The 57671-nt window shown below is 66.2% G+C and carries 48 protein-coding genes and 2 pseudogenes (1 of these 50 running past the window's edge); 28 read left to right on the plus strand and 22 right to left on the minus strand.

What is annotated here, in order from left to right; translation table 11 throughout:
• Positions 1 to 326: 326 nt before the first annotated feature.
• The gene (locus KGQ19_RS08425; RefSeq protein ID WP_212008536.1) at positions 327 to 620 is read right to left on the minus strand and encodes a hypothetical protein; all 294 of its coding nucleotides are present in this window, start codon (positions 618 to 620) and stop codon (positions 327 to 329) included.
• 844 nt (positions 621 to 1464) lie between these two features.
• Here KGQ19_RS08425 and KGQ19_RS08430 point away from each other — a divergent pair.
• The 5 genes from KGQ19_RS08430 to KGQ19_RS08450 all read left to right on the plus strand — a co-directional run bounded on the left by KGQ19_RS08430 (position 1465) and on the right by KGQ19_RS08450 (position 6398).
• Positions 1465 to 2301 (plus strand): vWA domain-containing protein, encoded by an 837-nt coding sequence (locus tag KGQ19_RS08430; RefSeq protein WP_194922740.1) that lies wholly within the window; start codon positions 1465 to 1467, stop codon positions 2299 to 2301.
• Entirely contained in the window at positions 2298 to 3110 is an 813-nt protein-coding gene (locus KGQ19_RS08435) for a hypothetical protein (RefSeq protein ID WP_194896065.1), read from the plus strand. Before KGQ19_RS08430 ends, KGQ19_RS08435 begins: the two co-directional genes overlap by 4 nt.
• A gap of 5 nt (positions 3111 to 3115) precedes the next feature.
• Positions 3116 to 5245: a hypothetical protein gene (locus KGQ19_RS08440; protein ID WP_212008537.1), complete on the plus strand. Its 2130-nt coding sequence runs from the start codon at positions 3116 to 3118 to the stop codon at positions 5243 to 5245.
• Between the two features lie 133 nt (positions 5246 to 5378).
• Positions 5379 to 5969, plus strand: a complete 591-nt coding sequence (locus tag KGQ19_RS08445) for a restriction endonuclease (protein ID WP_194922737.1) — start codon at positions 5379 to 5381, stop codon at positions 5967 to 5969.
• Positions 5970 to 6011: 42 nt separating this feature from the next.
• A complete protein-coding gene (locus KGQ19_RS08450) occupies positions 6012 to 6398 on the plus strand; it encodes a hypothetical protein (protein WP_194893306.1) in 387 nt (128 codons plus the stop codon).
• A gap of 194 nt (positions 6399 to 6592) precedes the next feature.
• Here KGQ19_RS08450 and KGQ19_RS08455 read toward each other — a convergent pair whose 3' ends face one another.
• On the minus strand, positions 6593 to 7093 hold the full coding sequence (locus KGQ19_RS08455; protein ID WP_212008538.1) for a YfbM family protein: 501 nt from the start codon (positions 7091 to 7093) through the stop codon (positions 6593 to 6595).
• Positions 7094 to 7166: 73 nt separating this feature from the next.
• On the opposite strand from KGQ19_RS08455, the gene KGQ19_RS08460 reads away from it, so the two are divergent.
• Positions 7167 to 7334 carry a hypothetical protein gene (locus tag KGQ19_RS08460; protein WP_194893305.1) on the plus strand — a complete coding sequence of 56 codons (168 nt, stop codon included), beginning with the start codon at positions 7167 to 7169 and terminating at the stop codon, positions 7332 to 7334.
• A gap of 445 nt (positions 7335 to 7779) precedes the next feature.
• Here the strand turns inward: KGQ19_RS08460 and KGQ19_RS08465 are convergent, their stop codons facing one another.
• Complete coding sequence (locus tag KGQ19_RS08465; RefSeq protein ID WP_212008539.1) at positions 7780 to 8961, minus strand: pentapeptide repeat-containing protein; 1182 nt, start codon at positions 8959 to 8961, stop codon at positions 7780 to 7782.
• A 90-nt stretch (positions 8962 to 9051) separates the two neighbouring features.
• On the opposite strand from KGQ19_RS08465, the gene KGQ19_RS08470 reads away from it, so the two are divergent.
• Complete coding sequence (locus KGQ19_RS08470) at positions 9052 to 9630, plus strand: hypothetical protein (RefSeq protein ID WP_194893303.1); 579 nt, start codon at positions 9052 to 9054, stop codon at positions 9628 to 9630.
• 92 nt (positions 9631 to 9722) lie between these two features.
• On the opposite strand, the gene KGQ19_RS08475 is transcribed toward KGQ19_RS08470, so the two are convergent.
• From KGQ19_RS08475 to KGQ19_RS08500, 6 genes are all read right to left on the minus strand, one after another.
• Positions 9723 to 11915 carry a DUF8548 family protein gene (locus KGQ19_RS08475; RefSeq protein WP_194893302.1) on the minus strand — a complete coding sequence of 731 codons (2193 nt, stop codon included), beginning with the start codon at positions 11913 to 11915 and terminating at the stop codon, positions 9723 to 9725.
• Between the two features lie 314 nt (positions 11916 to 12229).
• The gene (locus KGQ19_RS08480) at positions 12230 to 13234 is read right to left on the minus strand and encodes a C40 family peptidase (protein ID WP_194893301.1); all 1005 of its coding nucleotides are present in this window, start codon (positions 13232 to 13234) and stop codon (positions 12230 to 12232) included.
• Positions 13235 to 13247: 13 nt separating this feature from the next.
• Positions 13248 to 14474, minus strand: coding sequence for a cytochrome P450 family protein (locus tag KGQ19_RS51790; RefSeq protein ID WP_212008540.1), 1227 nt, complete (start codon positions 14472 to 14474; stop codon positions 13248 to 13250).
• A complete protein-coding gene (locus KGQ19_RS08490) occupies positions 14471 to 15718 on the minus strand; it encodes an MAB_1171c family putative transporter (RefSeq protein WP_212008541.1) in 1248 nt (415 codons plus the stop codon). Before KGQ19_RS08490 ends, KGQ19_RS51790 begins: the two co-directional genes overlap by 4 nt.
• On the minus strand, positions 15715 to 16113 hold the full coding sequence (locus KGQ19_RS08495; protein ID WP_194893299.1) for a hypothetical protein: 399 nt from the start codon (positions 16111 to 16113) through the stop codon (positions 15715 to 15717). Before KGQ19_RS08495 ends, KGQ19_RS08490 begins: the two co-directional genes overlap by 4 nt.
• Before the next feature lie 193 nt (positions 16114 to 16306).
• Complete coding sequence (locus KGQ19_RS08500; RefSeq protein WP_194893298.1) at positions 16307 to 16837, minus strand: helix-turn-helix domain-containing protein; 531 nt, start codon at positions 16835 to 16837, stop codon at positions 16307 to 16309.
• Positions 16838 to 17070: 233 nt separating this feature from the next.
• Here KGQ19_RS08500 and KGQ19_RS08505 point away from each other — a divergent pair, with 233 nt between their 5' ends.
• Genes KGQ19_RS08505 through KGQ19_RS08545 form a run of 9 tightly spaced genes read left to right on the plus strand, consistent with a single transcriptional unit; the run spans position 17071 to position 33256 of the window.
• Positions 17071 to 17394, plus strand: coding sequence for a hypothetical protein (locus KGQ19_RS08505; protein ID WP_194922733.1), 324 nt, complete (start codon positions 17071 to 17073; stop codon positions 17392 to 17394).
• A 44-nt stretch (positions 17395 to 17438) separates the two neighbouring features.
• Positions 17439 to 18158, plus strand: coding sequence for a hypothetical protein (locus tag KGQ19_RS08510; RefSeq protein WP_212008542.1), 720 nt, complete (start codon positions 17439 to 17441; stop codon positions 18156 to 18158).
• Positions 18155 to 19540 (plus strand): hypothetical protein, encoded by a 1386-nt coding sequence (locus tag KGQ19_RS08515; protein WP_212008543.1) that lies wholly within the window; start codon positions 18155 to 18157, stop codon positions 19538 to 19540. Before KGQ19_RS08510 ends, KGQ19_RS08515 begins: the two co-directional genes overlap by 4 nt.
• A gap of 5 nt (positions 19541 to 19545) precedes the next feature.
• Complete coding sequence (locus KGQ19_RS08520) at positions 19546 to 21072, plus strand: SCO6880 family protein (protein WP_212008544.1); 1527 nt, start codon at positions 19546 to 19548, stop codon at positions 21070 to 21072.
• Between the two features lie 2 nt (positions 21073 to 21074).
• Entirely contained in the window at positions 21075 to 22598 is a 1524-nt protein-coding gene (locus tag KGQ19_RS08525; RefSeq protein WP_212008545.1) for a putative type IV secretion/conjugal transfer ATPase, read from the plus strand.
• A 21-nt stretch (positions 22599 to 22619) separates the two neighbouring features.
• On the plus strand, positions 22620 to 24452 hold the full coding sequence (locus KGQ19_RS08530; protein ID WP_212008546.1) for a type IV secretory system conjugative DNA transfer family protein: 1833 nt from the start codon (positions 22620 to 22622) through the stop codon (positions 24450 to 24452).
• On the plus strand, positions 24449 to 25240 hold the full coding sequence (locus KGQ19_RS08535; protein ID WP_212008547.1) for a hypothetical protein: 792 nt from the start codon (positions 24449 to 24451) through the stop codon (positions 25238 to 25240). The genes KGQ19_RS08530 and KGQ19_RS08535 overlap by 4 nt, the downstream gene beginning before the upstream one ends.
• 45 nt (positions 25241 to 25285) lie before the next feature.
• Positions 25286 to 25738, plus strand: a complete 453-nt coding sequence (locus KGQ19_RS08540; RefSeq protein WP_212008548.1) for a hypothetical protein — start codon at positions 25286 to 25288, stop codon at positions 25736 to 25738.
• A 54-nt stretch (positions 25739 to 25792) separates the two neighbouring features.
• Complete coding sequence (locus KGQ19_RS08545; protein ID WP_212008549.1) at positions 25793 to 33256, plus strand: bifunctional DNA primase/polymerase; 7464 nt, start codon at positions 25793 to 25795, stop codon at positions 33254 to 33256.
• Here KGQ19_RS08545 and KGQ19_RS08550 read toward each other — a convergent pair.
• The 7 genes from KGQ19_RS08550 to KGQ19_RS08580 form a co-directional block, all read right to left on the minus strand.
• Entirely contained in the window at positions 33205 to 33840 is a 636-nt protein-coding gene (locus KGQ19_RS08550) for a helix-turn-helix transcriptional regulator (RefSeq protein WP_194893289.1), read from the minus strand. The two genes, KGQ19_RS08545 and KGQ19_RS08550, sit on opposite strands and share 52 nt — an antisense overlap.
• On the minus strand, positions 33837 to 34319 hold the full coding sequence (locus KGQ19_RS08555; protein ID WP_194893288.1) for an ATP-binding protein: 483 nt from the start codon (positions 34317 to 34319) through the stop codon (positions 33837 to 33839). Before KGQ19_RS08555 ends, KGQ19_RS08550 begins: the two co-directional genes overlap by 4 nt.
• Before the next feature lie 3 nt (positions 34320 to 34322).
• Positions 34323 to 34628, minus strand: coding sequence for a hypothetical protein (locus tag KGQ19_RS08560; protein ID WP_212008550.1), 306 nt, complete (start codon positions 34626 to 34628; stop codon positions 34323 to 34325).
• A gap of 1306 nt (positions 34629 to 35934) precedes the next feature.
• On the minus strand, positions 35935 to 37017 hold the full coding sequence (locus KGQ19_RS08565) for an integrase core domain-containing protein (RefSeq protein WP_438801862.1): 1083 nt from the start codon (positions 37015 to 37017) through the stop codon (positions 35935 to 35937).
• Positions 37018 to 37889: 872 nt separating this feature from the next.
• Positions 37890 to 38465, minus strand: coding sequence for a TetR/AcrR family transcriptional regulator (locus tag KGQ19_RS08570; protein WP_212008552.1), 576 nt, complete (start codon positions 38463 to 38465; stop codon positions 37890 to 37892).
• Between the two features lie 9 nt (positions 38466 to 38474).
• The gene (locus KGQ19_RS08575) at positions 38475 to 39887 is read right to left on the minus strand and encodes an amidase (RefSeq protein WP_194893284.1); all 1413 of its coding nucleotides are present in this window, start codon (positions 39885 to 39887) and stop codon (positions 38475 to 38477) included.
• Positions 39874 to 40083, minus strand: a complete 210-nt coding sequence (locus tag KGQ19_RS08580) for a hypothetical protein (RefSeq protein WP_194893283.1) — start codon at positions 40081 to 40083, stop codon at positions 39874 to 39876. Before KGQ19_RS08580 ends, KGQ19_RS08575 begins: the two co-directional genes overlap by 14 nt.
• Positions 40084 to 40212: 129 nt before the next feature.
• Here KGQ19_RS08580 and KGQ19_RS08585 point away from each other — a divergent pair, with 129 nt between their 5' ends.
• The 3 genes and pseudogenes from KGQ19_RS08585 to KGQ19_RS53385 all read left to right on the plus strand — a co-directional run bounded on the left by KGQ19_RS08585 (position 40213) and on the right by KGQ19_RS53385 (position 44316).
• A complete protein-coding gene (locus tag KGQ19_RS08585; RefSeq protein ID WP_194893282.1) occupies positions 40213 to 41484 on the plus strand; it encodes an MFS transporter in 1272 nt (423 codons plus the stop codon).
• Between the two features lie 23 nt (positions 41485 to 41507).
• Complete coding sequence (locus KGQ19_RS08590; RefSeq protein WP_194893281.1) at positions 41508 to 42452, plus strand: MBL fold metallo-hydrolase; 945 nt, start codon at positions 41508 to 41510, stop codon at positions 42450 to 42452.
• 556 nt (positions 42453 to 43008) lie between these two features.
• Positions 43009 to 44316 (plus strand): annotated as a pseudogene (locus KGQ19_RS53385) (IS701 family transposase).
• 252 nt (positions 44317 to 44568) lie between these two features.
• Here KGQ19_RS53385 and KGQ19_RS08605 read toward each other — a convergent pair.
• Positions 44569 to 45219, minus strand: coding sequence for a TetR/AcrR family transcriptional regulator (locus KGQ19_RS08605; protein ID WP_194893280.1), 651 nt, complete (start codon positions 45217 to 45219; stop codon positions 44569 to 44571).
• A gap of 73 nt (positions 45220 to 45292) precedes the next feature.
• Here KGQ19_RS08605 and KGQ19_RS08610 point away from each other — a divergent pair, with 73 nt between their 5' ends.
• The 6 genes and pseudogenes from KGQ19_RS08610 to KGQ19_RS08630 all read left to right on the plus strand — a co-directional run bounded on the left by KGQ19_RS08610 (position 45293) and on the right by KGQ19_RS08630 (position 49242).
• Positions 45293 to 46756 (plus strand): MDR family MFS transporter, encoded by a 1464-nt coding sequence (locus KGQ19_RS08610; RefSeq protein ID WP_194893279.1) that lies wholly within the window; start codon positions 45293 to 45295, stop codon positions 46754 to 46756.
• A gap of 63 nt (positions 46757 to 46819) precedes the next feature.
• Positions 46820 to 47524: an SIP domain-containing protein gene (locus KGQ19_RS08615; protein ID WP_194893278.1), complete on the plus strand. Its 705-nt coding sequence runs from the start codon at positions 46820 to 46822 to the stop codon at positions 47522 to 47524.
• Positions 47525 to 47710: 186 nt separating this feature from the next.
• Positions 47711 to 48253 carry a transposase family protein gene (locus KGQ19_RS08620; protein WP_268907761.1) on the plus strand — a complete coding sequence of 181 codons (543 nt, stop codon included), beginning with the start codon at positions 47711 to 47713 and terminating at the stop codon, positions 48251 to 48253.
• Positions 48254 to 48263: 10 nt separating this feature from the next.
• Positions 48264 to 48437: pseudogene (locus tag KGQ19_RS53390) on the plus strand (transposase); the annotation flags it as partial.
• Positions 48438 to 48672: 235 nt separating this feature from the next.
• Positions 48673 to 48930, plus strand: a complete 258-nt coding sequence (locus KGQ19_RS49415; protein ID WP_228554304.1) for a hypothetical protein — start codon at positions 48673 to 48675, stop codon at positions 48928 to 48930.
• A 60-nt stretch (positions 48931 to 48990) separates the two neighbouring features.
• Complete coding sequence (locus KGQ19_RS08630) at positions 48991 to 49242, plus strand: transposase (protein WP_194893276.1); 252 nt, start codon at positions 48991 to 48993, stop codon at positions 49240 to 49242.
• A gap of 255 nt (positions 49243 to 49497) precedes the next feature.
• Here the strand turns inward: KGQ19_RS08630 and KGQ19_RS08635 are convergent, their stop codons facing one another.
• Together KGQ19_RS08635 and KGQ19_RS08640 are read right to left on the minus strand one after the other, a co-directional pair.
• On the minus strand, positions 49498 to 50181 hold the full coding sequence (locus tag KGQ19_RS08635; RefSeq protein WP_194893717.1) for a hypothetical protein: 684 nt from the start codon (positions 50179 to 50181) through the stop codon (positions 49498 to 49500).
• On the minus strand, positions 50178 to 50807 hold the full coding sequence (locus KGQ19_RS08640) for an RNA polymerase sigma factor (RefSeq protein ID WP_194893718.1): 630 nt from the start codon (positions 50805 to 50807) through the stop codon (positions 50178 to 50180). Before KGQ19_RS08640 ends, KGQ19_RS08635 begins: the two co-directional genes overlap by 4 nt.
• Before the next feature lie 321 nt (positions 50808 to 51128).
• Between KGQ19_RS08640 and KGQ19_RS08645 the strand changes: the two genes are divergently transcribed.
• Entirely contained in the window at positions 51129 to 51365 is a 237-nt protein-coding gene (locus tag KGQ19_RS08645; RefSeq protein ID WP_194893719.1) for a hypothetical protein, read from the plus strand.
• Positions 51366 to 51426: 61 nt separating this feature from the next.
• On the opposite strand, the gene KGQ19_RS51795 is transcribed toward KGQ19_RS08645, so the two are convergent.
• Together KGQ19_RS51795 and KGQ19_RS08655 are read right to left on the minus strand one after the other, a co-directional pair.
• Positions 51427 to 53568: an ATP-binding protein gene (locus KGQ19_RS51795; protein WP_212008555.1), complete on the minus strand. Its 2142-nt coding sequence runs from the start codon at positions 53566 to 53568 to the stop codon at positions 51427 to 51429.
• Between the two features lie 261 nt (positions 53569 to 53829).
• Positions 53830 to 54855: a hypothetical protein gene (locus KGQ19_RS08655; protein ID WP_230418370.1), complete on the minus strand. Its 1026-nt coding sequence runs from the start codon at positions 54853 to 54855 to the stop codon at positions 53830 to 53832.
• 321 nt (positions 54856 to 55176) lie between these two features.
• On the opposite strand from KGQ19_RS08655, the gene KGQ19_RS08660 reads away from it, so the two are divergent.
• Complete coding sequence (locus KGQ19_RS08660) at positions 55177 to 55731, plus strand: flavoprotein (protein WP_212008556.1); 555 nt, start codon at positions 55177 to 55179, stop codon at positions 55729 to 55731.
• A 223-nt stretch (positions 55732 to 55954) separates the two neighbouring features.
• Positions 55955 to 56845 (plus strand): helix-turn-helix domain-containing protein, encoded by an 891-nt coding sequence (locus tag KGQ19_RS08665; protein ID WP_194893723.1) that lies wholly within the window; start codon positions 55955 to 55957, stop codon positions 56843 to 56845.
• Between the two features lie 3 nt (positions 56846 to 56848).
• On the opposite strand, the gene mobF is transcribed toward KGQ19_RS08665, so the two are convergent.
• On the minus strand, positions 56849 to 57671 hold the final stretch of the coding sequence (gene mobF / locus KGQ19_RS08670) for a MobF family relaxase (RefSeq protein ID WP_194893724.1). 3755 nt of this gene lie beyond the right edge of the window; only the last 823 of its 4578 coding nucleotides appear in the window; the start codon falls outside the window, past its right edge; it ends in the stop codon at positions 56849 to 56851.

Consider the following 57671-nt stretch of genomic DNA (forward strand, 5'->3'; position numbering starts at 1 on the left):
CAACCAACCCCGACGCTCAAGAACCTGACAGCAACAGTCACCGCAGACAGGCTTGATGCGGCATCCTGGACGGCATGGACACACCATCCGGCGAGTTCGTCCGCGTCCTGGACTACCACCTCGACTCAGGACACCCCAAGCCCGTCGAGGCGCTGCAGGCTTGACTGCGCGAGCGGGGCATCGAGGAGATGCCCTTCGGCGTCGATGACGTCCTCCTCATCGCCCCCTGCGGACGTGACGAAGAAGGCAACTGGGACCGCAGCGTCAAAGTCCACGTCCGCGGTGCAGCACTTCGCCGACTCAGCCTCCATCCTGACGAGCCGACCTCATCGATCGAACCGCAGACCTGAAGTCTTGCTGTCACGACCAAGTTCGTTGAGCCCCCATGCTCCGAGCCAGTTGAACAAAAATCCGTGGGCCCGGCGTCCGGAGTTGTGCCATTTGTTGACGCGGGTGCGCTCGGCGACTTCGGCGGTGTCTAGGCGGAAGTCCTCGATCAGCCAGTGCAGGTAGGCCCGGAGGCTTTCCAGGCTCTCGACGGTCTTGGCGTCGGCGTGCTTGTCGGCGACTTCGGCCGAGGCCGCGGGGGGGTGTGGAGCAGGACCGCGAACTCCCACCACGTAGTCATCATCGGCTCGGTGAACGCGGGGTTCCCGAGCGCTGCTTGATCCTGAGCGAGCTCGGATAGTTCCAGACATAACGAACCCCTCGGTCTCCAGCGTGTGATCAGCGAGCCGAACACCACCAGGCGCGTCACCCTCCGTCTCACTGCAACCGTCGTTGCGTGGCTGGCCGCGACCGGCGCACGCTGTCGTCCGTCACGCAATTCGGGCGACGGTTCACACATGCTTCGGCTTGATGTCCGGTCTCGCCGTGGCCGGGAGTCCAGCGGACGTGGGAGGCCCTTCTCGTCGCGTCACGCCGCCACGGACGCCGCCAGAGATAGGCGGCCACAGCTGGAGTGCAGACGACTCGTCCCTGATTTCGCCAGGACTGCGGACGCGTGCCCGGTCCACGAGAAGGCCGGTTGGTCCGACGGGCGTCGCGGCTGCCGCAGCCATTGGTGGTGCCGGAGATCGTCCTCGGGTCAGGAGACTCGGTCAGCGTCGCGACGGACGTCCCGCGGATGCGGTGGCAACGCGTGGCGCAGAGGTTCGGGGTCCGGACGTCCCCTCCGCCGTCGAGAGGCTGCGACCGCCAGCCCTTTGACATACGTGCACCAATTGCGGGCGCCGTTGCTGCTGATCCACTGCCCGTACGGCGCGCGTGCGCCTACAGTTTAGGCCAGCGGCCCGTCAGAACCAGACCGCTTCGTCCTGTAAGCCAGCGATACACACGCCGATTCCTCCATGCGCCACACTGCTGTGCGCGATCGGTCACTGCCTGTATGATCGGCGGCCAGCCGCAACAACAGAACTCTGATACAGCAACACTCTGGCGGCATCGAATCGATGGGGGATGCCCGTGACCTACACGGCCGAAATCAGCAGGTCCAATCCGGGATGTTTCGTGTTCCTGGTCGACCAGTCCGGGTCGATGTCCGATCCGATCGGCGGCGAAGCCCCGGGCCGCAAAGCCGACGTCGTCTCCGACGCCATCAACCGGCTGCTTACCGAGCTGTCCGTGAAATGTGCCAAGGAAGAAGGCGTCAGGGATTACTTCCACGTGGGGGTCATCGGCTACGGCCAAAGCGTCGGCCCGGCGCTCGGCGGTCCGCTGTCCGGGCGTGACCTGGTTCCGCTGAGCCAGATCGCAGACAACCCCGCGCGCGTGGAGGAGCGGTCGAAGAAGGTCCCGGACGGGGCCGGCGGCCTGGTGGAGACGACGGCGAGCTTCCCGGTGTGGATGACGCCGATCGCCAACGGGGGAACGCCGATGGTGGCCGCCCTCGGCTACGCGCGGCGCCTGATCGGGCAGTGGTTGGACGAGCATCCCGGAGGGTTCCCGCCGATCGTGCTGAACCTGTCCGACGGCGAGTCGACCGACGGCGACCCCGGCATCGCTGCCGGCGACATTACGTCCCTGGCCAGTGCCGACGGCGGTGTCCTGCTGTTCAACCTGCATGTCTCGTCAGTCGGTGGCACCCCCGTCGAGTTCCCGGACACCGACGCCGGCCTCCCCGACGCCCACGCCCGAACCCTGTTCGGTATCTCTAGCTTCCTTCCGGCCCACATGCGCACGTACGCCGCCGCACAGGGCAAGAAGGTCAGCGACGGCACCCGAGGATTCGTCTACAACGCTGGCATCAGCGCCGTCGTGCAGTTCCTCGACATCGGAACCCGTGCCACTGAGCTGCGGTGACCGCCACACCAGGCTACGTATCACGGTTCCTCGTACCGAAGGACGGGAACAACGCCGACCAGTGCGAAGACGCCCTGGTCGTCTGGCCGCCGGCCGCGTACGACGAACCGGTCATCGGGGCGTTCCTGGCGGTCCTGTGCGACGGGGCTTCGGAGAGTCTGCTGGCCCGCGACTGGGCGAACCTGCTCGCTGAGCACCTCGCCGACCGGATTGACCGGCGGCCCGGCACCGTACGTTCGCCGCGGGCTGCCGCCGCGGCGATCGCGGAGGCGGCCCGAGGTTGGGACAGTTGGCTGGCCGCGTACATCGGGCGCCGGGCAAACGGCGGCAAGCCGCTAGCCTGGTACGAGAAGCCAGGGCTCGAGCGCGGAGCCTTTGCCACGGTATTGGCCGTCAGCGTTCGCCCCGACGAACACTGCTGGCGATGGAACGCGGCCGCACTTGGAGACACCTGCCTGTTCCATGTCCGCGACGATCAACTGCTGCAGGCGTTCCCCGTCACGGACCCGGCGGAGTTCGGCGTCACACCGGCGCTTGCCGGCAGCCGCAACGAGGACGCCGCGCTGCTCGCCCGGCACATTGCGGTCGCTGCCGGAGACTGCGACTCCGGCGACGTTCTGTTCCTGGCTACCGACGCGCTCGCCGCGTGGTTCCTCGCCGAAACCGCGGCCGGTAGGCAGCCGTGGAACGTGCTCCGCGAGTTCGCAGGCCAGGAAGCGTCGGAGTTTCAGGCCTTCATCACCTTGCAGCGAGCCGCTGGAGACATGCGTAACGACGACGTTGCCTTCGTCCACTTCGACTTCGGATAGGGGCCATGGCCGGAAACCAGATGTTCCCCAGCGGCGCCGACTACGCCGAGGCGATCCAGAACCCCCAGTTCTGCTTCAACGATCCCGACCTACGCGACGGACGCCCGGCGCTGACCAACCTCAGGCAGCCCAAGCCGATCTCCGGCAACTTCGCCTCGGTATTCTCTATGACCGCACCCAACGGCCGGCGGTACGCGGTCAAGTGCTTCACCCGCGACGTCGCCGACCAGCGCACCAGATACGAGGCCATCAGCCGCCACCTCACGACCATCGACGACCGCACCCTGTCACAGCCGTGGCGTATGGACTTCACCTACCTGCCAGACGGGATACTCATCCGCGGCAAACGTTGGCCCGTCCTCAAAATGGCCTGGGTCGACGGCACCGGTCTGATCAGTTGGTTGGAGACATACCGTGCGGACCGCACCGCCGTCGGGAACCTCGCCGATCGTTTCGCCGAACTCGTGACCGACCTCGAAGCGAGCAGGATCGGCCACGGCGACCTCCAACACGGCAACCTGCTCGTAGCGCACGACGGCACTCTGCGGCTGGTTGATTACGACGGCATGTACGTGCCGGCGTTGTCCAGCGCACGAGCCGCCGAGGAAGGCCACCGCCACTACCAGGCACCGATGCGGAAGAACTCCGGCGACTTCAGCGAAACCATCGACCGGTTCTCCGCATGGGTCATCTATCTGTCCCTGACAGCGCTCGCCGCCGACCCCAGCTTGTGGGATCAGCTGCGAGCGACAGACGCCGAATACCTGTTGACCTGCGACGAGGACTACATCACGCCATCAGCCTCCTGGCGGCTCAGCCAGCTGATCGCGGTCGGCGGGGAGACCGGACGAATAGCCGAGATGGTCCGCGAACTCGCCGGCAAAACCACACAATCAATGCCAAAACTGCTACCGGCACTGCGCACCACGCAGGCGAACCCCGTGAACAGAGCATCCACGGCACCCGCCGCCGTCCACCGGCCGGCATGGCTTGACGACCACATCGAACGGACACCTCCTCCCGCGCCGACGCGGTTCACTGACCGCCGCGTGTCCGACGTCATCTTCGCCATCGCCGCCGTGATGACAATGGCCCTGGGCGTCCTCGGCATCGTCCTCGCACCGCTGATGGCGTACATCGGCGCCGCCGTAGTCATGGCCAGCCTCGTGATCTCCGACCTTGGCAGGCGCGCTCGACCGGAGTGGAGAACCGCCCGAGACACCCACCGGTCACGCGCCAAGCAGATCGCCGCCTTCGGCGACCCGGCCAGCCATCTACAACACCTGGAGCGCGACCACTTCAAACAGGACGCGCAGATCACGCAACAACTAGAAGGCGTTGCGCTAGAACAGCGAGAGACGGTAACCCGGCGGACGCACGACCTAGCGCGCGTCGACCGGATCCTCGCCGGGCAGCTCTCCGCGATCTCCCAGCGCAAGCAGCGGCTCGAGACTGACCACAGCCTGCGAGCTTCCTCAGAGCTCCAACGGATCCAGGCCGCCCACGTCCAAGACCGGCTGCGTCGCCACACGATCCACCAGGGCATCAAAGGCATCAACGGCCTGGGCCCCGCGGCAGCGGCCACCCTCAGTGCGCACGGTGTCCACACCGCCGCCGACATCGAGATCGTGCTGGTTGCCGGAAGCAGCAAATACCCCACGCGCATGGCGTACTTCGTCCTTCCCAACGGCAGCAGGACGCGGATCGACGGCATCGGAGAAGTCCGAGCGAAAGCGCTGCTCGCATGGCGTGACGGCCTGACCCGCGAAGCGCTGCGCAGCGCGCCGAGCACGCTCTCGGCCGCCCAGCAGTCCGCGCTGCGCAACGCCCTGGCTGCCGACCTCGCTCGCTTGGATACCGAACGCCGCACGGCCGAGGACGCGGCGAGGGTCGAGAAGACCAACATCAACGTGAACGCCGGACAAGGGGCGACACGGCTCGCCGACCGGCACCGGCAGCTGACCGCGGAGCAGACGGCGGCCCGGGCAAAGTTCACATCGCAGACCGCTGCATTGCGAGACCAAGTCAACCAGCGGACTCACGTGGTTGCCGCGGCGGATGCCGAGCGTCGTGCGCGTCGTCGGCTCCGGCTGCACCGGTACCTGTTGTTCGCATTATTTGGATCGTCACGATGACTCTGCCTGACCTCGTGACCGTAGGGAACCTGTCGTGACCCGCCGAGGCACGTCAACCACGACGGATGTGACGGTACTTGCCACCCGGTTGGTGATGATGACCGCCGTGGGCATGGTGAAAGCCGTCAGGAGGATGCCATCGCTCATCCTGTTGGCGGTCCCCGTGATTCTGGTGGTCGTGGGCGAGGACAGCGCTGCGGACCCGCTGCGCGGCGCCGCCGTCACGATCGTGACCGTCGCGGCCGCTGGACTGTTCGGCCGCTGGCGCTACCGCAGATGGCAGCAGCACCTGGCGGAACAAGCGGCAATGCAGCGGCTGCACGCGCTGCGCGCGCAGCACATCTCGACTTACCACTCGATGAACCCCCGGCAGTTCGAGGAAGCCCTGGCCTACCTCTGCGGTCGCGACGGGTGCGCCGGCGCCGCAGCCACCGGAGGCTGTGGCGACCTGGGGGCGGACGTCGTCGCCGTCACCCCCGACGGCCGACGACTCGTCATCCAGGCCAAGCGGTACTCCGCCGGAAACAACGTGTCGGGTCCGGACCTGCAACGGTTTGGAGGCACCTGCTTCGCAATCCACGGCGCGCACGTCGCCGTCGTCGTCACCACAGGCGGGTTCACCAAGCAGGCCCGCGCCTATGCGGCCAGCGTCGGCATCCGGCTGGTCGACAACGGGGTTCTTGCTGCCTGGGCGTCGGGAACCGGCCCGCCCCCGTGGCAGTGACCCCTATAGTCGAACCCTGATTTACCCGCTAACGTCAGCCGAATGAACAGCATACTGCGATACTGGGGATATCTCGCAGCACTCGGCCTCGTCCTGGCGTGGACAACGCACAACCGCAACTGGGTCCTGATCCTGGTGCTGTCGGTCGTGGTCGTCATCTACAGCTTCTTCCGAGCCCCAGCGTGGTGCGGGGCCCCGATCCGGAAGAAGGACGCCTACTGCCGCAACAACGCCTACGGGCTGCTGATGGGATGTCACTTGCGGCAGCATCGATGGGAGAAACTCAAGATGACCGTCGCGCCGAAAAGGTGGCGCGAACTCGTCGGGCGCTGCCTGACCTCCACGCAGCAGAAGCTGGCCGTCCTGGCCGGGATCGCGGGTTCGATCTCGACGATGCTGGCCCTGATCAAGGTCTTGGCCAAAGCCTGAGCACTATTCGTGAAGTGCGCGACGGGTGCAGGCGTAGTGGACCTCGGTGGTGCTCTCCTTACTGAGGTCCAGCGGATCGTGCATACCGCAGGAGGGGCCAGAGCTTCTCGCCCGAGCGCTCGATCATGGTCCAGAACTCGTCGCCATCCAAAGCCCTCAACCCTCCCTCAGCAGACCGGCGGTGCCGGAAATCGTCAGTCGAGCCAGACGATGACGGCCTGGCCGCATGCCGCGGCAGCCGCGAAGAACAGCGCCAGATCGCCGTAGTAGCCCCGGGCCCAGTCCAGCTCGCCGGGCGAGTCCCAGCCCAGCGGGTAGACCTTCGCCTCAGCCAGCTCGCCGACGCCGACCCTGCGGATCAGGTCGTCGTAGGACACCCGACTCATCTCTCGCGCGGCCACCCCAACCCGCTCGACCGGCACGAACCGCGGCGGGCCGTAACCCCAGTCCCCGTCTTCCGCGAACGGCTCCTCGCCATGGACGACATCCACCGGGAAGTTGAAGCGCCGGAACAAGAACCCCAGCATGTCCCACGTCTTGTAGGTGGTGAACAGCCGCGCGTCCGCCGGCGGGAGTTCCTGCTCGTCCTCGACATCCTGAATCTGCTCGATGAGCTCCAACGCCCAGTCCGGATCGCTCACAGCCCGGGTCAGCTCGTCCGGCGTGACCCGCAGATACTCACCGATCATGCTCATGCGCGCCAGGATAGAGCGCCCGTAGGACAAGCAGTGAAAACGTCCGTCAGACCCGCCTGCCATCCTGAGCCTCATGTCATCCATCGAAGCGTTGCGACGTGAACATAACGCGGAGGACGGCACGTTCCTCCTGCTCGCTCGCGCCGAAGGCGTATGGAACCGCGACGCCTTCAACCGGTTGCAGCGCGTCATGCGCGAGGTCTGTGAGGAACTGGCCGACCGGGACCGGATCGACCGATGAATCGCTGACGCGTTCTGGTTCGCCGAAGGCTTCGTCCGCGAAGACCAGTCCTTCGCCCGACCCGAGCCAGCGGAGTACTTCGAGGAGGCGAACAGGAGGATGTTCGACCTCTGCTCGTGGCTGTTCAGCGGCCAGAGCCCGTACCTGCCGGGCCACGACTGGCCCGACCCGTAGCCCGCCAGCCTTCCCACCAAACTTTCGTAGGCGAAGAGCAGACGAAAACTCGATGGGAAAGCGAAAGATTCAACGGGACCCTACAGCCGTTAAACTGGTGGAGTCCACATATCTGAACCGCGTCGTATTCTCTGTCCCCGGTCAGGCGACGAGTTCAGTCGTGTCGTGGGGCCTTGTCTGAGGTCGGCTGCTGTCACGTGGGTCACGTTGCGGCTGGCCTCAGCTGGCGTCAAGGAACTCGCCGACACAGAAGGGCATGAGCAAATTCTGGTTACGGCTTTGCGGGCACGCCCGGCGGGTTCCGCGCGGCGTCGGGCGGGGCGAATCCGTCGGGCCACACTGACAGGCGCTCGCCGAGGAACATGGCGCGGGTGAACGATGGCGGCGGGTCGGGGAAGACCGATCGGTAGAACCAAACGGCCTCGCCGAAGGTCACGTGGTCGAACGACGTGGTCGCCGCGAAGTGAGCATCGGTGAAGTGTGTGATCTTCGTAAAGGTCGCGCCGTTGAAGCTGGCCGAACCCGCGAACCGGGATTCGCGGAACGCCGCGCCCATGGCAAATCGAGTGTTCTTGAACGATGCGTCGCCTCCGAACTCGACGTTGGCGAACCCTGTGACGCCGTTGATCTGCACGTCGTCGAACCGTACGGCACGGTCGAACTTCACGCCGTCGAAGTTGGCCCAGCCGAACAGAGCGCCCTGGAAGTCGACCTCGTTGCCTTGGTGGAAGTGCGCGCCCCTAAATATGGCGCCTCCGTCAAACGCTGTGTGGTCGAACTCGCAGATCCCGTCAAACTCGGTGTCGACGAAGTAGGCGCCTGCGGTTTTGGCGTGCCGCAGTGAGACATTGGTAAGGCGGGCGCCGCTGAGGTCAACTACGGCGTTGGCCCAGAAGCTCTTGTGGTCGGGTCGCAACCGTGCGAACACTGTGGCCTGGGCTGCTGCACGAACCTTTACTTCACCCGGGTCCGCGGTGTTTGGATCGTACGGAATGCACAAGTAGGCACACAGCACTTCCATGCAGGTCTGCCTGTCGCGTTCTGAGTCGTCCGCTATTCGGGCGAGAGCGTAGACACCGCCGAGTCGCACTGCGGCGGCCGTGTTCCCGAGCTGGGCTATGGCTTGCGTGTATCGCTCGGTGAACAGCTTGTCCTGGTCACGTATGTGGTTGGCCTCGTCGGTTCTCTGCTTCCGATACGCGACGTAAAGGCCGGCGACCGCGCCGGACCCACCGACCACCAGCAGCGCGGTTTTCGCGACGTCCAGCCGGTTGGCCTTAGCGCCCGGAATCAGCCACAACAGCAGCAGGTAGACCCCAGCTGTGCCGATGACGCCGGCTACCAGTAGCGCCGCGTAGATAGCAGGGAACGGCCGTGGGCGGTACGGCCGCGGCTCTCGGTCTCGACGAAGCGTCAGAACACGACGGTATCTCTTCTGCACGCCCGCACTCATGGCCGAAGGCTAGCCGTCGCGTCATGGCGCGGGTGGCGTATTGCCCCGAACCGGCACCAGCGCTCGTCATACCGCGAGAACCTATGGTCCATGTCCATGCCGACCTGGCTCGCTACAGTCCTGATCGCCGCTGGCACTTCCGTGGTGGCGCGGATGGTTCCCGACCTGACCGTCGTGTCGCGCCTCGATGCGCGCAAGGCCCGTGTGAAGGCGGTGCACGATGCCCGCGACCGCTTTTCGAACTGCGTGATTACGATGCTCACGCTCTGCGGGGCGCTCGCGGCTTGGGACATCCCTGATGACGTATCCGATGTTGTGCGTGCGCGGCTGGAAGGCGAGAGCGAGCGATGGCGGGGGCTGATCGATGAGACCACGGTGTGGTTGATCGACAACTCGGCGTTCTACGCGCTGAGCTGGCCGCGTAATCTACGGGTCATCGCCGGCCGGTACGCCACCGAGACGCGCGGCGTGTGGCTGTCTGAGCGGACCGAGGCTGACAAGGTCCGGCTGCTTGGGGACCTGACAGCACACATTCAGTCGATCTACTTCATCCGTTTGTGGCGGGTGATGGCCAGGGCTGAAGCGCTGCGGAACGTACAGAACGCATTCGATGCGCTGAACTCTCCGCCGGTGCCCATGCCGCTTCCGGTTGTCGAAGAGTCGCCGTGACACGCGCGGAGCCCAGCGGCATGACACTGCCGACTGGTGACGGGCTGTCAGACTACTCCGATGCCGTTAAGCAGGAACCTGTCGGTCGAGCATCACTGTGTGGTGGAATCGTCCCTAAGCGGGTCGACTCCGGGGGCGGCTGCTTCAGCGGCCTCCGGAACTCCGAGATCCGCCAGCACACCCCGCCAACGCTGTCGCCAGGCGTCTCGCGCGTGTTCGTCCGCCATCATCGCGTCTACTGGCACTTCCTGGCCAAACGGCCAGAGGGCATCGGGTTCAGCGGCGAGGCAGAGACGGGCAAGAAATGCCCGGCGCACCAAGTCACGCATACGGTCGACGGCGAATGCGAGGCTGACGCGGGGAGGCATATCGCTGGGCGCCGTCGAAAGACCTGTGGTGATGTCGCGTAGGTCTTTCTCGCTGATGCTCCCTCCGTGCACCAGTTTCGAGCGCAACTTGTAGAGCCTGCCTACATCTTCAAAGATTGCGCGCCCGGAGTCCACCTCGGTCACCAGAAGGGCAGCCGCGCGTCCGCGGAGACGCAGCGAGATCGCGTCAGTCTCATTGCCGTCGCTGATCAGAACCGCTTCGAGTGCGGTGGCCAGGTCAACGATCGCCTCATAGTCATCGTGTGCCTCGTGTGCGCGATTGAACCGGTACAACGCGACGTCGAATGTGGTCGTCACTTTGCCCGCACGTTTGACCTTCGCCGCGTCCAGGTATCCTCCGAGAGCTGCGAAGGCTGGGGCGTGGCCTGTGTTCAACTTGACGACTCGCTGCATCAAGGTGGATATAGCGCCTTTGCCGAAGACGTGATGCGCGGGGTAGCGCCTCGATACGGAGCTTGCAGGTCCGGTGATCTCCCAGCAAGACTGATGAGTGCCGGCCAACAGTAGTCGGGCGAGTAGGAGGAACCGATCAACGTCGCCCTCGATTCGGCGACTCGCCGCATACGCCTCGACGGGGGAGCTCGACGTGGTTGCGATGACCAGGCTCTGTGGAGGGTCGAACGTGTGGGGAGGACGCTCGTCGAGCGCCCGGGGAATCATCTCCTGAGTCCGTTCGAGAAGACTGCCTGGTCCAGTCTCCGGGGAGACAGTGATTTCACCGATTTTGACCGGCTCATCGGTCTCGGTGGTGAGGTGCGAGACGACGCGGCAGCAGTGCAGCTGCTCGGTTCCCACCTCCAGAAGTGCGAGCCAATCCTCGATTGTCTGGCCCACGAGCTCGTTGTCGGCCTCGAAGTCAGCCAAGGCGACGGCGCAACGCGCGATCGCTGCTTCGAGAAGCCCGAAGATGTATGAGTTTGCGAATTCTAGATTCGGCTGCCTCGGCGGAGTCGTCGACAGCATGAACCGCTCGGGGAAGAGGCGCTGGACCGCGGCTTCGAGTTCTGTGAACTCCGGCAGGCCCATCACATTGCTTCCTTCGTAGTCGTTGCCGACGCGCAGGAAGGGCCGGTAGACCGAGGCTGGCACAACTCTCAGCTCAGCAAGCGCCGGGAGCGCAGCACCGACAAAGGCACGTGCAACGGTCCTGAGGTGGTCGGTCGTGGTGGCAAGGTCGCGGTTGCCCCTGTAACCGGCCTGGTACTCCCAGATCTCGTGGTCTAAGGCGCTCAGGTCGGCGCCAGTGCGCTCGGCAGCAGCCTTAACCAATTCCGCTGCCGTGTCCGAGGACAGAGCATCCTCTGTGACACCGAGCCCTGCGGCGACAAATCGGACGATCATCCGGTCTGGTTTCACGTCAGGCAACCCCAGCAGCATCCGCAGGTAGCGCCAGGAGATTCCCGCCTCCTGGGCGGGGACCGTCAACCATGCATCTCGTGCATCTCGGCCGAGATCCGTTTCGTCGGCTTCGACAAACTGCTCGGCGGAGTCGATTCCGAGATCGACCAAGACCTTGGCCGCCAGAAGCACAGCTTGGCCCCTGCTGGGCGCATCCGGCTGTGTCGACACCCTATTACGTGTGCCGATCTTGTCGATGAACTCGGTGACGCCACCAAGGCGCTCGTAGAGGCCGAGAAGATCGGTCAAGGAGTCCTTCGACGGGTCAGCCCCCTCCCGCATACGGACAGTCCGGTACCGACCGATGACGCCTCGCGCAATTGGGTACCGTGTCTCGATCGACCAGATCGAGCTGATAACCGCGAGCGCAAGGCTGCCCGGGTGTTCCGTCACCAGTGTCCACTCGTCCTGGGGCCGCAGGTGCTCGGCGCACGCACCAACGATGCGCTCTACATCGCTGAGACTGCCGTCTTGTGCTCGCAGAGCCTCGTCGCTCAAGGCTGCCTCCTTTGGATAGCAGAACCTTCCCACAACGACCCGCAAGATCGCCTGAGGATGAGGACAGGCTGGGCCTGGAGAACGCCGACTGTAGTCGGCTGTCGAGTTGAGGACTGCGGCGGTAGCAGCCTCATACCCGAGAACCACCCGCGTGGTGGAAGCGCGGACGCTCTCTGCGAATGACGCTGTGCCGCATCGTCAGGCGGCGGCCAGATGCGTAACCGGGTTGCATCCAACGCAACGGGCAATGGCCTAGCTGTCGGGGATCTCGCCACTGCGGTTAGGAAACACCAGGTCAGTGGCGAGAATAATGTCTAATTAAGCTGACGCCGGATCGCGACAAGGTTCTCCCTCCAGTAGCCTGCCAGTGGGCTTAGTTGGACGTGCAATCCGGTGTGTGGTGCCTCCACCAAGATCCCCTGGCCCAGGTACATACCGACATGTCCTGGTGCGGTCACCGTTCCGTCCGACCCTGCTACGAACAGTAGATCGCCAGGTTGAAGGCTGTTCGTGTCGTAGACAGGTATGCCGACGGTGGACTGTGCGATGCTGCCGCGTGGGATCGCGATGCCCGCGGCGCGGTAGGCCATCATCATCAGGCCGGAGCAGTCCCAGCCGTCGGGACCGGTCCCGCCCCAGATGTATGGCTTCCCGATTTGCGCTAGAGCGAAGCTGATGGCCGTGACTATCGGCGCGGGGACCCCGGCTGGTATGTGGTAGCCGGCCGCCTTGGCAGTTGCTGCGGCGACCGCGAGGCCGCTCGAATCCTGTGGTGTGCAGTTCGCGCCGCCGGTGAAGGCGGCGGCGAGGGCTTGGGCTTCGTCTTGCCATTTGGCGTAGGCGTAGGGGAAGCCGCTGTGCTGGACTGCCTGAGCTGCGTCGGTGGTGGACATCGAACGCCAGCCCGGGACCTGGAGCAGTCTGCTGTAGAACTGCCGGGCGGCGTACGCGGGAGTCAGGATCTGCGCGGGGCTGCCCCAGCCTTGCGACGGTCGTTGCTGGAACAGCCCCAGGCTGTCGCGGTCTCCGTAGTTGAGGTTCTGGAGGCCGGATTCTTGGAGGGCGGTGGCTATGGCGATCGCCTCGCCGGGCGCCGGGACGCCCATGCTGATGCCGACTTCGGCGATGATTTGGGCGTTTCCGAGCCGGGCGGCGCTCAGATTGCCGGTGTTGGGTGAACCACCGTTGAAGCCGGCCGTGCAAATAGATGTCGTGGTTGAGACGGGTGCTGTGATGATGGCCCCTGCTATGGCGGCGACTGCGGCCACGGCGAGCAGGGGCGCGGATATGGCGGCGGCTATCGCGGGCTTGACGGGCATTGTGCCCTCCTCATCAGGCGGGCTGAGCCGCGAAGGTGACGGGCAGTTCGGTTAGGGCGTGTTGGCGGTGATCGGGCTTCCACCGCAGTTCTTGTTCCGGGATGGCGAGCCTGAGATTCGGCAGCCGGCGCACCGCGGTCCACAAAGCGGTCCGCACTTCCATCCGTGCGAGCGGGGCGCCGAGGCAGTAGTGCGGTCCGTGGCCGAAGCCGAGGTGTCCGCTGCTGGCGCGATCGAGGTCGATGGCGTCGGGGTTGGTGATGTACTGCGGGTCGCGGTTCGCCGAACCGATCGCGAGTAGGACGGTGTCGCCCGCCGGCACGACTCGCTCGCCGACGCGGAGGTCTTCGAGGGGGAAGCGTCGGATGGCGGTGAGCATGGGTCCGTCCCGGCGTAGCAGCTCTTCGACGAGTGCGGCCATGCGGGGCGTGTGCGGATCAGGTTCCTCACGGACGAGGTTGGCTAACCCAGGTTCGCTGAGTACGGTCGCCATGGCGTTGGAGATCAGGTGCACCGTGGTCTCGAAGCCGGCCCACAGGATGAGGAAGGCCAGCGAGGTCAGCTCATTCTCGGTCAATCGGTCGTCACCATCCCGCGCGGTGATCATCGCGGTGAGCAGGTCGTCGGCGGGCTCGGTGCGTTTGCGATTGATCAAGGCCACCAGGCAGGCATGCATGCCAGCCACAAGGTCGCGGGTGGAGGGGCGATTCGGATCGTTCGGCGTCATCAGCGAGCGGGTGTAGGCCTGGAACGCGGCGCCGTCCGATTCCGGGATCCCGAGCAGGTCGCAGATGACGACCACGGGCGTCGGAACAGCGAGTTCAGCGACGAGGTCGGCACGGCCGTTCGGAACGATCGCGGCGACGAGGCGGTCGACGGCTGCCTCGACGCGCTCCCGCTGAGCTTCGACGCGGCGCGGAGTGAAAGCGGAGGAGACCAGGCGGCGCAGCCGTGCGTGTGCCTGGTCGTCGACGTTCATCAGGTGCTCGTCGAGTGCCGGGGGTAGACCGAAGCCCTGGTAGCCGTGACGGGAGTTGCGCGCTTCGATGGACATCCGCGGGTCGGAGAGCAGGGCCTTGACGTCGTCGTAGCGGCTGATCACCCAGACCTGCCCGCCGCTGGGCTTGACCGCTTGGTGGGCGCCGCCGGCCTCGCGCAGCCGCGCGTACGAGTCGTACGGGCATCCGGACAGGTGTGGTGCCATTTCGATCGGCTCGGTGAAGGGCTGGTTGGTGGTCACGCGATACCTCCGGTCGGGGTCAGGTCGGTGTCGGCGATTTCGCGACGACTCGCCGTATGCTTCACGAAGTGTTTGGTGACCTTCAGCAGCCACGCCAGTTCGGCATCGAGGTCAGCGGGGGAGTTCCCAACTGTGGGTGATACGGGCCGGTCACGTGCCACCGCGGCTTCCCGCGCGTCGAGCGCACCATGAATCTGTTGAGCGGTGACTGCGGCGTCAAGTTCGTCGCCTGCGAGTCCGTGGCCAGCTAGGCACGCGCGAAGGAGCTCAGAGTGCGCGGTGTCCTGGTACGGCCGAAGGGTGAGGATTCCATCGCGGATCTCGACGACGCGTCGCGCGACGTGATACTCCACATCGCTCAAGACGCGGGCAGCCGTGCGCACTCTGTTCAGGACGCTCCCAGAACCGAGGCTTCGCGGGGCATCGAAGGCAATGGAGGAGTCCAGTGTGTAGAAGCTCGCCCAAAGCGGACGCAACCGGATGTAGGCCATCAGGCGCCGTGAACGTTGAGCGAGCGCGGAGATGCGCGGTCCCCACCAGTGCAGGGTCAGACCGATCATGACCAGAAGTGCGCCGAGTCCAGCGCCGACTTCGGCGACGTTTTCCAACGGGGAGATGTCGACGTCGGCAAGGGCGGCGGCGATGTCCGCCAACCGAGTGATGCTGTAGAACAGTCCGATCGCTGCGCCGATGCTCGCCGTGATCAGCCCGGTGCGGAGCCAGCTGGGGCTCATCACCTTCGAATACCGGCGGCACAGGCGGATGACCTCGACTTCGGCGGTCGTGTAGGTCGTCAGGTAGATGACGAGGTAGGCGTCGTACTCGACCGATCCGCCGTACCAGTCCTTGAACGACTGCTGGAGATGGTGCGTCGAGTCGCTGTGCACGAACAGCGTGATCATCGCGGTGAGCACCACAACGACGGTCGAAATCGTGACCTTGACATGGCGCCGCGCTCGATCCGGGGCGTATGACCACAGCTGTAGGAGGGCAAGTTGGCTGGCGCTGTAGCACACGACCAGGCACATAGTGATGAGCGTGTTCGACTCGGGCAGGCCGGTCCAAGCATCGGTCCGGTTCCAGACCTCTGACCATCCGGCGGTGAAAATCAGCGCGAAGGACAGATAGAGGAACCAGGCGGCCAGACGCGCCGGTTCCTTGAGGATGGCAGAGAACCGCTTTGCGCTGGAGAACACGACCGCCCAGGCGAACAGCGCAGCCAGCGGATACAGGGTGGTGTTCATCGCTCACCTCGCGACAGAGAAGTCGTGATGCGCGCGATGGCTTCATCGGCGCTGGGATCGGTGGCGCGCGGTACTTCTCGAAGCGGTTGGCGTCCGATCCGGCGCAGGATCAACGTGGCGATGAGCTCGGCTTCGAACTCGTCGTCCTCGGCGTATGAGTCGCGGCCGAGCACTCGGAAGACATCGCTGACCTTCATGCCGGCCGCGATGGTTCGCGCCAGGTCCTTGCTGAGCTCCTTGCCGGGCACGTGGGCGCGCAGGATGTGCCCGATCTCGTGGAAGACGATGTGCTGCTGGTGTAGCAGCGAGGTGTCCTCTTCGTAGAAGACGTAGTCGGCGTTGGACGTTCTCATCCAAGACCCGCACAGTCCGCCGATCACCATCGATTGCGACATCAGGACGATGCTTCGGCCGATGTGCTGGCCGAGTTGTGCACAGAAATCCTGGAGATCGAACGGGGCGGGAAGGTCGAGGCCGGCGACCAGCGCAGAGCACTCGCGGCGCGACTGCTCCCGATTCACCGCAGGTCACCCGGTGCTCGAAGCGGCACGAACTCGCGCCGCAGCGGGGTGGAGCTGCGGTCGAGTGCTACTCGCCCGTGTCCGGCGGCGATTCGGCCGGAGGTAGTCCTTCGACCTCGCGCACCCGGTCGATCATGCTCAAGACCAGCTTGACGCTCTCCGGCGGCAGCCCGACCGTACGCATAGCCACGTCCTGGACGCCGGCGTGCTGGAGTGCGGCAACCAGCTTGAGCTGATCGTTCGTCTCCTCGGTGTCCTCGTGCTCGTCGAAGTACGACAGCGGTACTCCGAAGAACTTCGCAAGACCCTGGACCGCGTCCATCATCGGGTTCGTTCTGACCCCGTTGACCAGTTGCGACAGGTAGCCGACCGAGATCGATGCGCCGCCGGCATCCTCGATCGCCCGAATGGCCTCCCGGTAGGAGTACTTCTTGCCGTCGGGCTTGCGCTTGTTCTCGAAAAGGTACTGCAGCCGCTCCGCGATGACGCCTGGGTCGGCCGTGCTGTGCTGCGGTGACGGGTCGTCGGGCGGGGTCGGTTCGTCGGTCGCAGCAGGCGCTGCCGGCTTCTCGCCCGCTCCCTTGGCCTGCTTGCTCATCGACTGCCCTTTCCCGGTGTACGAGCTGCCCGATTGCTGTCCGCTCAGGTGAACACTGCTGGGTCATTTCAGCTTACCCCGTTCGCTCCAGTTGACGTGACCGATTTAGCACAGCTTATGGTGGTTTCATGCTGTTCGCAGAGATGAACAGTTGGCCCGCATCCGAGGACCGCTCGAGATGCCTCGGCCGGATCCGCGAGGCGTTTGCGCCTCGCCAACCACCTAAGGAGCAGGTGAAGGTCATGATCGGGATGCTCATTCAGCAGGCCGCAGTCCAGGTGCTCAGCCACGCCGCCAGCGTGATCCCCGACCCGCCGCCGGCGGCGCCGGTCGGATCGGGTGCGATCGCCACTTTGTTCTCCTGGCTCAAGTGGGGCGCTCTGACCTGCTGCGGAGGGGCGGCTGTCATCGGCGGCTGCATGATCGCCGCCGGCAACACGTCGCGTCGGGCCGAGATGGCCGAGCGCGGAAAGGTCACGCTGTTCAGCTCCGTGATCGGGGCGGTCGTGGTCGGGGTGGCGGTGGGCCTGATCACTGCCTCCTACGGCTTGAGCTAGGGCCGCCACCGATCGCATGCGTATCGCCATCACCAGGAGTCACAATGCGCAACCTTATCGGCGCAAAGCGCCTAGTTCCGGGAGCTTTCGCTGCCGGTGTCGTGCTGGTCATCGGGGCAATCGCGGTTCCGCTCATCTGCGCCCGGGATGGCAGGAACGCAGGGAACAAGCCTGCGATCCCGGCGTCTCCTTCATCCCCTGCCGTAGCCCCATCGGGCGCGATTTCCCTGGTCCAGGGCGCCCGCACTGCCGCCGGCATCCAGGTCGGCTTTCCGCACACGACAGTCGGCGCGGTCAGCGCGGCGTCGGAGTATGTCGATGCCGCGGCATCCACGCTTGACCCGGACTACGCCGCGTCGGTGATGCGCGTAGCCGGCGACCCGGGCAACACGGCCCTGCCATCGAACCTCGCCACGAGCATCGGCAAACTTCGGGCCGCCCTACAGCTGCGGCCCGCCGGGCCGTTGGATCCGCCGGTGACGTTCCAGACCACGGCGCAGATGTATCAGCTCCGGAACGTCGCGGCAGACGACGTTCTGGTGCTCCTGCTCACCGACAGTACGTTTATCAACGCGCAGGGCGGGACGGCTCAAACCACCGGCGTATTTCCGGTTCAGATGCGCTGGATCGCGGGGGACTGGAAGATCGGAGCCGTCGGCCATACCGACCAGGACTACTCCGCGCTCGTCGCTACCCCCGATACCCAGGCAGCAGCGAGCCATGGCTGGCTTGCCCTCGTAGGCGCCCCGGGCGGTGCGTCGTGATTCCCGTGGGAGTGGTCTTCGAGCCGCCCGGATCGGGCTCCGGATGTCTTGACGGAGACATCGGCAAGTGCCTGACAGATGTGGCTGCGCTGCCGGGCAAGGCAGCCGAAGCCGTCACCTCTGGGGCGGCGTCCGCGGTCAGCGGCGCGGTCGGTGACGTGGCCAGCTCAGCGTGGGATTCGATCTGCCAGTCCTTCGCCGGCGCCTTCACCACGGTGTTGAAGTGGTTCGGCGGCGTATTCGCCTCGATGCCCGACCCAGACCTCGGCTCGATCCACGGGGTCTACGCGATCAGTCTGACGCTCGGCATGATCGCTGCGGTGTTCTTGTTGGTGCTGCAGGCCGGCTCCGTAGTGTGGACCCGCTCGGGTGCGCCGCTGGCCCAAGCGTTGACCGGACTGCCCAAGGCAGTGCTGGCCTCGCTGCTCACCCTCGCCGTCTCCGGTCAGATCATGGCAGCCTCCGACGACCTGGCGAACTGGATCGTGTCGTCCAGCGGCAGCAGCATGACGGGCTTCACTCAGCGGCTGACCACCTTGCTTGCACTCAGCGCGCCGCAGGGGCCTGCGACTCCGTCGGTGTTGCTGCTTCTCTTCGGCCTGATCGGCATCGTCGTCGTGCTGTTTCTGTGGCTTGAGCTAGTGCTGCGCAACGCAGTGTTCTGCATCTTGGTGGCAGCCGCGCCGATCAGCGCGGCCGGTCAGATCGGCTCCTCGACCCAGGAGTGGTGGCGCAAGCTGGTCAAAGCCGGCGTCCAGCTGGCCATGGTCAAGCCGGTCATCGCGCTGGTCTTCGTCATCGGCTTCGACACAACGGGAAACGCCACCGGCATCACCGGGGTGGTATCTGGGATGGCCGTGCTCTTCATGGCTGTGTTCGCCTGGCCCGTCATCGGGCGGCTGTTCACCCTCACCTCGGCCTCGGTGGGCGGGGCGATGGGCGCGGGCGCGTTGGTCGGAGCGGTCGCCAATCGCACTGCGGGCGGCGGACCTGGTATCGATCCGTCTGCTTTCGGTCAGTTCTCCGAGCGCCAAGCCATGTCGGCCAACGCCGCGCGAGGCGCTGGGGCTGGCACGGCTGGTGGTGCCGGCGGGGCCGGCAGCGCGGCGGTTGGCTCGGCGGCCGGTCCTGCCGGATTCGCGGTCGCCGCGCTTCAGACGCTGCACAAGACCATCAACGCGGTGGCCTCGCGAATGGAGCAGCAGGCCGGACACGCAGGGCTGGAGGGCGCGAATCCGACGGCGTACCCGGCCGGATATCCGACGTACGGCTCGGTCCGTATGCCCCAGAGGGCGATCTCAGGTGGTTCGAATAGCACCACGCCTTCCGGGTCTGAGACTGCGGATCCGACCGGCGGTGCTGCAAACAGCGGGAAGGCGTGATTGACATGTCTGTACATACTCCCGCCAGGACTTACGCGGGCTGGCAGCACGAGAAGGTCAACTTCCTCCTCGGACTCTCTGGCCGTCGCGCCGTTCTGGTCGGGGCCGCAGTCTTCCTCGGCCTCCAACCGCTCGCCTCCGGCCACGTCGCCGGCGCCATCGTGTTCTGGCCCCTCGCCCTCATGCTGGCCGGATGTGCCTACATACGCGTGGCGGGCCGCACCCTCGACGAATGGATGATCACAGTGGTCTCCTACAACCTGCTCAAGCTTCGACACAAGACTGTCTTCCTGTCTGGTGCGTTTGCTCCAGAGCGTGGCGTTGAGCCCTCCCGCTTGGACCTGCCCGGCGTTCTTGCTTCCCTGAGGATTCTCACGGCCCAGGACGGCGTGGGCCGGGATATCGCGGTCCTGCATCACCCTCAGGCCTGTACCTACACGGCCGTGGCGGCGGTCGATCCGGCCGGCTTGGGCCTGCTCGATGCAGATCGCGCCGAGGCGATGGTTCAGGCGTGGGGCGAAGTCCTCGCCTCGCTGTGCACCGAGGAACAGCCGATAGCCCGGGTCCAGTTCGTCTCACGCACCGTTCCGGAGACCGGGGGAGCGCTACGTTCCTGGCACACCGGCCACCTCGATCCCGCCGCCCCGCTCGCCTCGGTCATGGCGAACGAAGCACTGCTCGCCGCCAGCCCGGCTACGTGCCGACGTCAGATGTGGCTCGCCGTCTCACTCGATGCCAGACGTGCCCTGGTAGCGACACGTGCGGCGGGCGGAGGCGAAAAGGGAGCCTTTCGTGTCCTCGGACAGCAAGTACGAGCTCTTAGCCCTCAGCTCATGGGCGCGGGTATCACGGTCGCGCGTTGGCTGGACTCGCCGGAGCTGTCCGAAGTCATCCGCACCGGGTTCGACCCGCACGCCGCGGTCATGCTCGACCAGCGCCGCGCAGCGGCGGACGAGCTGACAGACCGCGGTGACCTTCCTGCCGTCCGAGCAGGTCTCGACCCGGCGGTCGCCGGCCCGACCGCCGCCGAGAACTCGTGGTCGTCATACCGACACGATGGTGCGGTCTCGGTGACATACGCGATCCATGCCTGGCCGATATCCCCGGTCTACGCGACTGCGCTGGCATCGCTGCTGGCCGACGCGACGCATCGGCGCTCGTTCTCGTTCGTCGTCGAGCCGCTCGGGCCGCGAGCGGCGCAGAAGGCGGTGATGGTCGAGCGCACGAAGCGCGAGGTCGGTATCAGATTGCGTGCTCGTACCGGTCAAGCCGTCTCCGCATCTGAGCAGGTGGCGCTCGATCGGGCCGCGGCCCAGGATGCCGAGCACGCACACGGGTCTGGCTTGTGCCGGTTCACCGGCTACCTCACGGTGACGGTCGACGATCCGGACGAGTTGGCAGACGCATGTGTGCAGGCTGAGGCTGGCGCGGCGCTGGTCGGGATCGAACTCAGGCGAATGTATGGCGCTCAGGACACGGGTTTCGCCATGACTCTCCCTGTTGGTCTCGGCCTTCCGGCGAAGCGGTGGTGAGTATGATGCGCACCCCTGCGACCAGGCGTCGCCAGCGCGATGCCGCCATGAGCCTTCCAGCTGTCGCCATGACTGACCTTCGGCCTCTCGTCCCCGCCGTTCTCCGTGCCACGGAGGCCACCGCAGTCGACCGGGGCAAGCCACACCGCGCTGGCGGAGCTCCGCGCCGCGGGACCAATCGGCCGTACTCCGGCCGCGCCGTCCGTGCACCGCAGCCTCGGGTCTACCGAGCCGCAACCGCACAGCTCGCCGGGCTCTACCCGTTTCTCTACGGCGGCGGCATCCCGGCGATCGGACCCTACATCGGCACGAACCTACTCACCGGCGCGGCGTTCTCCTGCCATCCGATCGCCTGGCTCAACGCCGGACTGATCACCAACCCCAACGTGCTGTTCACCGGCATTCCCGGGGCGGGCAAGTCCGCGCACATCAAGGCTCTTTCTCTCCGGCTGATGTCCTACGGCGTCAAGACTCTCGTTCTCGGCGACCTGAAGAACGAGTACAGGGAACTCGCGCAGGGGCTTGGTGTGGAGCCGGTCCAACTGGGCCCGGGGCTGCCCGCCCGGCTCAACCCACTCGATGCCGGACCGCTCGGTGAAGACCTGCCCAGTGATCCTGTCGAGTTGGAGGAACGCCTGGCCGAGATCCACCGGCGACGGCTCACGTTGCTCAACGCCCTGCTGGCCACGAAGCTCGGGCGCCCGCTGTCTCCGACGGAAGAGGCCGCAGTTTCGCTCGCCATTCACGAGGCGACGGGACATGCCCGCGGGGCCACTCGCCTGGTGGATCCGACATTGCCGCAGGTGTGGGCCGTACTTCGAGACCCAACGGACGAGATGGCCCAGGATCTACGGGTCCGCGGTGGGGATGCCGAGGAACTACGCGAGCTCGTGCGACCGGTCACTGATGCGCTCCGTGCCATGGTCCACGGTTCTCTCTCAGGTCTGTTCGACGGCCCGACCACCGTTGCGCTCGACTTCACCGCACCGATTCAGACCGTCGATCTTTCGCGGCTCAACGGGCGGGGGGACGAGACGATCGCGATGACCCTCGCATGCGTCTCCTCCTGGGGTCAGTCCGCGATCGACGATCCCGCGGGCCCGGTGCGTTTTGTCGTGCGCGATGAGCTGTGGCGGGCAATGCGGATTCCCGCGATGGTGCGCAAGCTCGACGGTGACCTGCGTCTGTCTCGTGCTACCGGCACGATCCAGGGCCTCGCCACCCACCGGTTGGCCGACTTCGAGACTGTCGGCGCGGCCGGCAGCCCGGAAGCAGCCATCGCGGCGAACCTCATTGCCAGCTGTGACGTGCGGGTGTGCCTGGCCCAGGACGTCGCTCCGCTCGCGATGACCCGCGACGCCATTGGGCTGACAGGCCCCGAATGCGCCTACATCGCCTCCTGGGGCGCGGCGCATATCGGCCACGCACTCTGGAAGGTCGGACGCCATCACTCGGCTGCGGTTCGTCTGGAACTGACCCCTCTCGAACGCGAGTGGTTCTACACCAACCAGCGGATGTCCGCCTAGACGGAAGGAGGCTGGTCCACGATGGGTTCACGTTCTGACGGTCCGTCTCCTGCCCGGCATCTCGTGCATGATGGCAAGGACTTGGTTCTCATGATCGCGGTTGGCGTGCTCATGATCGCCGGGTTCGGTACCTGGATGTGGGGCGAAGCGGCCGGGCTATTGGCGCAGGGCGGCCTTCCCCACGTTTCGCCCTCGGGGAGTCTGTCGATCGTCCTGCGCCTGCCCGGGCATCTGAGCGATCCGCGCTCGGCTTGGCCGACCGACGTAGCCGCAGTACTTCCTGGGCCCGCATGGTTCTACGGCGCGGGTTGTCTTCTGCTCGTCGCTTCCGCCGGATTGACGGTGGTCGGTCTTCGCCTGTGGGGTCGCTTTAAGCGACGTGATGACGGATTCGCTACGCGCAAGGAACTCACGGTCCACTTGGCCGCATCGGCGGTCATCAAGCGCGGGCCGGTGGTGCGCCCGAGCTTGAAGAAGACCCCGTTCGGGCTGACCGACGTTGGGCTGCCGCTCGGCGACTCCGTACCCGACAAGCTGAAGCTGGCTGTGTCGACGGAGGACTCGGTCGTCGTGATCGCTGCTCCCCGTCAGGGCAAGTCTTCGCAGGTGGTCATTCCATGGGTGCACCGCTGGCCGGGGCCCGCGCTGGTCACGTCGATGCGGATGGATGTGCTGCTGGCCACTGCGGCGTTGCGGAGCGAACAAGGCCTCGTCGCGGTCATGGCTCCGACTGGGATGACGTCGTGGCCTTCGATGGTCCGCTGGTCGCCTACCTCTGGTTGTAAGAACCTGGACAAAGCTCGTGAGCGAGCTGAGGTGATGGTCACCGTCGGGCGCAGTGAGAAGCAGGACTCATCGAACGCCGGGTACTTCGGTGCCAACGCTACCAACTTGCTCACCTTGTGGTTGCATGCCGCCGCGCTCGCCGGCCGCTCCATGCTCGACGTACTTGCCTGGTCCCTCAACGATCGCGACGACACCCCGGTCAAGCTCCTGCGTGATCACCCGGCTGCCGCACCCGGCAGTGCTCAGTTGCTCGACGGCCTCTATCGAACGCCGCCGGAGACCAAGTCCGGCCTGTGGACCACCGTCCAGACGGCGCTGGCCCCGCTGCTCTCGCCGACCGCACAGGCCACGTTCTGCCCGGAAACCGAGTCTGACGGCTTCGACCTGGAAGCGTTCCTGCGTGCGAAGGGGACCATCTACCTCCTGGTCGAAAGGAAACAAGCGAGCGCTCTCGCGCCGCTCATCGCGGTGTTCGTTGACGAGCTGATCGAGACCGCGAAGCGCATCGCCGACACGATGCCGGGCGGCCGGCTCGATCCGCCGCTTGCCCTGTTCCTCGACGAGATCGCCAACGTCGTCCCGCTCCCGTCCCTGCCCGACCTGATGTCGTTCGCCGGCGGTTCCGGCATCTTCATCGCAGCCATCCTCCAGTCCCGTGCCCAGGCCGAAGCTCGCTGGGGCGCGGAACAAGCCGCGATGCTCTGGGGCGCCGCGACCGTGAAGCTCATCCTCGGTGGCCTGTCGGGCAACGAATTGCGTGATCTATCGGAGAACTTGGTGGGCGAGTACGACCGGCACATGACCAGCTACCAGCGCTCGGACGACGGCTCGATAACCACCGGTACCTCGATTCAGCAGCACAAGACCATGACTGCCGAGGACATCCGCACGCTTAGCTCGGCCGACCGCGAGGCGCTGGTAATCCACGCCACCACTCCAGCGGTGAAGATCCGCATGACCCGGCACTACGAGGGTCCCGACGCGGCGCTATACGCCAACGCGGAAAGGGCCGCGTACACAGTCCTCGCTGAGCATTCCGCACCAGTGATGAAGGAGGAGATCCCGTGAGCGCCTTCGACGAACGCCATGCTGGGCCGCCGTCTGTCGCCCCGAACGCCGGACGTCGGATCCGCGGCCGGCCCCGGCAAACCGCGAGCGGCCTGACACGCAGGACGCGGGGCACGCCGAAGGCCGCGGAGGATGGTGAGGGCCAGACCGGAGCTGGTGGTTCTCATCGATCGCTGTGCGAATGGCACGCCATGACCGAGCCGGAGTACACCCTGGCCTGGGAGCAGCTGCGCAACTGGACCGCGTGGCTTGTCGGTCGCTACCGCTTGGTTCTCGAAGATCGGCTACCCGGTTGCTGGCCACAGCACCCAGAACTCATCGAAGAACTCTGGGCGCTGCGCGCTTGGCGAGCGGAGGCTTACGGGCCCGAGGGCGCTGGACAGTCAGCCGTCTACTGGCATCAGGCTCTTGTCACCTTTCTTGGCCACGTTTCGATCTGGTGGGCTGGCGGTTGCAGAGCCGGTCACGCGAGCCCTAACACGGATCTCAGCACCGAGCAGACCGGTAGGTGGGTGGGCGCCGACCCGCTGGCCGGGATTCCGCAGCCGCTGCGCCCAGCCTCCTCCGAAACCGGGGCGATCACCATGCCCGAACTCAACATGCTCTCCGGGGCGCAGATGCGTGCCCTGACCAGGGCCGGACTGGCTCATCCGCAGCACGCGAGCATCGCTGCGTTCACCTACTACGACGGTTCTTGGTGGGCCATCGCCCCCGCCGAGGACGAAGACGCGATGTGGTTCCGCGCCGACCACACGGAGCTCGCCTTCGACAGCACCTTCCACCGTTAGTCCATTGTCACCACCTGAAACGCCGAACTGAGATCGAGGACTCCCATGACCACCACCGAATCCAGAGCCAACCGGGCAGACCACCAGGCCTATATCGAGGCGGTGCGCGTCGCGCTGCTGCTGGAAGACATTCGCGTCGGTGACGCGACCTTCAACACCGGCACCGTCCGCTCGGCCTCGATGACGCTGCTGCCGCCTGACGACGACTTCGATGATCCCTGGCATCACACCTTCGTCAGTGCCGAGCGCGTGGAACTGCGGTGGACCGAAGAAGACGGCTGGTTTCTGCTGGCTCTCCACGCCGGTGCCGGGAGGCGCCTGCCGACGATCTGGCGCGCCGGCTTCGGGGCCGTCCTGCCCGCCAACGAGATCCGTGCCTGGCTGGCGGTACTGCTGACCATGCCCGGCGTCTCGCCGAGCCAGGACGACGGTCCCTACCGCTCCCACCAGTCGGACGATGCCGCGTTCGAAGCCTCCCTCGCCTTCTACGCCATCTGAGCCGCCCGCAAAGCCCCGGCTCGCCGCCGGGCCGCACCACACGGAGGCCGCACGATGGCCGAAGTCACCATCGCCCAGAGCACGGATGTCGGTCCGATCCGCCGCGCTCGTGCCAGCCTGGTCGCGCTGGAAGCCCTGGACCAGCTACACCAGGCTCCGCATCAAGCACCAGCATCGGAAGACCTGGCGAAGCTACGCGGCTGGTCCGGATGGGGACCGCTGGCACCAGCCTTGGAACGCTCTCGAACTGGAAGCTGGAAGGAGATCGGCGAGCGCATAGCGTTCCTGCTTCCCGAGGATCATTACAATCACGGGATTCAGGCGGCCTACAACGCCTTCTACACACCGCCGCAGATCACTGCGGCATGCTGGCAGATCCTCACCGACCTGGGATTCTCCGGCGGGAGGATCCTCGAACCAGGTTGTGGTGCCGGCGCGTTCATCGCGAGCACCCCCGATGCGATACCCGCGGCCTGGACCGGTGTCGAACGTGACCCCACCACGGCCGCCATTGCTCGGATCCTTCACCCGGACGCCACGATCCACGCGGCGAGGCTGGAGGAAACGTCGGTTCCGTCGTACGGCATGGACGCGGTGCTGGGCAACGTACCGTTCGGGGACACCAAGGTCTACGACCCGACGGCGCCGCGCGAACTGACTGCCAACCTGCACAACTACTTCATCTACCGCTCGGTGAAGGCGTTGCGGCCCGGGGGCGTCGCTGTGCTGGTCACGTCGCGGTACACCATGGACGCGGCGGGAAGCACCGGCCAGATGGCCCGGGCTCTGATAGCCCGCGAGGCCGAGCTGCTCGGTGCGATACGTCTGCCCAACGACGCTCTCACCTCTGGTGGTACGGAACCCCTCGTCGACGTCCTGGTGCTGCGCCGCCGTCGGGCTGGCGAACCGGCTCGTCCCGGCCAGGACCAATGGATCACGACCGGACCATCGGTCGGGGGTCAGCAGGTCAACGGATACTTTCTGACGAACCCGAGCATGGTGCTCGGCGACCTGGCCGAAGACAAGGCACCGCGCTGGGGCCGCACTCTGCGGGTTGACGCCCGTCCGGACGATCCTCCGATCGAGCTCGCGATCGCGGCCGCCGGGGGTGAGATCGTGCGCCGGGCCGCCGAGACGGGCCGACGGTGGTGCGTAGATGCCGGTGCCGCGCCGATCACCGCGGAGACCGCGCCCTTCGAACTGCGCGCCGACGGCAAAAAGGAGGGCTCGTTCCACCTGGTCGACGGTCTCGTGTACGAAGTGGTCGATGGTGCGCTTGCCGCGGTCGAACGACCCGGCAAGGAACTGCCGAAGCTGGTGGCCCTCCGCGACGCGGCGCTCACCCTGTTGAACGCAGAGCCCGACCACAGCCGGCCTGACGAGGAGCTTGCCCCTCTTCGGGCCGAAGCGGCGCGTCGCTATGACGCTTACGTCAGGGCTCACGGGTATCTCAATCGGTACACGGTCGTGGAAGGGAAGCCCGACGAAGACGGTTCAGTGACCGCCTCGCGTCGGCGGCCGTCGATGGGCGGATTTCGCCGTGACCCGGACTTCGTCACGGTCCTGGCTTTGGAGGACTTCGACGACGACAGCCGCACAGCGACCAAGGCCGCTCTGCTCACCCGCCGCGTCAACCGGCCGCGTGAGCGCGCGACGCACGCTGAGAGCCCCGCTGAAGCCATCGCACTTTGCCGCGATGAGCTCGGTAGGTTCGACTTCGACCGCGTGGTCGCGCTGCTGGGAGTCGACGCGCAGGAAGCGGCGCGGCGCCTCACCGGGCTCGCGTTCATCGACCCGGACACGAATAGCTGGGTGCCGGCCGATGAGTACTTGAGCGGGAACGTGCGGGCCAAGCTGGTGCGAGCACGAGCGGCGTCCGTCATTGGCAGCGACCGCTTCGGCGGGAACATCCCGGCGCTCGAAGCCGTCATCCCCGTAGATCTCGAACCGGAGCAGATTGAAGCCAACCTCGGTGCACCGTGGATCCCGGCCACGGACGTACGAGACTTCGCTCAGGAACTGCTCGGATTCCCGGTGAAGGTCTGGCATGAACCACGCACCAACACGTGGAGTGTGACCGCCACTCGGCGCGCGGAAGAGTCCGCGGCAGCCACGGCCGATTGGGGCACCCCCCGGCTCAACGCGTATCGGCTGCTCGAATACGGTCTCAACGGCAAGGCGCCTGTGGTCTATGACGTCGTCGACGACAAACGCGTACGCAACCAGGACGAGACGATCGTTGCGAACGACCGCCTGGATGCCATGGCCGGACGTTTCGCCGATTGGTGGCGGGAGGAACCTGATCGCGCCGACCGCCTCACTTACGCCTACAACCAGGTCTTCAACGCCGTCGTTCCCAGGAAGTACGACGGCGGGCACTTGACCTTCCCCGGTTTGGATGCTGAGTTCGAGCCGTATCCTCACCAGCGCGACATGGTCGGCCGCATGATCTCCGGAGACGACGCGCTGTGCCCGTATCCGGTGGGTACCGGCAAGACGGCGACCATGTTCATGGCCGCGATCAAGCTCAAGACTCTCGGGCTGGCGTCCAAGCCGCTGATCATTGTGGTGCCCTCCACGCTTGAGCAGATCGCTCGCGATGGTAAGCGGCTGTTCCCCAACGCCCGGATTCTCATGGCGGGCAAAGAGGATCTTGCGACGGCCCGCGGACGCAAGTTGTTCGCGGCACGCTGCGCGATGGAGGACTGGGACGCGGTGGTCATGTCCCATCCGTCCTTCACCTCTCTGCCAGTCCATCCGACGGTCAAGGCGGAGTACCTGACGGCGTTGGCCGCCGACTACAGAACGGCGCTTATCGAGGCGAACGCGGACTATGCCGACCCGCGCAAGATCAAGCAGATCGCCAAGATGGTCGACAACCTGGACGCCCAAGCCAAGACGCTGTTGAACCACGCCACTGACGACGGGATCTTCTTCGAGCACCTGGGAACCGACTACCTGCTCGTCGATGAGATGCACTACTTCAAGAACCTCGGCGTGCCGGTGCACACCGACGGCTTCGCGATCAACGGTTCCAAGCGCGCTCAAGACCTGGACATGAAGCTGACCTGGCAGCGCAGTCGGCATCCAGGCCAGCCGGTGGTCACCGGATTTACCGGTACCCCGGTCTCCAACACACTCCTCGAGCTGTTCATCCTTCAGCACTATCTCCAGCCTCAGCGTCTGGAAGAGCTTGGGCTGACCTCGGCGGACGCCTGGGCGAAGCTGTTCGTGCGCTTCGCAACCGGTGTCGAGATCACTCCGGATGGCGGCTTCCGGCTCAACCGCCGCCCGGTCGAGATCATCAACATCCCCGAGCTGATGCATACAGTGGCCGAGTTCGCCGAGCTGCGGGCGCCGGAGGCCTTCCCCGTCGTGCGGCCCGATGCCGAGCGGCACGTCGTGGTCATTGACGCTTCCGATGCTGTGCGCGACTACGTGCATGATCTGGCGGACCGGGCGGACGACATCCGGGCCGGGGGAGTGCCGGCCAACGAAGACAACATGCTCAAGATCTGCTCAGACGGTCGCAAGGTGGCGCTTCACGAATCACTTGTCGGACTCGAACCCGAGGGTCCTGGCAAGGTCGGTGCGGTCGCGGCGAACGTCGCGCGCATTTACCACGGGACCAAGGACCTCGAACTCGTCGGCGACGGCTCGGGCACGCTCGGGCGGCTCCAAATGGTCTTCTGTGACCTCGGCACACCGAACAAGGACAAGGGAAACCAGGTCTACGGCATCATCCGACAGCAGCTGATCGCCGCCGGCGTCCCGGTGCGGGGTATCCGCTTCATTCACGAAGCCGCCACGGACGCTCAGCGCCTGGTGCTGTTCGACCAGTGCAACAAGGGAGAGGTCAACGTCCTGCTCGGTTCCACCGACAAGCTCGGAGTCGGTGTCAACGTCCAGCGCCGCGCTGTCGCGCTACACCACGTCGACGCGCCCTGGCGGCCTGATCAAGTGGAGCAGCGCGAAGGGCGCGTGTGGAGACCGAAGAACCTGAACTCGAACGTGGATATCTATCGCTACGTCACCAAGGATTCCTTCGACGCTTTCATGTGGCAGACCCTGGAGCGCAAGGAGAAGGCCCTACGCCCGATCCTGGCCGGCCAGGTCACCGCACGCAGCATCGAGGACATCGGCGATGTGGCGTTGGACTACGGCCAGATCAAGGCGGTCGCCACGGGCAATCCGATGCTGGCTGAGCTGAACGAGCTGAATGTCAAGGTCAAGAGCTTGGCGAGCCTGGCGGCCAGCCATCAGCGCAATCAGCGCCGCCTGCGCGCCGACATCCACACCCTCAACATGCAGGCGGCCGCAGCAGCGACCAACTGTCAGGCACTGGAGAGCGTCGCCCAGTTCGCCACAGCCTTCGGTGGCGAACTGCCGTGGCGTGATGTCCTCGGCAACTCCATCCCTCACGAAGCTGTGCCCGCGCTCCTCGGAGACCTAGTCGAGTCCACCATTGCTAAGGGCTACTGCGACCACGAAGTGTTGTGGCGCGGCATGACTATCGACTTCACCTGCACCAGGAGGGGACGCGAAGAGCTGATCTCTGCGCGCATCATCACCGGCGATAACCGGCACCGGGTAGACGTCCCTGTGAATAGGGCCTGGACGGCCAAGGGCCAGCACTGGCGTATCAGGGATGCCATCGCGGCCTCGGTTGACAGTGCCGAGCAGGTCGCGGCCGAGACGCGGGCGAACATCGAAGTGCTCCGACAGCGGATCGCCGAGAACGAAGCCGCCATCGGCCAGCCGTTTGCCGACCAAGCCGCTCTGGACGAGGCGCGTGGGCAGCGCGCCGTGCTCGATGCGGCGATCCGCGAGCAGGCCCGGAGAGATGAGGAAGCACGCCGCAGCCGCGTTGCGCGCACCGCGGAGAAGGCTGCTGTTGCCGGCGTGGATGGCGAGAGAAACGCGCTGCTTCTTCGAATGCTTACATCCATGTCCGCCGTTGTCTCGCGCGGGGAGGCTGAGCCCGAGCCGACGAGGCCGCAGACTGCCCAAGTCACGCATGAGTCTGTCCGCGAGCCTACGGCTAGGAGCACCCCAGATCTGGTCGAATCGCGGCCCGCAGCAGGGGAGCTGTCGCCGGCCCAACCAGAGGGCGCTGCTTCGACGACGCAGCCCGAGCCCGAACCCAAGCAGGCGACCGAGGCCCGTGCTACTTCTCCTGAGCCGGACTCGCGAGCGTCGCTTCCCGCGCTCCGCCGCATTACTCAGGAATCCACAACCCAGGAGCCATCGGAGATGTTCGAGCGGGCGATCGCATTGGCCAATCAAGGATTTCACGTCTTCCCGCTCAAGCCAGGCACCAAGAGACCGATGTTCAAGGCATGGGGAAGCCTGGCGAGCACCGATCCCGCGCAGATCGCTCGCTGGTGGAGAGCTACGCCGAGCGCGAATATCGCCATCGCCTGCGGGCCGTCGAATCTGCTTGTCATCGATTTGGACAAGGCCAAGAAGCCTGGCGGACCGCAACACGGCCAACAAACGCTGACCGCACTGGCGGCTGGCCACGAGCTGCCCCGCACGCTCAGCGTCGCCAGCGCTCGTGGTGGCCGGCATCTCTATTTCCGTCAACCTGAAGGTACCGAGCTGCGGAATACCGCGGGCAGCGAAACCGCCGGCCTCGGCCCGCTGATCGACACCCGCGGCCACGGCGGCTTCATCGTCGCGCCAGGCTCTGTCTTCGAAGGCGGGAGCTACCGCGTCGAGGACGACGCGCCTGTTGCGCCGCTGCCCGGGTGGATCGTCGATGAACTTGGCAGGCGGAAAGCCCCTGCGGAGCCAGCCCTTGCGCCCGCGCGTCCGCGTACCCCTACGACCGATCGACGGCGTAGCGCATACGGCAACGCGGCCCTGAACCGGTCGGTCGACACCGTGGCCACAGCACCGGAGGGGACGCGCAACGACACCCTGAACCGGGAAGCGTTTCGCATGGGCCGCCTCGTCGGCGGTGGCGTTCTGCAGCGAAACGACGTCGAGAGCGAGTTGGTGACCGCGGCGCGCCACGCTGGTCTGTCGCCCGGCGAGGTGGCGAACACCGTCAGGTCCGGCCTGACTGCCGGCGCCAGCCACCCGCGCTCCATTCCCGACCGAGACCCCCTTCCCAGGACCCGCCGACAGCACAAGGACAACGTCATGACTACAACAGAGCATGAGCCGGAACCCGCAGCCGAGGCCGTTGCCGCGCTTTCGACCGCCACTGAGGCTGTCGCACCTCAAACACCGGAGCGGAGCGTCGAGAACTCGGAGGCTACTGCGGTCGATGCCGGCGCGGGTGAGGCAGCGCTGGTCATGGCAACGGCTTCTTCCGCCCCGCTCCCCGAGACGTCACCGGAGACCGCTGCCGAAAGAGAGCCCGCCCCTGAACCGGCGCCGACCGCCGAAACTCACGCTTCCGGAAACATCTGGAATGATCTCCGCGCCAGCTTCGACAATGTCCATCAGGTCCTTGCCAATTGGGCCGACCGTGATGACGTGACAGACGATCTGAAGCCAGCGCTGGACGAGGCGTCGAGGCGCATAGCTGAGATCGTAGACACACGTGGTCAGGCCGACAGTCCTCTACCAGTTGCTGATTCGCGAGGTACCGAGGCCGTCGACCAAGGCGCGTACGACCAAGCGGCAGGCTTCGTGGAACCGGTAGACACCGCGTATTCGGAAGCCCGAAATGCTGGACTCCCCGCCGAGAGCCCTGAGTGGGTGGGGATCAGTGCTATTCGCGACGCGGTCCACAACCTGTGGGACACCGTCAAGGCCGTCGCCGGCAGATACTGGGCCGAGCTGTCTGCGGACGTCCGCGTCGCAGGACCTCTGAAGTCGCTCGCCACCCGGGCCGCTCGAGGAATTGCGAACCTGGCCACCCGCGCGGTCAACCATCTCGAACAGCGTGGTGCGGAGCAGCGGCCCGGCGTCGAGTCGCTGGCGAGCCTTCGTGAGGCGTATATCAACGCACGCGGCGAGGTACGTGCGCACGCGGCAGCGTACGAGTGGCAGCGGATCTCGGCCCTCTGGGGCACGGTCGGCACCCTCGCTCGGCAGACCGGCGACGTAGGAATCCGCGCGGTGGTCGCCCGCAGTGCCGATGCCATCTCCGACCACGCGGACGCGCTCAGCCGCCGGGTCGCTCAGGATGTCCATGCTGGCGCTGCTGCCCGCGCGCTCACCGTCCTCGCCCGCGCAGCCGAGCACCATGCCTCCGTCCTTCGTGCCCCCAACACCGGTCAGGCCCCAGACACCGGGCACAGTCGCGCTTTGGGCTCGGCGGGCTCTGCTGGCGCTACAGCCCCCGCCGGCCCCGGGCAACAGGGCGCGGATTCACGAGCGCTTCAAGCAAGGGCAAATGAGGTTGCCCGGCTCGCGCAAGCCAGACTGGGCCAGGCGCCCAGGCCGGATGCCGTTCCGAGCAAGCCACAAGGTGCCAACCTCCCTCGCCGTCATCAGGAGAACCCGATGAGCTACCGGCCGCCGGCTTCTTCGCAGGAGTCAGCGAGAGGACCGCGTTGGTGAACGTGGTGATCACCCTTCTGAGCGGCTGCCAGAGTATTGATCAGATCTCGTAGCTGTCGATCGAACTGGTCACTGGTGCCAGCCCACCTTGAGAAACTATCGAGTCGCTCCAGGGCGACGGTGTAGCCCAACTTCTGTGCCCAGACAATAAGTGCAATCGGCCGCGGAGGTACGCGAACCAGCTCCCACCGCTGGATTGAGTCCCTGCTGACGCCGACGCATCGACCGAGTGCTTGCTGCGAAAGTCCCAAGGCCAAACGGCGGTTACGCAACGGAACGGCCAGACGCCGTCGCTCGAAGACCTCCCAGGGCTCGCCGGCTCGCACGCGCAAACGTCCGGACAATACCTCGCCATCCCGGCCGAGGACTACCAAGCGCCGGCCAAGCGCACGGGCGAGCAACATCAGATGTGCCAGGGTGGGCTCGACGGCCCCGGTCTCCCACTCGGAGACCGCTCTACCTCTCACCGGCAGCCCGACCGCCAGTTCATTTTGGGAAAGCCCGGCATCCAGTCGGGCGGATCGGAGGTCCCCGGTCATTCCCGCGAGCGTCCGCTCCGCCCTAAGGTCTACACGCAGCGTCATCGGCGTTCCCGGCCCCAGTGACACTGCTCAGGTACTGTCGGATGCCGCTCGGGTCGTAGTGTTCCCGGTATCAAGATCTCTGCCCATACCGACCGTGAAGTCTGATCGCCGATCACTCCCCACACCGACGACACCGCCGCGATCATTGCCAGACCACGTCCGGCTTCGGCCTCATCGCCGAGGTAGTCGAGGTCTTCGGCGCTGTCGATCGACGGGAGTTCGCAGATGTGCGGCACGGTCGGCCCGCCTTCGTCGATCACACGGATCTGCCACCGGTCCGGGAAGCCCGCGACCTGAAGCGTGAATTTGCCGCCCGGTTCACCGCTCTCGCTGTGCTGGATAGCGTTGCCGGCCAACTCCGACGCGACCATCTCCATCACATCGGCGCCTTCACGGTCGCCAGCCACGAGGCGCGTGAACTCTCGGACTGCCGTCAGGTACTCGGGTAGCCCCTCGAAACTCTTGGACCAGTACGACACGGCTCACCTCGCCTCGCCCGCATTGCCGTCAGGCCCCAGGTCGACCATGGCATCTGCGATGTGCTGGTTGACAACCTCAGCAGCCTTCTTCGGCTCGATACCCCGCTCGTACATCGCCAGGCACAACAGCGACGCTCGCAAGCCGTCGAAGTGTCCTGACCACACGGTGAGCTCCACGGAGCTCTCCGGGCCGAGCGCCGTCGGGTCGAAGCCCATGACGGCGGCCAAGTAGAGCAACGTGCCGTAGCTGTCCGTGTGGCCCTCTTCGTTGACGCGTTTGAGGATCCTGTCCTTGGCGCTCTCAGCCATGTGCACCCATCCTTGATCGTGAACCGCGAGACTCGATGTGTTGGTGACGCCATAACGCTGGGGTGTGGCCGGGGGCGTCTGAAGCCCGCCTAGCCGGCGGAGTGGAGACTGTTCGGCGTAGCCCGCGCTCCGAGATACGGTGGCGGCCCGGCTTCCCAGGCTGGCTATTGCCCCGTCTGCACCAAATGCAGACCGCTAGCAGAGGCGCGGCGCAAAGCGCCCTTGATGGCTTTTGGGAAGCGTGACGTCCGTGAACGGCTGACCGTGTGGGGTAGTAGCTGTAGCACCAGACCGTTAGCGCCAGAACCGCAGTCTGCATCCGCTCCTCCGTCGTTCATCGAACGTGGGGATCGCGGTCGGTGATGTGCCGCATCCCGCTCTCGACGGTAAGAGATGCCTGGTCAGACCGATCCAACATAGTGTTGGGATGCGTCGTCGCGCGCGGCAACGTAGTGGTGGAAGTTCGAGGAGCGCGCTCGGGCCTCTTCGAAGTCGCTGCCTGACTGCCCTACACGATCCACAGCCCGGAGGGCGTCTGCGATCTTCCTTCTGCTCGCGGTCGGGCACGTACTCGCTATCGTCCCGTTTTCGGCGGGGTAGCCACAGCTCTATCTCGAGGCGTTGTCCATGGATGACTCGTCCGCTGGTGCTGATTGTGATGCGGTGGACGGTGAGGTAGCCGGGTGTTGTTTGTAGCGGTATCGCAATCCTTCTGGCGACGAGCGTCGGTTCCGGTGAGGAGATTTGTAACTGTGAGCAGGTGAGATCCGCAGACTAATAGGGCAATAAAGCCATCGCCTGTGTGGATCTCTACGGCATCGCGCCCTTCGGTATCCCTGGGTACTACTTGCTAGCAGGCGAAGAGGTCACGTGTCGGGACTGGCTCCCATGCAGTGCAGTGTGCGAACATCTCCTGACCTGGTCGATCTACACGGTCGGCACGAACGCTCATTCTCGGCGTCCCAATACGCCGATACGACCGGTCCTGAACCCGAGCCGCCTTTCCCGACTGCCTCATCAGAGTCACGATCTATTGATTACTGGTTTCGCCAGCCAGCCTTGTTCTCGTCCGCCTAGACCAGCCGCCGGTGGAACAGTGCCGCTAAGCCGTTCAATAGCTTCGATGAGGACATCGTGGATATGTTGCGCGGCTGCCGGACTGTGGTCTGTGCGCGCGGCCAGGTCGTTCCAGATCTTGGCGATGGGGCCCCACCAACTGTCGTGCAGGCGCAGTTGGTCCTGTTGGGCTCGGAAATACGAATGTGGGGTTGATCTGCGGTTCTCTGGTGGGGAGCGTGGGGTGCGGTCAGGAGGCGATCTGGTACTCGTGGGTGAGTCCGCCGAGGATGGCCTTTCGGCGGATCCGGTAGTCCGCGAGGTTGACCGGAACCGGCGGCCCGGTTTCGGCTTGCGCCGGGGTCAACTGGCCGAGCGCTCGGTGCGGCCTGGCCTCGTTCCGGTGTGCCAGGTAGGTAGTCAGGGTCTGGCGCAGGTGCTCTTGGTTGACGATCAACATCCGGTCGAACAGTTCGCGACGTAGCTCCCCGATGACCCTCTCGCAGATCGCGTTCGCCTTCGGGGCCCGCGGCGGGCTCTTCAGGATCCGGAACCCCTCGTCAGTGAACACGGCGTCGAACCCGTCGGTGAACTTCGTATCGCGGTCCCGGATCAGGAACTTGAACTCCTTGCCGCGCTCCGCGAGGTCCATCAGGACGTTGCGGGCAGCCTGGACCGTCCACTCCCCGGTCGGGTTGGTGGTCACCCCGGCCAGGCGGGCCCGGCGGGTCCCGTGCTCGATGAGGACCAAGGCATAGAGGCGCTTCAGCCCGATCGTGTCCACATGCACGAAGTCGATCGCCAGGATGCCGTGGGCTTGGGCGGTGAGGAACTGCTTCCATGTCGGGCCCGAACGCCGCGGTGCCGGATCGATCCCGGCGGTGTGCAGGATCTCCCACACCGTCGAGGAGGCTATCCGGTGGCCGAGCTTGACCAGCTCGCCTTGGATCCGGCGATGGCCCCACGCCGGATTGTCCTTCGCGATCGCAAGAACGAGCTTCTTCACCGCCGCTGCGGTCGGCGGCCTACCTGATTTCCGCCGGGCGCTGTAGTCCCACTTGCGCGCGACCAGCCGGCGATGCCAGGCCAACAGCGTCGCCGGGCTGACCGGGAACACCTCAGCCCACCGCCGGCGCGAGATCAACGAGGAGAGCGCCGCGAACCAAAACCGGTCGGCCGGCTCGTAACGGACCCTGACGATCTGACGGCGCAGGACCGCATTCTCATGCCGCAACACCAGCAGCTCAGCGTCCTTTGACACCTCACGGCGGAGCAAGACCGCCACGGAACTCAAGACACGGCGCGTTGCACAGTACACGAGAGACAGGAACATCGAGCCAGGATCCCAGCTCGACCATCGAAGGCCACATGTGCCCAGGCCACAGGCGCAATCGTATTTCCGAGCCCTACAGGGTAGAGGATGTCGCGGTCGCGGATCAGGAACTTGATCTGGTCGGCGGCCCCGTCGATCTCCATCAGGACGTTACGGATCTGCTGGACGACCCACACGTTAGTGAGATTCGCGGTGGCGCGCCGAGGACCCGAATGCGGCGGGTGGCGTGCTCGATCACCGCCAGGATATAGGCCTTGGTGCCGTCGAGCAGTTCGACGGTGAAGAAGCCGCAGGCGATGATCGCTTCGGCTTGGGACCGCAGGAAGTCGGCCCAGATCGGTCCGGCACGGCGGGTAGCGGGGTCGATACCGTGATCCGGCAGATCCGCCGGGCTGGGAATCGGTCGCGCAGTTCGTGTACGACGGTGAAACGTTCCCTGGCGGGCGTGTGATGGATCAAGGTCTCGGCCGCCTCGTGCAGGGCATCGGCTTTCTCGCGCAGCGTTTGCAGTTTGTGCTTGTGGCGGCGTAGCTGTCCGCGGGCATCGGTGAGAGCAGCTTCAAGTTCACGGCGGCTGATTCGGTGCGGTATGAACAAGAACGCTGGCACCGGCAGGTGGTCCGCCCTCGCGCTGTTGCGGTTTCGTGCCATAGCGGACGCAACAGCGGGACCCGCTCCGCCACATGTCAAAGCCCACCGACGGCTACGTGGTGACAGAAACCGTGCTGACTTCAACCCTACGCAGACCCCGATCAGGTCCACGAACTGCATGCTGTACCCGACCCGACCCGACCCGACCCGACCCGGTACCGGTTTCGCCTTGCGGACCTTCCTCCAGCCTGGCGGGCGTTCTCAAACTGCACGGTGTCTACCTAGTCGGCCGCGCCTGTTCCGGCGTTGTCGAAGATCCCTGTCACGAGTTGGCGGGCATACTCGGCATCGAGACCGTCGGGGCGGAAGAGGATGCGGTACATCAAGGGGGCGACGACGCGGTCCATGACTGTCTCGACGGCCGGTGTCTCCTCGCCGCGTTCGGCGGCGCGGCTGAGGATGACGTCGATCTGTTCGGCGGCGTAGGCCGAGCAGCGGCCGGCGTTGCCGCCGTCCGGGTCGCCGAGCAGGGCGTCGCGGATGTAGGCGCGGCCGGAGGGGGAGGACATCTCGTCGAGGAACTGCTCGGCCCAGGCCGTCAGGTCGGAGCGGAGTGTGCCGTGGTCGCCGGGTGTGGTGTCGGGGCGTAGCCGCTCGACCGCCACGTCCGACAGCAGTTCCTGCAGGTCTCCCCACCGTCGGTAGACCGTTGACGGGGTCACGCCGGCGCGCTGGGCGATCATCGGCACCGTCAGGGCGTCCCGGCCCACCTCGGCGGAGAGCTCGCGCACGGCGGCGTGCACCCCGGCTTGGACGCGGGCGCTGCGTCCGCCGGGGCGTACCATCTGTCTGCTCATAGATCTACTTTAAAGCGAAATCATTGCTTCTAGTGTCTGCTCGTAGGCGTGGCCGATCCGCAGGAGCACTCGCTCACCGAGCGGCCGCCCGAGCAGTTGCATGCCGATGGGCAGTCCCGCCGTGTCCTGGCCGACCGGTATGGACAGGGACGGTATTCCGGTGATGTTGGCGGGGGACGAGAGGCGTACGTAGGCGTCGGAGACGCCCTCGACGGTGCCGTCGGCCCAGGTGATCGTCTCCTGGCCGGCCTTGACGGCGGTCGCCGGGATGGTGGGGGCGGCGATCACGTCGACCTGCCGCAGCAGGCGGGTCCATTCCTGCCGCATGAGGGTTCGCGAACGCTGAGCGCGCAGGTAGTCCCCGGCAGGCATCAGTTCGCCGGCCTCGAGGAGGGTGCGGACATCGGCCTGGTAGAGCTCGGGGACGGTGCGCAGGGTGCCCTCGTGGTACGCGGTGGCCTCGGGCACCATCAGAGCCCACTGGGTGGCCTGGATGTAGCGCGTCATGGGGATCTCCACCTCGACGAGGCGTGCGCCCAGGGCTTGCAGCCGGTTGATGGCCTGCCGGACGCTGTCTTCGACCTCGGGGTCGGTGTGGTCGAAGTAGTAGTTGCGCGGCACGCCGACCCGAAGCCCCGTCAGGTCCGGGTCGGCGGTCGGCCGGTAGTCCGCGGCGGGTGTGGTCGGGGAGGCCGCGTCCAGGGAGGCGAAGTCCAGGGAGGCGGCGTCCTGGGGGTCGTGTCCGGTCAGGGCGGTCAGGACCAGGGCCGCGTCTTCGACGGTGCGGGTGATCGGGCCGACGTGGTCCAGGGACCAGGACAGAGAAGTGACGCCGTGACGAGGGATGAGGCCGTAGGTCGGCTTGAGGCCCACCACCCCGTTGAGCGCGGAGGGCACCCTGATGGACCCGCCGGTGTCGGTACCCAGAGCGAACGTGGCCATGCCGGCCGCTACGGCTACGGCGGATCCGCCGCTGGATCCGCCCGCGATCCGGTCGGTGTCCCAGGCGTTGTGGGTCTGCGGGGTGGTCAGGCCGTAGGCGAACTCGTGCGTGTGCGTCTTGCCGAGCAGGACCGCACCGGCCTGCGCCAGACGCGTGGCGACCGTGCTGTCGGTTCGCGCCAGGTGGCCGGCGCGGACCTGGGAGCTGGCCGTTGTCGGCGTGCCCGCGACGTCTATCAGATCTTTGAGACCCATGGGGATGCCGTGCAGCGGACCGCGGTGGCGGCCGGCCACGATCTCGCGTTCTGCTTCACGCGCGGCCCTGCGGGCCCGCTCGGCGCTGATGGTGACGTAGGCCTGAAGGCGCGGCTGCATCTGCGCGATGCGCTGAAGGACGGAGTCTGCCAGCTCGACAGGGGACAGTCGTCGTTCCCGGATCGCGTCGGCGGCCGCGGCCAGGGACAGTTCATACGGCTGCATCAGGGATCTCCTGTCCTGCGCGGTAGGCGATGGCGGGTGGGGTGTCGCCGAAGTCCAACTCGCGCAGGATCTCGACGACGGAGCTGATGTGGTTGGCGACGGCCGCGACCTCGGTGTGGCGGTCGGCGGGCAGGTGGAGCCCGGCGCGGGCGGCCCAGCGGGCCACCTCCGGCGGGGTGGGTTGTGCGGCGGACACGGACTTCCTTCTTTCCTCATGCTGAAGTGGCGCGGCACCCTTCAGGTAAAAGCTAAGAGTTTGCTTTAGCTCACGGTAGGGCCTACAGTGACTTAAAGCAAACCCATAGCGTTTAGCTGAGAGGGCCCCATGGCCACCGCCACCCGCCGAGCACCTGCCCCCCGTCCCTACCAGGCCGTCCGCACCGTCCGCACCCGCACGGCCGACCGACCGGCCGCCTTCGCCCTGACCGCCTCGATCCTGGCCGCTCTCCTCGCCGCATCCAGCGCGCCCACCCCGCTCTACCCGCGCTACCAGGACATATGGCACCTGACCTCGCTCACCGTCACCGTCGTCTTCAGCGCCTACTCCCTGGCCTTGCTGCTGGCCCTGCTCACTACCGGAGCGCTCTCCGACCATCTGGGACGACGTCCTGTACTGGTGGGTGCCCTGCTGGTGCAGGCCTGTGCCATGATGCTGCTGGCCTCGGCGGACGGCGCCGGTGCGCTGATCGCGGCCCGCGTCCTGCAGGGAGCGGCTACCGGCGTGGCCACCAGCGCCGCGGGCGCGGCCCTGCTGGACCTGGCCGATCCCCGGCGTCCGGGCCGATCCGCGCTGACCAACAGCATCGCCCCGGTGACGGGTATGGCCGCCGGTGTCCTGGCCGCCACCCTCCTCGTGGGCTTCGCGCCCGCACCGACGGTCACCGTGTACGTCGTGCTGGCGGTCGTGTTCGCAGCTCAGGCGGTAGCGGTCATGCGCACCGCGGAGACGGCCCGCCCGCATGCCGGCGCCCTGCGTTCGTTACGCCCCCGACTCGCGGTGCCGCCCGCGGCGCGCCGCGCCCTGCTGGTGGTCGGTACCGGTGTCGTGGCCGTCTGGGCGTTGGGCGGCTTCTACTCCTCCCTCGGGCCGGCGCTGGTGCACCTCGTGTCGCCCGGCGCCCCGCAAGCCGCCGGGGGCCTGGTCTTCTTCACACTCAGCGCCACCGCCGCGCTGACCGTGTGGATGCTGCGACACTCGGTGCCGCGCACTGCCGCCATCGGCGGAACCCTGGCCGTCGTCCCCGCCACGGCCTTGACGCTGAGCGGTCTGCACGGAGTCGGGCTGCCTGCCGTCTATGGCGGTGCGGCCCTGGCCGGGATCGCTTTCGGTGCCGTCTCGCAAGGGGCGCTGCGCATGACACTCGCTGCACTCGACGAGTGGGACCGTGCCGCGACGCTCGCCGCGTACTACGTCCTCAGTTACCTTTCCATGAGCCTGCCCGCCATCGCCGCGGGCGCCGCCACCCAGCACTACGGACTGCGCACCGCCGCCTACGCCTACGCCGTCGGCGCCGCCGTGCTGGCCGTCGCGGCCTTGGCAGCGCTTATCGTGCCGAGGAGCAGGCTCGTCCGCCACGTACTCAACGACCTGCTGTAACGAGACCGAAGGAAAGACCGATCATGAGTACTGCGCCCGTCACCGACCCGACCGCTGCCGACCTGACTGCCTCCAATCCGACCGCCGCCGCGTCCTGGACCGTGGGTGATGTCACCGTCCACCGCGTCGACGAGGTCCTGCTGTCGCCCGCGACCGGACCGTGGTTGCTGCCCGACGCCACCCCGGACCTCGTCGCCGCGCAGGACTGGCTGCATCCCCACTTCGCCGACGACGAGGGCCTCCTGCGCCTGCACAGCCACAGCTTCGCCTTCGCGCTCGGCGGGCTGCGCGTCTTGGTGGACACCGGTATCGGCAACGGCAAGGAGCGTGCCAACCCCGCGTGGCACAACCTGGACACCGACTACCTCCGGGGCCTGGCCGACGCCGGATTCGACCCGGACTCGGTCGACCTGGTGATCCTCACTCACCTGCACGCCGACCACGTCGGTTGGAACACGCGGAACGTGAATGGGACGTGGGTGCCCACCTTCCCCCGCGCCCGCTACCTGACCTCCCGCGACGAGCGGGAGTTCTGGGCTGGATATGAGATGGAGCCGGCGCGTGAGCAGATGTTCCGGGACTCCGTGATCCCGGTGGAGGAGGCGGGCCTGCTCGATCTCGTCAACGTACCCGCCGAGGGCGCCGACGTCGCCCCGGGGCTGCGGCTTCTCCCCACTCCCGGTCACACCCCCGGCCACGTCGCCGTCGAGCTGACCAGCCACGGCCGGACGGCGCTGATCACCGGCGACTGCGTCCACCACCCCGTCCAGCTCGCAGACCCTGGCATCGGTGCCTGCGTCGACATCGACCCGCGACAGTCCGAGGCCTCGCGCCGTACCCTGCTTGCCGGACTCGTCGGAACGGACACCCTGGTCCTGGGCACGCACTTCGCGCCGCCCACAGCCGGGCATGTCGTGCACCACGAGGGCGGCTACCGTTTCTCGCCGGTCTCCGGAGCATCACGCTGAAGGAGTAGGGCGGGCAAGGGTTGAATGCGGGACATGAGCACAAAAGACTACGGATACACTCGCCGGCTGGTGGACGACCTCTTCGTGGATCTCAGTCCCGAGGAAGTCAAGACAGTCGAGATTCTTGATGCGGCCGAGAGCCAGCGAGTTGAGACTGCTGCTCTCAGTACGGTTCCCATGACGAGGTGGAGTGCGATCGACACGGCCGAGGCGGACGTCGCCGGGAAGTGGAATCCCGGCACGGATCGTGCGATGGCACAGCGGATCCGCGAGGTTTTGGGCCTGTTCGGCGAACCGTCGGAAGTCGTCGTCATCGTAGAGGGAAACGCCTTGATTCCGTCGATCAGGCTTCCTTCGAGCGCGGTCGCCGATCATGGAGAGGAAGTCGTGGCGGCGTGCCATGGCCTGTGGATCATCCTGCCTGGTGGCTGTGTGGTCGAGAAGTACCATGAAGGCCGCATCGTTATTCGGTGGTTTGTTGGCTCTGGCCTGGTTTCGCAGTATCCGTACCTAGAGAGGGTAGTGGTGCGGGGCTGGGTTTGTGCAGGTGGTAGGCGTGACGGCGAGACGGCCGTGTCCGGTGGTGCCGGGTCCGCTGGAGGACTACGCGGCGATGTTCGATCCGCTGTTCGCCTCGCTGGCCCAGCGCAGGGGTTTCCGGGAGTACCTCACCGGGCTGCTGGCGCCGCGCGATCGGAACAAGACCCTGACGGCTCTGGCCGGGGCCGAACCGGTCGTCGGGGCGCAGCATCCGGCGGTGCAGCGGCTGCAGTTCTTCTTGTCCGAGTCCCGCTGGGACCACGAGGCGATCAACACCCGGCGGCTGGAGCTGCTGCTCGCGGATCCAGCCACCGCCCCGCACGAGTGTGGGGTGCTGGTCATCGACGATTCCGGGGACCGCAAAGACGGCACCGCGACCGCCCACATCGGCCGGCAATGGCTGGGCCGGCTGGGCAAGACCGACAACGCCGATCGTCACCGTCACCACAGTCTGGGCCGATGAGCGCGTCTACTACCCGGTACACGCCGTGCCCTACACCCCGGCCAAGTACTTCCTACGCGGTAAGGCCGACTTCGACTTCCGGACCAAGCTGCAGATCGGCGCCGAACTGGCGGCCCGCGCTGTCAAGGCCGGCTTCGTCTTCCGGGCCGTGGCTGCGGATGCCGCCTACGGTGACCAGGACGGGTTCCGCGGCGAGCTGCGCACCGCCGGGCTGCCTTTTGTCATGGCCCTGAAACCCCGGCACGGCACCTGGGCCTACGGCGCGGACGCCTACACCCCGGCCGACGCCGCCCGCATCCTGACCTTCACCAGCGAAGAAGAGCCCGGGGACTGGACGCCGGTCACCTGCACCTTCCACGACGGACACACCGAGACCTGGTGGGCCGCCGACGCGCGGCTGGGATTCTGGGGCCCGGACGGCACGACCCGCCTGGTGGTGGCCACCGCCGATCCGGCCACGCTGCCGGGATCGAGCAGAGCTACAAGCAGGTCAAAGACGAGCTGGGCTGGGCCGACCGCTCCGACACGGCGATCCGCCGCCACCAGACCCTAGTGAACTGCGCGTTCTCGTTCTGCTGGGACACCTGGTTCGACCAACCGGCATCGCCGGACCCGCCGACGACGGCCGATGCCGCCGCCGGAGAGAGGGGGTCCCGAACCCGGGCGCCAGCCCTCCCCGCCGTCCTGGCCGAAGGCGATCCGCGCCGTCCGGGCCTGGCTGGCCCCATGGATCGCGCTACAACGCTGGTGGCAGGCATGGTCGCCCGAGCCCCCGCCACCAGACCTCCAAGCCCTGATCAACGCAGTCGGCACAGGACGAGGACTCAACCTCTACCTCCCGCCTTAACAAACCACCGCTAGGGCTTGTAGCCGTCAGACAAAGCGATGGCGGTTCTCGCTGGCGTCGTCCCGGTCCCCGATGCCGGTCGCGATCGGCCAGCCGCGCTTGAAGGGGCGGCGTAGCCGAGGTAGGGGCTCTTGTTCTCCAGGTAGGTGCGGACCTTTTCGACCGTCTCGGTCTCGCTGGCGCCGAGTCCGGCGTCGGCGACGTGCTCGCGTAAGTGAGGGGCGATGGAGCCGCTCCAAGAAGTCCTCAAGACTCGGTTCACGGCATTAGCGGGCGCCGTATGCGCGGACGAAGGCGCGCGCGCCGTCAATCATGGTCGCTCGGAGTCGTTCCTGGTCTACAGCGAGCGGGTTCGGCTGCTCGTTGAAGGCCAAGAGAACTGTGAGAGCGAAAAAGTGATCCGTCGCGCGCCGCGCATCTTCGGCATCGAGGAGTCCGAGCTCGGTGAAGTGCGCGATACGTTCGGCGATGGCATTCTCGATCGCCGTGGTCTCCACGTCGTCATCCGCGTCCGGGTCTTGCCAACGTCGCTGCGCGACCAACGCCCAGACCGCGGAGTACTCGATGGAACCGACGAGCCCGATGCCGAAGTCGATGGCGGTCTCCGTCAGCGCCTCCTCCAGTCGAGCCGAGCTGGTGATGCCGGCACCGTCGCCGAGATGCGCGCCGATGACCTGCCGAGCGAATGCGTCCAGAGACTCGGCGGCGTCAGCGAGGATCGCGCGGAACAGCCGCTGTTTGTCACCGAAGTGGCTGTAGACGGTGGCCTTAGAGACCTGGGCCCTGGCAGCCACGGCGTCCATGCTGACGCGATCCACGCCTTGACTGACGAACAGGTCGCGTGCCGCTGCCAGGACGGCCCGGCGCTTCGCCGCCGATCCCGCACTCAGCAGGTGCACCGGCTTGGGCTCATTCATCCCTCCACGATACACGAATCAGACTGAACGGTTCAGTGTTGCACTACTGAACTGAACGGTTTAGTTTGAATCTATGACGACGACAATACCGGCCCCTACGGGCGCGCTCGTGCCGCAGCGGCGGCTGAACCTCATCAGCGTGGTTCTAGTCCTCGGGGTTTTCACGACTCTGCTGGACGCCACGATCGTGAACATCGCGATCGACCACCTGCACACCGTCTTCAACGCCTCGGTTGCCCGGACCCAGTGGGTCGCCACCGCCTACCTGCTGCTCTATGTGGCGGTGATCCCCGTCAGTGGATGGGCCTCCGAGCGATTCGGCGCCCGCAACGTCTGGGCCTTCGCGGTCGCGGCCTTCCTCGTCGGCTCGGCCCTGTGCGCCTCGGCGAGCTCGCTGCCGATGCTGATTGCCTTCCGCGCGCTCCAGGGCACCGGCGGGGGCATGCTGATCCCGCTCTCCTTCTCGATGCTCACCCGCGCCGCCGGCCCCGAGCGGATCGGGAAAGCCATGATCGCGATCGCGCTCCCAGCGCAGCTGGCCCCGGTACTGGGTTCGGTGCTCGGCGGGCTCATCCTCCAGTACTGGTCCTGGCAGTGGATGTTCCTCGTCAACGTCCCGGTCTGCATCGCAGCCCTCACCCTCGTCCGGTTCCTTCCCGCAGTCCCCGGCCGTCCCGGCGACCGGCTGGATGTACTCGGCCTCATTTTGCTGACCCCCGGCGTCATCGCATTGGCATACGGCGTCTCCGAGGCCGCCGGCGCCAACGGCTTCGCCGCCGTATCCGCCTGGCTGCCGCTACTGATCGGCACCGTGCTCATCGCGGCCTTCGTCCGGCATTCGCTGGCCTCGCGGCGCAAGCCCCTCATCGACGTGCGCCTGTTCGCTCGGCGCAGCTTCGGCCTCAGCAGCATCATCACATTCATGGCCGGGTTCTCCACCTATGCCCTGACCCTGCTGCTGCCGCTGTTCTACCAGCAGCTTCGCGGCGAGAGCGTGTTGACCACGGGCCTGCTGCTGATCCCCCAGGGCGCCGGTACGACACTCTTCTTCCTCCTCGCACGCCCCCTGGTGGCCAAGCTCGATGGACGCCTCGTCGTCGCCGGCGGAATCGCCCTGACAATGATCGGCATCCTGCCCTTCACCTTCGCCGACCTCCACGGCGGCGAGCTTCTGCTGCTGGCCGGCCAACTTCTGCAGGGCATCGGTTTCGGTGCGGCCACGTACCCGGTCATGACCCTCGCCTTCGGCAGCCTCAGCCACGAGGAGACCCCCAGCGGCAGCGCGGCCTTCAGCGTCGTCCAGCGCGTCGGAGCGCCCTTCGGCGTCGCCGTCATCGCCGTCATCCTGCAGAACCACCTGAAAACCGCCCACACCCCGAGCCAAGTGCTTTCCGGGTTCGCCGACGCCTTCTGGTGGACCTTCGGCCTGGGCACCATCCCGCTCGCCCTCGCCTTCCTCATCCCCAGGAAGCACAACCAGGTGCGCAAAGAAGACACCGTGCTCGACGCGAACGAGCTCGGCCCCGCCGCCGAATGACGACCCCACTCACCAGCCCCATCAATCCGCGGAAGCCTTGAGCCGCCGCAAGGAGAGACGTTCATGCCCAAAGCACCGGCCCTCGTCGGCAAGCTCGCCGAAACTCTCATGGGCCGTCGAGCGCGCGTACTTCGCACCGAGCGGATCGCACCCGACTTCCTTGAACTCGAGTTCCGCGCCGACCCGCCGGCCGGCGGCTGGCAGCCCGGCCACGAGGTGCAGGTTCGCGCGACCCCGACACAAGGGCGCCGCTACAACGTCCGTACCGTCGACGCACCCGACCGCATCACCGTCCTCGCCGTTCTCCACGGCGACGGACCGGGTGCGCGATGGCTGCAGAGCCTTCACCCAGGAACGGAGACCACACTTCTGGCCAGCCGCTACGTGTCCATGAGACTGACCGGCACCCACCGGCTGCTCATCGGCGACGGCTCCGCACTCGGCACCCTCGACGCATACGCCACCGCCGGCCGGCACCCGTCGACCGTGGTGATCGAGGCCCCGTCAGCGTCGGTCGACCGGCTCCGCGGTAGGTGGCCCCACTACCGCTTCGTCCCCGCGTTCGCAGACGATCCCGGGGCGATGACCCGCGCCTGGCTCGATGAGACGCTCCGCCGCGAAGACCTCGCCGATGTCGATGGCGCACTTCTCCTCGGCCATGCCCAGTCCATCCAAGGCCAAAGGCAAGCACTCGTCGGCGCGGCGATCCTCGACCGAAACGCGATCACCACCAGGCCGTATTGGGCAACAGGAAAAACCGGACTCTAGGCGCGGCCGCAGCGTCGCACCCACCTCGGTGAACGGATCTGGCCCACATTCAGTGATCGAACTGGCTACATGGGGTGGGCGCGCCTGCCAATATGACGTCGGCGGTCATCACAGACTATTGATTTACTCTTGCCGCACCTAGCGTTCGTGCAGGTAGAGAGCATAGATCGCCGCGACGGCATCGTGATGCTCGGCACGTGCGCGGTAGGCCCGACGGCGACTTGTCCACGATGCGGAGCGAGGTCGGAGCGGGTTCACAGCCATTACCGGCGGCGTCTGGGGGACCTGCCGATCGGCGCGCAGCCGGTGATCGTCGAGCTGACCGTGCGCCGGTTCTTCTGCGACGGACCATGTCCTCTGCGCACGTTCGCCGAGCGGGTCGGGGTCCTGACCTCACGCTATGCCCGTCGCAGTATTCCGGCGGCTGGCCTGGTCACGCAGCTGGGGCTGATGTTGGCCGGTCGGCCGGCGGCCCGGATGGTTGCGGTGTTCGGTCTGCCGGTCGGGCGGAACACGCTGATCCGCGCGGTGCGGGCGCTTGCGGACCCACCGATCGGCGCGGTCGAAGTGCTCGGTGTTGACGACTTCGCCATCCGGCGCGGCCGGGTCTACGGCACGATCGGGCTGGACATGGCCGACCACCGGCCGATAGACCTGTTCGAGGGACGCGAGGCTGACGACCTGGCCGCACGGCTCGAAGCACACCCCGGCGTAGAGGTCGTGCCGTGACCGTGGCGGCGCCTACGCCGACGGCGCCCGGCGCGGCGCGCCGGAAGCGATCCAGGTCGCCGACCGGTTCCACTTGTGGAAGAACCTCGGCGAGCATGTGAAGAAGACCGTCACCGCACACTACGGCTGTCTGTGCCAGGCCTCGGACGACGTGCTGCGGGATGCGCGACAGGCGTGGGAGCAGCGGCCCGATGCCGAGCAGCTGGCCGCGGCCGCCGCCGCTCGGCGCATCGACGAAACGGTGATCGCCGGAGCGGATCGGGCGCACCTTCGCCGAGGTCCAGGAGCTGAAGGCCGCTGGGCTGGGCATCCGGCGGATCAAACGCGCGACCGGGCTGGCCAAGGGCACCATCGCGCGTTACCGCCATGCCGAGACCGTCGAGGAACTCCTGGTCGCCACACGCACCGGCAAGTCGAGCGTGCTGGACGAGTACAAGCCCTACATCCACGAGCGCTTCAACGCCGGCGTCACCAACATCAAGCAGATATGGACCGAGATCCACGAGATGGGCTGCTCTGCCGCCTACGGCACGCTGCGGGACTACATGAAGCCGTTCCGCCAGGTCGGTGTCGCGCCGCCGGGCAGGCCCGCAGCGCCGGAGGTCGGCGAGGCGACGACGTGGCTGCTGACCCGTCCCGACAATCTCGATGGGGACGAGGCGGTGAAACTCAAGTAGGTCAAGGCCGCGTGCCCGCACTTGGAGGCGACGGCGAAGATTGTCGGGCGGTTCGCCCACATGCTCACCGAGCTGGAAGGCGGCAAACTCGAAGCCTGGCTGGCCGACGTTGAGGCCAGCGGCCTGCCGCAGCTGAAGACGTTCGCCAACGGCATCCGCCACGACCGCGACGCCGTCATCAACGGACTTACCCTCGAACACAATTCCGGTGCTGTGGAAGGAGTCATGGACCGACTGAAGGTCTACAAACAGCAAATGTACGGCCGCGCGGACTTCGACCTACTCCGCAAACGGGTCCTGCTGAGCTCTTGACCAGTTCGATCACTGAATGTGGGGCAGATCCAGATCCGAATGAAACCGCCGCAGACAGGCGACGTGACCGTGCCGGAGGCCTGCTCCATGAATATCGGCAGGTCGTATAGGTTGTCGGCACCCTCAGCATACTGCACATGGCGCCGTGCAGCGCCGCGCCAGAGAACTGATTCGAGCGGCGCGACCGCATCCGGCAACCGGATGCGGTCGCGCCGCCGCGTGGCGCCGGCCGGCGCCACGCGTGAGGGTGTGCTGTCAGTGCCCTGCGTACATCGATATCGGTGCCGTGTCGGTGGGAATGATCGGATTCGGCACCGGATGGACGGGCGTGATCACCAGAAAGTCGTGGTGCATCGGGTCGCCGGTCCCGAATCCGAGCAGATCCAACTGGCCGTTGGCGACGGAGGTGGAGTAGTCGCCGTTGCTTTGCCGGAAGGCCACGCTGATGCTGTCCCCGATGTGTATTTTGACGTTCTTCACCTGGTCGGGGCTTATCGCGGTGACCGTGGCTTCGACCCCGAGCTTGGACAGGTCGGCCTGGAACTCGGCCGGGTTCACGGCCGCGCTGGCGTGGAAGACGATGTGCACACTGTTGTCGCCAACCACCTTGGTCAGGCTGTATGCCACGGTGCTGATCTGGTCGCCGGCGACGGTGTCGTCGCCGGGGGTGGTGCTCGTCGCGACCGCGTGGCCGGCGGCGGAGTGGCTTTCGTGGGTGGCGACGGCGGCGAACGCCCCGACGGCGGCCGCGGAGACGGCGACCGACGTGGCCACACGGACCGCCAGGCGGCGTGGCTGGTTGCGGCGGTTCATGGACGTCCAGCTGGTCATCAAGTGCTCCTCACGGAGGTGTCGGCGGCCGGGCAGGAAGTCACGGTCGGGGGGCACCGGGAGCATCTGGCGCAGGGCGCGCAGGTCGTCATCGGGGTTCCCGGTCATCGTGATCTCCTGTTCGTGGGCCGGACCGCATCGGTGCGGTCATCCGGTAGCTGTCTGTCTGGGCGGGCTGGGTTCCCGGTTTGGGCGAGAGTTTTTTCAGCGAGCTGGTCCAGGCGCCGCCGGGCCCGCGATAGGCGGGAGCGGACCGTGCCCACCGGCACGCCCAGCGCGGCGGCCGCGGCCGCGTAGTCCAGGCCGGCCCATACGCACAGCGACAGCACCTCGCGGTCGGTACGCCGCAGCCCGGCCAGGACCTGTTTGACCACGGCGATGCGTTCCTGGTCGTCCAGCCTCTCGACCATCTCGTCGGCCAGGTCGGGGACCAGTTCGGGCGTGGGGATCTTCTGCATGAGCCGGTGGTGGCGCCACGCCGCGCGCCGGCGCTGGTGCATGACGTTGGTGGCGATGCCCAGCAGCCAGGGCAGCAGGCTGCCACCGTGGGGGTCGGCCCTGCCGCGCAACCGCCACGCTTCCAGGAACGTCAGCGACGTGCAGTCCTCGGCGACCGACCAGTCGCCGCTCAACCGGAGGCAGTGGTTGTACACAGACCTGCCGTGTTTTCGGAACAGCTCGGCGAACGCGCCTTCGTCACCAGCCCGTATCCGGGCCCGGAATTCGTCGTCCATGCCATGGCCTGTCGTTTCGGCCGGGTGTGGTTCCCGTGATGTGCGTCACACCCGCGGTGGTCATCCGCAACAGATCATCAAACCCGGACACGGACCGCTGTGCCACGGTCGATGCCGCTCGACGGTGGCACAGCGGTCCGAAGCCGAATCGGGAACTCCGCCGTGATCCCTGTAGTACCTCTGAAACTTGGCCACTGGTATCGTGACCTGGGATTTTAGGAGGCTTTCTGGTACTCGTTGATCAGTCCTGCGAGGACTGTTTTGCGACGTATCCGCTGTGCGGGTATTGGAAACGGGACGACGTTTGGAGCATCGTCGGGGGTGCAGGTGGCGTTCGCCAAAGATGAGCATCCGGTCGGCGCGGACGGTGCGTACGAAGCGTTCGGCGATGGCGTTCATCCGCGGGGCCTGCGGCGCGGTGAGCAAGGTTTCGACGCCGATGGAGGCGAAGACGGCGTCGAACGCGGCGGTGAATTTGGCGTCGCGGTCACGGATGAGTCGGGTGAAACGGTGCCCCGTGTCTTGCAGGCCACCCAGGGTGCAGATGATGCTCAGTGAGTTCGCTACCCAGCCATCGCGCGCATCTTTGACCTGTGACGATGCACTCGCGCTGTGCCGATCACTGCACCGAGGAGCGTCGCTTGGGCCTGCGATTGCCCGGTTCGCCACGGTTTCGCGGGACCGCGCTACCTGCGAACTCACTGAGCATCATCTGCACCCGTGCCTCGTCCAGGCGGCCGGCTGCATGCAGTGCGTCCCCGAGGGCGGCCAGGGCGAGCCCTTCGAAGTACCTGCTGGAGACTTCGTCACGGGTGGCGATTTCCAGTGCCCGTGTGGCGTAAGCAACGCCGTCATCAGGGCGGTGGAGTTCCGTGGCAGTACCTGACATCTCCACCAGGACGCCGAACTGCTGGGCGACGTCGCTTCCGGCTTGGTGGGCGGCGAGGGCGGCCTCGAACGCGACCATAGCGGCTTCGCCGTAGCCGCGGGCCCGGGCCGTGCGACCCAGGCCCTCGGCAGGCAGGATGGCAAGCTGCTCGAGTCCATTGTGGTGGCACAGCGTGAGCGAGGTGTGGAACGCTTCGTCGGCCTGGTCGAGACGACCAGCGGCCAGGCACAGATAGCCGAGCAGATTCTGTACCCAGGCCTGACCGTGGACATCGTTCGACGTCTGGTACTGGTCGAGGGCTGTGCGGTAGTGCTCCGAGGCCTCGTCGTATTTGCCTCTCTGTTTGCAGGCCATCCCGTGAAAGGCCATGAGGGCGGCGTAGCCCGCAGGGTCGCCATCCCGTTCGGCGCAGGTCGTCCCCAGGCGAATCAACGTCAACCAGTCGTCGAAGTGGCCGATGTGGGCGTACGCGAAGCTCAGCGCCGCAACGACTTGCCATGCGAAGCGGTATTCGCCGTTGGAGTCGGCCAAGCTCACCACGGCTATCAAATCCGCGCGTTCGTTCTGGAACCACGACAGCGCGTCTCGGTAGGAGGCGAAGGCAGGCTGCGCGATTTCGGACTGCCGTACGTCCACCGTGACGTGAACCGCGCTTTGTTCGTAAGGCGCGATGGACCGTAGCTGCGCAGCGCATTCCAGATACCAATTCAGCAGGCGTCTGACTGCCGTGTGGCGTTCCTGCAGTGGTTCCTCGGCTGCCTTCTCGGCCGCGAAACCGTGCAGCAGATCGTGGGTACGGTAGCGGTCTGGTCCTACACGGCGTACGAGTGTGACGGCCTCCAGATCATCCAAAGCTTGGGCTACATCTCGGCGGATGAGCCCAGTTAACGCCACGGCAGCTCCGATGCTGAACTCCGGCGAGGGGAACCAACCCAGTCGGCGGAACACCTGCTGGGCCGTTTCGTCAAGATCGTCGTAAGACGCGCTGAATGCCTTTGACACGGCTATGTCTCCTGCGCTGAGCGTCCGCCATCGGGTCGTGGGGTCTCGGAGGGTGTCGACAAGATCCGGCAACGGAGTCAACGGCCGGTTTCTCGCCCGCTCGGAGAAGATGCGGATAGCCAGCGGTAGCGATCCACACAGCCTGGATGCTTCCTCGATACTGGAGCCGTCCGTCACGGCGCGCTCGCTGCCGACAATCGCTCTGATCATCGCGATCGCCTCAGCTGCTGGGAAGACGTCGATGCCGTACCGGACGACGCTCTCTTGGAGCCCGAGCCCGTCCATGAGGCTTCGAGACGTGACCACCACGCGAGACGTGCCGGCCCCTGGCAGTAGCGGCCGGACCTGCTCGGCCGCGACTGCGTTGTCCAGAACGATCAGGATCCGGCGTTCTGCTAGAACCGAACGGAACAGCGCCGAACGGGCGTCTAGAGAGTCTGGCAGTTCGCCTGCTGGAATGCCGACTGCGGGTAGGAACTTGCCGAGGATGGCATAGGGGTCACCTGGTGGCTGGGTTGTGAACCCGCCGAGGTTGGCGTAGAGGTGCCCGTCCGGAAAATGGCTCTTGACTCGGTGCGCCCACTTGATGGCCAAGGCTGTCTTGCCGACGCCGGCCGTTCCAGCGATCAGGCAGACAAGCTTGTCTGATTCTAGAAAGCCATTCAGTTTGGCGAGATCGCTCTTGCGATTTTGGAAGTCGCCAAGGTCTGCCGGGATAGCCAAGGGCCTTCGAGGCATGGCGTGGGTAACATGGTAGTGATTGATGGTGTCGCCGAACGACAGCGAACTGCCCTTGATGTCCCGTGCAGATGCTGTGCGGTGGTTCCGGCCGGATACCTCTGCGTGCGTTCCATGTGCGCCCTCGTGCACCACGTCCCCCTGTCGGCCGGTAGGGGCGAGTATATGAGAGTTCGTACGAACAACGGAACAGGGCAGGATGGTTTCGCGTGTCTGGGCGGCGGCGCACCTCGTGTCTGCCGTGACTGCGGCGGCCACCGTGACCAAGGCGGCCGTTGAAACTGCGCCCTGTGTCTGCCCATCGATCGATGCCGGGAGCAATCGCGACGGGTGGACTTGGCGTTTGTCAATCATCGGCCCGGGCGACGGTCTCTCAATGTTGACAATGCGGCCCTATGCGATGTCGAGTAGTCGGGCGAGCTGTGAGAGCTGCGACGCCGGGTCGGTCCGGCAAGCGCGGACTTGGGCTAGGACAAGGTCCCGGGCATCTGGGCTGTAGAGAATGGTCTCTCGGGACTCGGCGATGGAAGCGAGCAGCGCTGGGAGTACTCGTGCCCCGTCGCCGGCCTGGTGGTGGCTGCGTGCGACGTCGATGAAGTGCTGAGCGCGGCGATTGGTCGATGGAATCTCGCTGGGATCGAGGCTCGCGGCTCTATCGGTGGCCACGGTCGCGTTGCCGGTCTCGACATCCAGGACGACGCCATAGACCGCTACGTTCGCGTTGCTGAACTGTGTGTGTGGGTGCTGATACCCGTGGGGCAACCGTCCCGCGATCGTGGCTGCTTCATCCCAGTACCGCCATGCATCGGCAGGCTGGCGGGCGCGTGCCGCGCCAATCGCGGCGAACAGCATCAGCGAGCCCCGCAATGCCGTCGAGCGTGGGGTCGTCGCGACTGGAAGGCGCTCTCTCGCGCACAGCGCGATTTCTGACGCCTCGCCCGGCTCGCCAGCGGCGAGGGAAGTCATGGCGGAGGCCCACCCCGCGAGTGCCAACAGTTCGGGATTGTCGGCCTGGTCCGCGGCCAAGAGTGCGCGATCAGTACATCGCGTGGCGAGTGCCGGGGCGGTGACGCAGAATGCGAATCGTTGCGCTAGTAGATACACGTGTGTGAGCAGTTTGTGCGCTGCTCGCCGTTCGTTGTCCGGCGCCGAGCGGGCTAGCACGATCGAGTCAGTGAGAAGGTCGGGCAGCAGGGCACCAAGAGCCATGTATTGGGCTCGTGATACTCGCCATGCCGTCCACGCATGTTGAACGCGTTCCTGTAGCGACTCCACAGTGCACCGAGGGCCGTCGGCGGCCGGCGCGAGGACGGCCAGGCTCAATGCGAGGCGTACTTCAGCGACCGCAGGATGCTCGGGCACTCCGGTTGTGCGGAGAGGACGCAGGTCGAACCCGACAAGCATCGAGGCGTCGCTCATACCGAGTGCGTGTGCCAGGTTGCTCAAATTGGACAGCCGCTCAGCGCCCCGTCCCTCGACTTCAAGAAGTCGGAGCCATTCCTCAGATCGACCGACGAGCTCGGCTAGTGCCCTGCGTGACATGCCGTGTCTTTGCCGGTGCCAACTCACTCGTTCGCCAGTCGTGAGTGGGTCAGCGCTACGCTTTTCGGACGACGGCATCGGACACCACCCGGGGCATGGATAACGGTAAGTGGTACCGATGTTACGATGCGCGACGTCCGCCCCGGAACCCTCGTGCCCTGTTTTTCTTTACGGCCGTGCGGTTGGAAGGATACTGTCTTGCTCGAAAAGCCCGTTCTCTACGCCATCGGTTGTGGTGGCTACCCGTCGGAGTTCATGCCGGAGCTCGTACGGCACGCACAGGGTGAGGGATGGGACGTCTGTGTGATCGGGACCCGTATGGGGATGCGGTTTCTTGATACCGAGTTGCTCCGAGAGCTAACCGGATATCCCGTTCGTGACGACTATAAGAATCCTAATGAACCTGACGTCCTGCCGGATGCGGATGCGTTCGTGGTAGCGCCCGCGACATTCAACACCGTCAACAAAGTAGCCGGCGGTATCTCTGACAACTTGGCCCTTGGCCTGGTCAATGAAGCAATCGGCATGGGGAAGCCTGTCATCCTGGCACCTTGGCCGAACCAGGAGCTGGTCAAGCATCCGGCGTTTCCTCGAAGCGTCGAGCTGCTTGCGGAGGCCGGCGTACGCTTCGTGCTCGACCGGGCCGCCCTTCCACTTCCTGCATCAGGCAGGCCGGGGGCTGCCACGTTCCCGTGGGCTCAGGTCTATTCCGCGCTCGCGGTCGCGAGGGACGAGGTCCTGTCGAGTCGCTGAACGTGCTCCCGGCCGACCCGTGCGACATCACGTTCGATGGTCGGCCGGGCTTGAGCCTCTTCATGCGATCGGGTGAAATCTCAGCGTGCTTCCTTGAAGCAGCGCGGTTAGCTGCGACTAAAGGTGCTTGGCGGGTAGTATCTTCGGCAGCTGAGAAAGAAGATACCCCGGCCGGTGCTACCAACACCGCCGGGGCGTGGCACCAGGAGTAAAGGGCTCCCGAATGCGTATCCATCGTAGCGCGCGAGTGCGCTTTTTCACGACGTTGGGCAACGAAGTCCTTCGAGACAGCCGCTTGAGCTTCTGTGCTCGCGGCATCCTCGCCTACCTGCTCTCGCAACCTGACGGGAAGCGCGACGACATCCGGACGTTGGCGGAACGGACACCGGAGGGACGGGAGCGCGTAGCTTCTGCGATGCGGGAGTTGGAGAGGCATGGCTATCTCAAGAGGACGAAGAAGCGTACGTCCGAAGGGCACATCTACACCGAGGTAGAGGTGTTCGACGGTCCAGGCGGGCCGTCGTCCCAGCTCAGCCCGGAGACCGAGCTTCCGGCCTCCGGTGGGCCGACTACCGGTCCAGACGGCGATCAACCCGTGAAAGATCGGGGGAAAGAACCCACCCACCCGGCGCCTTCTGCGGAGGACGGAGAAGACGGGCGGGAGGGGGAATGCGACGAGGAGACGAGAGCGAGCGTCGAGCTGCTTGCCCGCGTGGCACGTACGGAGCCGCAGCTGTCAGTGGGGCGGGCCGACGTGGTGCGCCTCGCGCCGCTGGTGACGGAGTGGCGGCGGCGTGGTGCCTCAGAGCTTCACGTCGTGGGCTCGCTGACGTCTGGCCTGCCGCGGGCCGGGGTGTATCACCCGGCGCGGTTCATCGAGACGCGGCTGATCGCGAAGATGCCAGTGGAGCGGTGCGCCGCACCGGAGCGGTTGGAGTGCGGCGGGTGCGGCATTCCTGTTCCTGCTGCTGGCCTTTGCCGATCCTGCCGGGAAGCTCGGCCGACGGAGGTCGGGGCTGCAACGGAAGATCACGTGCTCGCCCGAGGCGTGGCGATGGCCCGTGCCGCCCTGCGTGGCCTGTCGCTGGACGTCGGGAAGCCCGCCTTGGCATGAGCCTCACTGCCCGGGCCTGGGCCCGCGTTGTGGGTTCGGCGGGATCCGGGGCGGGGGCTGCCCGTCGGGGTTTGGCGTGTGCTTCGGTGCCTCAGATCTGCGGACTCTGGGCGCCGGTTGCTGACTTGTATGGACCGGCTGAGTGCGGTGCAGCTTTGCCCGACCGCGAGCACTCGGAGGCCTCGGACCCCGTCGTCCGGCGGGGTCGGACTCTGGAACGTCCAGGTGCCCATTCTCGGCCAGGATGGCTGCGAGTTGGTGGAGGTAGACGGGCTGATCTGCGTCGACAGAGGGCTCGCGTACGTCGCCGAGCCAGTCTTGGCCGAGTCGTTTGGCGAGTTCGACGCCGATGCGGTTCTGCTCTTCGACGCCCAGGGTCCGGTAGTGGTCAGCCGCCAGCCTCCCCCAGGCCGGATTGGCATCCGGGCGCGCCCCGCGTAGCGCCAGGAGGGATGCGGCGGCCACCCAGTAGGCGCGGTGGCCGACCCGTCCGCTCTCGGGGTATGGACCGAGGGGGTGGTCTGGGTCGTCGTCGGCGACTCGGTACTGGTCGCGGTAGGCGGCTATGACGGCGAGGTGACTTAGCCAGACCTCGCGGCTGGCCGGATCGGTGGGTTCCGCGGTGAGGCACGCGGTCCACGCTGGTCTTTCGGATGCGGTCGTCTGTGCTAGCTGGCCAACGCGACGACGGATCAGCTCGGCCCGGGTGTCCAGGTATGGCTGCCACTGTAGGTCGGCACCGCGCCGTATGGTGCGCAGCCAAGGAGGAAGAAGCGGATCCTCGGCGCGATGAGCAGCGACCTGCAACCGCGCAGCCAACGACGCC

This window comes from Catenulispora pinistramenti, from assembly GCF_018274385.1.
Lineage (GTDB): Bacteria > Actinomycetota > Actinomycetes > Streptomycetales > Catenulisporaceae > Catenulispora > Catenulispora pinistramenti.

Coding starts and splice junctions, on each gene's coding strand:
- KGQ19_RS08440 (WP_212008537.1), top strand. CDS start 3,116: ATGGCCGGAAACCAGATGTTCCCCAGCGGCGCCGACTACGCCGAGGCG.
- KGQ19_RS08445 (WP_194922737.1), top strand. CDS start 5,379: ATGCCATCGCTCATCCTGTTGGCGGTCCCCGTGATTCTGGTGGTCGTG.
- KGQ19_RS08450 (WP_194893306.1), top strand. CDS start 6,012: ATGAACAGCATACTGCGATACTGGGGATATCTCGCAGCACTCGGCCTC.
- KGQ19_RS08455 (WP_212008538.1), bottom strand. CDS start 7,093: ATGAGCATGATCGGTGAGTATCTGCGGGTCACGCCGGACGAGCTGACC.
- KGQ19_RS08460 (WP_194893305.1), top strand. CDS start 7,167: ATGTCATCCATCGAAGCGTTGCGACGTGAACATAACGCGGAGGACGGC.
- KGQ19_RS08465 (WP_212008539.1), bottom strand. CDS start 8,961: ATGAGTGCGGGCGTGCAGAAGAGATACCGTCGTGTTCTGACGCTTCGT.
- KGQ19_RS08470 (WP_194893303.1), top strand. CDS start 9,052: ATGTCCATGCCGACCTGGCTCGCTACAGTCCTGATCGCCGCTGGCACT.
- KGQ19_RS08480 (WP_194893301.1), bottom strand. CDS start 13,234: ATGCCCGTCAAGCCCGCGATAGCCGCCGCCATATCCGCGCCCCTGCTC.
- KGQ19_RS08490 (WP_212008541.1), bottom strand. CDS start 15,718: ATGAACACCACCCTGTATCCGCTGGCTGCGCTGTTCGCCTGGGCGGTC.
- KGQ19_RS08495 (WP_194893299.1), bottom strand. CDS start 16,113: ATGTCGCAATCGATGGTGATCGGCGGACTGTGCGGGTCTTGGATGAGA.
- KGQ19_RS08500 (WP_194893298.1), bottom strand. CDS start 16,837: ATGAGCAAGCAGGCCAAGGGAGCGGGCGAGAAGCCGGCAGCGCCTGCT.
- KGQ19_RS08510 (WP_212008542.1), top strand. CDS start 17,439: ATGCGCAACCTTATCGGCGCAAAGCGCCTAGTTCCGGGAGCTTTCGCT.
- KGQ19_RS08520 (WP_212008544.1), top strand. CDS start 19,546: ATGTCTGTACATACTCCCGCCAGGACTTACGCGGGCTGGCAGCACGAG.
- KGQ19_RS08525 (WP_212008545.1), top strand. CDS start 21,075: ATGATGCGCACCCCTGCGACCAGGCGTCGCCAGCGCGATGCCGCCATG.
- KGQ19_RS08530 (WP_212008546.1), top strand. CDS start 22,620: ATGGGTTCACGTTCTGACGGTCCGTCTCCTGCCCGGCATCTCGTGCAT.
- KGQ19_RS08540 (WP_212008548.1), top strand. CDS start 25,286: ATGACCACCACCGAATCCAGAGCCAACCGGGCAGACCACCAGGCCTAT.
- KGQ19_RS08545 (WP_212008549.1), top strand. CDS start 25,793: ATGGCCGAAGTCACCATCGCCCAGAGCACGGATGTCGGTCCGATCCGC.
- KGQ19_RS08550 (WP_194893289.1), bottom strand. CDS start 33,840: ATGACGCTGCGTGTAGACCTTAGGGCGGAGCGGACGCTCGCGGGAATG.
- KGQ19_RS08560 (WP_212008550.1), bottom strand. CDS start 34,628: ATGGCTGAGAGCGCCAAGGACAGGATCCTCAAACGCGTCAACGAAGAG.
- KGQ19_RS08565 (WP_438801862.1), bottom strand. CDS start 37,017: ATGTTCCTGTCTCTCGTGTACTGTGCAACGCGCCGTGTCTTGAGTTCC.
- KGQ19_RS08570 (WP_212008552.1), bottom strand. CDS start 38,465: ATGAGCAGACAGATGGTACGCCCCGGCGGACGCAGCGCCCGCGTCCAA.
- KGQ19_RS08575 (WP_194893284.1), bottom strand. CDS start 39,887: ATGCAGCCGTATGAACTGTCCCTGGCCGCGGCCGCCGACGCGATCCGG.
- KGQ19_RS08585 (WP_194893282.1), top strand. CDS start 40,213: ATGGCCACCGCCACCCGCCGAGCACCTGCCCCCCGTCCCTACCAGGCC.
- KGQ19_RS08590 (WP_194893281.1), top strand. CDS start 41,508: ATGAGTACTGCGCCCGTCACCGACCCGACCGCTGCCGACCTGACTGCC.
- KGQ19_RS08605 (WP_194893280.1), bottom strand. CDS start 45,219: ATGAATGAGCCCAAGCCGGTGCACCTGCTGAGTGCGGGATCGGCGGCG.
- KGQ19_RS08610 (WP_194893279.1), top strand. CDS start 45,293: ATGACGACGACAATACCGGCCCCTACGGGCGCGCTCGTGCCGCAGCGG.
- KGQ19_RS08615 (WP_194893278.1), top strand. CDS start 46,820: ATGCCCAAAGCACCGGCCCTCGTCGGCAAGCTCGCCGAAACTCTCATG.
- KGQ19_RS08620 (WP_268907761.1), top strand. CDS start 47,711: ATGCTCGGCACGTGCGCGGTAGGCCCGACGGCGACTTGTCCACGATGC.
- KGQ19_RS08630 (WP_194893276.1), top strand. CDS start 48,991: ATGCTCACCGAGCTGGAAGGCGGCAAACTCGAAGCCTGGCTGGCCGAC.
- KGQ19_RS08635 (WP_194893717.1), bottom strand. CDS start 50,181: ATGACCGGGAACCCCGATGACGACCTGCGCGCCCTGCGCCAGATGCTC.
- KGQ19_RS08640 (WP_194893718.1), bottom strand. CDS start 50,807: ATGGACGACGAATTCCGGGCCCGGATACGGGCTGGTGACGAAGGCGCG.
- KGQ19_RS08655 (WP_230418370.1), bottom strand. CDS start 54,855: ATGAGCGACGCCTCGATGCTTGTCGGGTTCGACCTGCGTCCTCTCCGC.
- KGQ19_RS08665 (WP_194893723.1), top strand. CDS start 55,955: ATGCGTATCCATCGTAGCGCGCGAGTGCGCTTTTTCACGACGTTGGGC.